General features: G+C 64.5%; 52 protein-coding genes (1 of these 52 cut by a window edge). 38 read left to right on the top strand and 14 right to left on the bottom strand.

The window, feature by feature from the left end; genetic code table 11:
* The 19 genes from carA to IE158_RS05570 all read left to right on the top strand — a co-directional run.
* Positions 1-107, top strand: partial view of a glutamine-hydrolyzing carbamoyl-phosphate synthase small subunit gene (gene carA / locus IE158_RS05660; protein WP_189642697.1) — the final stretch only. 1,078 nt of this gene lie to the left of the window's left edge; 107 of the gene's 1,185 nt are visible here — the last part of the coding sequence; its start codon lies off the left edge, out of view; the stop codon is at positions 105-107.
* Between the two features lie 438 nt (positions 108-545).
* Positions 546-2,564, top strand: coding sequence for a DUF11 domain-containing protein (locus tag IE158_RS05655; protein WP_189642696.1), 2,019 nt, complete (start codon positions 546-548; stop codon positions 2,562-2,564).
* A gap of 193 nt (positions 2,565-2,757) precedes the next feature.
* Entirely contained in the window at positions 2,758-5,595 is a 2,838-nt protein-coding gene (locus tag IE158_RS05650) for a DUF7927 domain-containing protein (protein ID WP_189642695.1), read from the top strand.
* On the top strand, positions 5,592-10,340 hold the full coding sequence (locus IE158_RS05645; RefSeq protein ID WP_189642694.1) for a DUF11 domain-containing protein: 4,749 nt from the start codon (positions 5,592-5,594) through the stop codon (positions 10,338-10,340). The genes IE158_RS05650 and IE158_RS05645 overlap by 4 nt, the downstream gene beginning before the upstream one ends.
* Before the next feature lie 349 nt (positions 10,341-10,689).
* Positions 10,690-13,920, top strand: coding sequence for a DUF11 domain-containing protein (locus IE158_RS05640; RefSeq protein ID WP_189642693.1), 3,231 nt, complete (start codon positions 10,690-10,692; stop codon positions 13,918-13,920).
* A gap of 92 nt (positions 13,921-14,012) precedes the next feature.
* Positions 14,013-14,429 (top strand): hypothetical protein, encoded by a 417-nt coding sequence (locus tag IE158_RS05635; RefSeq protein WP_189642692.1) that lies wholly within the window; start codon positions 14,013-14,015, stop codon positions 14,427-14,429.
* Positions 14,430-14,433: 4 nt separating this feature from the next.
* Positions 14,434-15,138 (top strand): aminoacyl-tRNA hydrolase, encoded by a 705-nt coding sequence (gene pth, locus IE158_RS05630; RefSeq protein ID WP_229838924.1) that lies wholly within the window; start codon positions 14,434-14,436, stop codon positions 15,136-15,138.
* Between the two features lie 59 nt (positions 15,139-15,197).
* The gene (locus tag IE158_RS05625; RefSeq protein WP_189642691.1) at positions 15,198-15,764 is read left to right on the top strand and encodes a DUF4126 domain-containing protein; all 567 of its coding nucleotides are present in this window, start codon (positions 15,198-15,200) and stop codon (positions 15,762-15,764) included.
* A gap of 272 nt (positions 15,765-16,036) precedes the next feature.
* Positions 16,037-16,354 carry a V-type ATPase subunit subunit G family protein gene (locus tag IE158_RS05620; RefSeq protein WP_189642690.1) on the top strand — a complete coding sequence of 106 codons (318 nt, stop codon included), beginning with the start codon at positions 16,037-16,039 and terminating at the stop codon, positions 16,352-16,354.
* An 8-nt stretch (positions 16,355-16,362) separates the two neighbouring features.
* Entirely contained in the window at positions 16,363-18,417 is a 2,055-nt protein-coding gene (locus tag IE158_RS05615) for a V-type ATP synthase subunit I (RefSeq protein WP_189642715.1), read from the top strand.
* Positions 18,418-18,445: 28 nt separating this feature from the next.
* Positions 18,446-18,739, top strand: a complete 294-nt coding sequence (locus IE158_RS05610; RefSeq protein WP_189642689.1) for an ATP synthase subunit C-like protein — start codon at positions 18,446-18,448, stop codon at positions 18,737-18,739.
* A 1-nt stretch (position 18,740) separates the two neighbouring features.
* Complete coding sequence (locus tag IE158_RS05605) at positions 18,741-19,301, top strand: V-type ATP synthase subunit E (protein WP_189642688.1); 561 nt, start codon at positions 18,741-18,743, stop codon at positions 19,299-19,301.
* Positions 19,302-19,309: 8 nt separating this feature from the next.
* Positions 19,310-20,293, top strand: coding sequence for a V-type ATPase subunit (locus IE158_RS05600; RefSeq protein ID WP_189642687.1), 984 nt, complete (start codon positions 19,310-19,312; stop codon positions 20,291-20,293).
* The gene (locus IE158_RS05595; RefSeq protein WP_308430674.1) at positions 20,290-20,655 is read left to right on the top strand and encodes a V-type ATP synthase subunit F; all 366 of its coding nucleotides are present in this window, start codon (positions 20,290-20,292) and stop codon (positions 20,653-20,655) included. The genes IE158_RS05600 and IE158_RS05595 overlap by 4 nt, the downstream gene beginning before the upstream one ends.
* Before the next feature lie 91 nt (positions 20,656-20,746).
* The gene (locus IE158_RS05590; protein WP_189642686.1) at positions 20,747-22,525 is read left to right on the top strand and encodes a V-type ATP synthase subunit A; all 1,779 of its coding nucleotides are present in this window, start codon (positions 20,747-20,749) and stop codon (positions 22,523-22,525) included.
* Positions 22,522-23,925: a V-type ATP synthase subunit B gene (locus tag IE158_RS05585; RefSeq protein ID WP_189642685.1), complete on the top strand. Its 1,404-nt coding sequence runs from the start codon at positions 22,522-22,524 to the stop codon at positions 23,923-23,925. The genes IE158_RS05590 and IE158_RS05585 overlap by 4 nt, the downstream gene beginning before the upstream one ends.
* Before the next feature lie 89 nt (positions 23,926-24,014).
* Positions 24,015-24,692 (top strand): V-type ATP synthase subunit D, encoded by a 678-nt coding sequence (locus tag IE158_RS05580; protein WP_189642684.1) that lies wholly within the window; start codon positions 24,015-24,017, stop codon positions 24,690-24,692.
* Positions 24,693-24,778: 86 nt separating this feature from the next.
* Positions 24,779-25,258, top strand: coding sequence for a hypothetical protein (locus IE158_RS05575; protein ID WP_189642683.1), 480 nt, complete (start codon positions 24,779-24,781; stop codon positions 25,256-25,258).
* Positions 25,259-25,312: 54 nt separating this feature from the next.
* Positions 25,313-25,999 (top strand): DUF1345 domain-containing protein, encoded by a 687-nt coding sequence (locus tag IE158_RS05570; RefSeq protein ID WP_189642682.1) that lies wholly within the window; start codon positions 25,313-25,315, stop codon positions 25,997-25,999.
* Positions 26,000-26,056: 57 nt separating this feature from the next.
* Here IE158_RS05570 and IE158_RS05565 read toward each other — a convergent pair whose 3' ends face one another.
* The 3 genes from IE158_RS05565 to IE158_RS05555 form a co-directional block, all read right to left on the bottom strand.
* Positions 26,057-26,716 (bottom strand): potassium channel family protein, encoded by a 660-nt coding sequence (locus IE158_RS05565; protein ID WP_189642681.1) that lies wholly within the window; start codon positions 26,714-26,716, stop codon positions 26,057-26,059.
* Between the two features lie 134 nt (positions 26,717-26,850).
* Positions 26,851-26,994 carry a hypothetical protein gene (locus IE158_RS05560; RefSeq protein WP_189642680.1) on the bottom strand — a complete coding sequence of 48 codons (144 nt, stop codon included), beginning with the start codon at positions 26,992-26,994 and terminating at the stop codon, positions 26,851-26,853.
* 116 nt (positions 26,995-27,110) lie between these two features.
* Positions 27,111-28,502, bottom strand: coding sequence for a TrkH family potassium uptake protein (locus IE158_RS05555; RefSeq protein WP_189642679.1), 1,392 nt, complete (start codon positions 28,500-28,502; stop codon positions 27,111-27,113).
* Positions 28,503-28,573: 71 nt separating this feature from the next.
* Here IE158_RS05555 and IE158_RS05550 point away from each other — a divergent pair, with 71 nt between their 5' ends.
* From IE158_RS05550 to IE158_RS05515, 8 genes are all read left to right on the top strand, one after another.
* A complete protein-coding gene (locus IE158_RS05550) occupies positions 28,574-29,188 on the top strand; it encodes a LysE/ArgO family amino acid transporter (RefSeq protein ID WP_189642678.1) in 615 nt (204 codons plus the stop codon).
* Positions 29,189-29,220: 32 nt separating this feature from the next.
* A complete protein-coding gene (locus IE158_RS05545) occupies positions 29,221-29,781 on the top strand; it encodes a 3'-5' exonuclease (protein WP_189642677.1) in 561 nt (186 codons plus the stop codon).
* A 201-nt stretch (positions 29,782-29,982) separates the two neighbouring features.
* Complete coding sequence (locus tag IE158_RS05540) at positions 29,983-31,389, top strand: tetratricopeptide repeat protein (RefSeq protein ID WP_189642676.1); 1,407 nt, start codon at positions 29,983-29,985, stop codon at positions 31,387-31,389.
* A 75-nt stretch (positions 31,390-31,464) separates the two neighbouring features.
* A complete protein-coding gene (tsaE, locus tag IE158_RS05535; protein ID WP_189642675.1) occupies positions 31,465-31,929 on the top strand; it encodes a tRNA (adenosine(37)-N6)-threonylcarbamoyltransferase complex ATPase subunit type 1 TsaE in 465 nt (154 codons plus the stop codon).
* Between the two features lie 96 nt (positions 31,930-32,025).
* Positions 32,026-33,219: an acetate kinase gene (locus tag IE158_RS05530; RefSeq protein ID WP_189642674.1), complete on the top strand. Its 1,194-nt coding sequence runs from the start codon at positions 32,026-32,028 to the stop codon at positions 33,217-33,219.
* 179 nt (positions 33,220-33,398) lie between these two features.
* Positions 33,399-35,633 carry a phosphate acetyltransferase gene (gene pta, locus IE158_RS05525; protein WP_229838923.1) on the top strand — a complete coding sequence of 745 codons (2,235 nt, stop codon included), beginning with the start codon at positions 33,399-33,401 and terminating at the stop codon, positions 35,631-35,633.
* A complete protein-coding gene (locus IE158_RS05520; RefSeq protein WP_189642673.1) occupies positions 35,623-35,982 on the top strand; it encodes a tRNA-binding protein in 360 nt (119 codons plus the stop codon). Before pta ends, IE158_RS05520 begins: the two co-directional genes overlap by 11 nt.
* A 122-nt stretch (positions 35,983-36,104) precedes the next feature.
* A complete protein-coding gene (locus IE158_RS05515) occupies positions 36,105-36,527 on the top strand; it encodes a secondary thiamine-phosphate synthase enzyme YjbQ (protein WP_189642672.1) in 423 nt (140 codons plus the stop codon).
* 65 nt (positions 36,528-36,592) lie between these two features.
* Here the strand turns inward: IE158_RS05515 and IE158_RS05510 are convergent, their stop codons facing one another.
* The gene (locus tag IE158_RS05510; RefSeq protein WP_189642671.1) at positions 36,593-37,228 is read right to left on the bottom strand and encodes a GNAT family N-acetyltransferase; all 636 of its coding nucleotides are present in this window, start codon (positions 37,226-37,228) and stop codon (positions 36,593-36,595) included.
* A 31-nt stretch (positions 37,229-37,259) separates the two neighbouring features.
* On the opposite strand from IE158_RS05510, the gene IE158_RS05505 reads away from it, so the two are divergent.
* From IE158_RS05505 to IE158_RS05485, 5 genes are all read left to right on the top strand, one after another.
* Positions 37,260-38,027 carry a WecB/TagA/CpsF family glycosyltransferase gene (locus tag IE158_RS05505; protein ID WP_189642670.1) on the top strand — a complete coding sequence of 256 codons (768 nt, stop codon included), beginning with the start codon at positions 37,260-37,262 and terminating at the stop codon, positions 38,025-38,027.
* Between the two features lie 230 nt (positions 38,028-38,257).
* On the top strand, positions 38,258-38,896 hold the full coding sequence (locus IE158_RS05500; protein WP_189642669.1) for a LysE family translocator: 639 nt from the start codon (positions 38,258-38,260) through the stop codon (positions 38,894-38,896).
* A gap of 55 nt (positions 38,897-38,951) precedes the next feature.
* Complete coding sequence (locus IE158_RS05495) at positions 38,952-39,743, top strand: RNA methyltransferase (protein WP_189642668.1); 792 nt, start codon at positions 38,952-38,954, stop codon at positions 39,741-39,743.
* A complete protein-coding gene (locus tag IE158_RS05490) occupies positions 39,740-41,422 on the top strand; it encodes a GAF domain-containing sensor histidine kinase (RefSeq protein ID WP_189642667.1) in 1,683 nt (560 codons plus the stop codon). Before IE158_RS05495 ends, IE158_RS05490 begins: the two co-directional genes overlap by 4 nt.
* A 64-nt stretch (positions 41,423-41,486) precedes the next feature.
* Positions 41,487-41,891, top strand: coding sequence for a hypothetical protein (locus IE158_RS05485; RefSeq protein ID WP_189642666.1), 405 nt, complete (start codon positions 41,487-41,489; stop codon positions 41,889-41,891).
* Between the two features lie 49 nt (positions 41,892-41,940).
* On the opposite strand, the gene IE158_RS05480 is transcribed toward IE158_RS05485, so the two are convergent.
* The 6 genes from IE158_RS05480 to cdd are packed head-to-tail and all read right to left on the bottom strand — an operon-like array spanning position 41,941 to position 45,549.
* Positions 41,941-42,429 (bottom strand): DUF3809 domain-containing protein, encoded by a 489-nt coding sequence (locus tag IE158_RS05480; RefSeq protein WP_229838922.1) that lies wholly within the window; start codon positions 42,427-42,429, stop codon positions 41,941-41,943.
* Positions 42,426-42,716, bottom strand: a complete 291-nt coding sequence (locus tag IE158_RS05475; protein ID WP_229838921.1) for a DUF3248 domain-containing protein — start codon at positions 42,714-42,716, stop codon at positions 42,426-42,428. The genes IE158_RS05480 and IE158_RS05475 overlap by 4 nt, the downstream gene beginning before the upstream one ends.
* Complete coding sequence (gene purD, locus IE158_RS05470; RefSeq protein WP_189642665.1) at positions 42,713-43,969, bottom strand: phosphoribosylamine--glycine ligase; 1,257 nt, start codon at positions 43,967-43,969, stop codon at positions 42,713-42,715. Before purD ends, IE158_RS05475 begins: the two co-directional genes overlap by 4 nt.
* Before the next feature lie 10 nt (positions 43,970-43,979).
* A complete protein-coding gene (locus IE158_RS05465) occupies positions 43,980-44,897 on the bottom strand; it encodes an MBL fold metallo-hydrolase (protein WP_189642664.1) in 918 nt (305 codons plus the stop codon).
* Between the two features lie 23 nt (positions 44,898-44,920).
* Positions 44,921-45,094: a hypothetical protein gene (locus IE158_RS05460; RefSeq protein WP_189642663.1), complete on the bottom strand. Its 174-nt coding sequence runs from the start codon at positions 45,092-45,094 to the stop codon at positions 44,921-44,923.
* A 17-nt stretch (positions 45,095-45,111) separates the two neighbouring features.
* Positions 45,112-45,549, bottom strand: a complete 438-nt coding sequence (gene cdd, locus IE158_RS05455) for a cytidine deaminase (RefSeq protein ID WP_189642662.1) — start codon at positions 45,547-45,549, stop codon at positions 45,112-45,114.
* 115 nt (positions 45,550-45,664) lie between these two features.
* On the opposite strand from cdd, the gene IE158_RS05450 reads away from it, so the two are divergent.
* Entirely contained in the window at positions 45,665-46,060 is a 396-nt protein-coding gene (locus IE158_RS05450) for a ComEA family DNA-binding protein (RefSeq protein ID WP_189642661.1), read from the top strand.
* Positions 46,053-48,332, top strand: a complete 2,280-nt coding sequence (locus IE158_RS05445) for a DNA internalization-related competence protein ComEC/Rec2 (RefSeq protein WP_229838920.1) — start codon at positions 46,053-46,055, stop codon at positions 48,330-48,332. Before IE158_RS05450 ends, IE158_RS05445 begins: the two co-directional genes overlap by 8 nt.
* Positions 48,333-48,371: 39 nt before the next feature.
* On the opposite strand, the gene IE158_RS05440 is transcribed toward IE158_RS05445, so the two are convergent.
* The 4 genes from IE158_RS05440 to IE158_RS05425 form a co-directional block, all read right to left on the bottom strand.
* The gene (locus IE158_RS05440) at positions 48,372-49,238 is read right to left on the bottom strand and encodes a peptidylprolyl isomerase (protein WP_189642660.1); all 867 of its coding nucleotides are present in this window, start codon (positions 49,236-49,238) and stop codon (positions 48,372-48,374) included.
* A 128-nt stretch (positions 49,239-49,366) separates the two neighbouring features.
* Positions 49,367-50,365, bottom strand: a complete 999-nt coding sequence (locus IE158_RS05435) for a M20/M25/M40 family metallo-hydrolase (protein WP_189642659.1) — start codon at positions 50,363-50,365, stop codon at positions 49,367-49,369.
* Between the two features lie 127 nt (positions 50,366-50,492).
* Positions 50,493-51,530, bottom strand: a complete 1,038-nt coding sequence (gene mutY, locus IE158_RS05430; protein WP_189642658.1) for an A/G-specific adenine glycosylase — start codon at positions 51,528-51,530, stop codon at positions 50,493-50,495.
* Positions 51,531-52,745, bottom strand: coding sequence for a hypothetical protein (locus tag IE158_RS05425; protein WP_189642657.1), 1,215 nt, complete (start codon positions 52,743-52,745; stop codon positions 51,531-51,533).
* Between the two features lie 140 nt (positions 52,746-52,885).
* Here IE158_RS05425 and IE158_RS05420 point away from each other — a divergent pair, with 140 nt between their 5' ends.
* The 4 genes from IE158_RS05420 to IE158_RS05405 all read left to right on the top strand — a co-directional run bounded on the left by IE158_RS05420 (position 52,886) and on the right by IE158_RS05405 (position 57,185).
* On the top strand, positions 52,886-53,209 hold the full coding sequence (locus IE158_RS05420) for a hypothetical protein (protein ID WP_189642656.1): 324 nt from the start codon (positions 52,886-52,888) through the stop codon (positions 53,207-53,209).
* Positions 53,210-53,391: 182 nt separating this feature from the next.
* On the top strand, positions 53,392-55,860 hold the full coding sequence (gene lon / locus IE158_RS05415; RefSeq protein ID WP_229838919.1) for an endopeptidase La: 2,469 nt from the start codon (positions 53,392-53,394) through the stop codon (positions 55,858-55,860).
* Between the two features lie 132 nt (positions 55,861-55,992).
* Positions 55,993-56,535, top strand: a complete 543-nt coding sequence (locus IE158_RS05410; RefSeq protein ID WP_189642654.1) for a YqgE/AlgH family protein — start codon at positions 55,993-55,995, stop codon at positions 56,533-56,535.
* The gene (locus IE158_RS05405; protein ID WP_189642653.1) at positions 56,532-57,185 is read left to right on the top strand and encodes a YggS family pyridoxal phosphate enzyme; all 654 of its coding nucleotides are present in this window, start codon (positions 56,532-56,534) and stop codon (positions 57,183-57,185) included. Before IE158_RS05410 ends, IE158_RS05405 begins: the two co-directional genes overlap by 4 nt.
* The last annotated feature ends 95 nt before the right edge of the window (positions 57,186-57,280 follow it).

The raw sequence follows: 57,280 nt of genomic DNA, 5'->3' as shown, positions 1-57,280 counted from the left end.
ACGACAGCCGCTACCTCTTTGACCGTTTCATTGAGGAAATAGATGCTTTTGATGGTGCCAGCGGCCTCCCTGTCGAGCGCAGCCGCACCGGCGACCTGGGCCTCTGAGCCCTTGTCCATTGGCCTGAGCCAAGTCATCTGCTGTCCCAACATCGCCCCCGGCCTGGCTGGGGGCGTTTGCTTTGATGGTCCGCATCTTCGCTGAACGGGGGAGAGGGGCTCGGGCAGCGTCTCTTCCGTTCTTCTGACGGTTAAGCTGGAAGGAACCAAAACCAAGTATGAACTGCCGGGCTCCTCACTCTTGACGGCGAAAAGACATAAAAAGCCTTGCTGGTGGGCAGTTTGGCGCTGGCCAGGGTGTGAAGAGCAGCAAGGCAAGCTCATGAACTGGAACCGCTTTCCAGGCCGTGGAGGTAAGTGGAACGTAAGACCACTCGAACTAAGGTGAGCCTCGTCTTAGACCGAGTGGTCTCGTGGGGGAGCGAGCGACTTGACCTAAGTGACCGCCCTTATGTTCGGGATTCAGTATCCCAAGGAGAAGAAATTATGCAGACCAACAAAACCCTGGCCCTTCTGGCCGCACTAACCCTGGGAGCCGCTTCGGCACAGTCCCTGGCTGCTGCCCCCACCACCACTGCTGGCACCACCATTTCCAACACTGCGACTGCCAGCTACACCAACCCAGCGACCAATGCCACGACTTCTACGCAGTCCAACACGGTGACCACCACTGTGCTGCCCCGCGCTGGCTTTGACCTGACCTACGTGGGCGGCGGCGACAGTGTCACGACCAACACCCCTGGCGGCGCACCTGCCGACTACCAGCGTGCTGTGCTTCCCGGCACCACCGTGTCCTTTGAATACGTGGCTGTCAACAACGGTAACACCACCCAGACCATTTCTCTGGGCAATGAAGTGACCGGCGATGTGTCTGGCGTGACCTTCTACCCTGAGTCGGCGGATACCAACAACGACGGCAGCCTGTCTGCCGAAGAAATCGCTGCCGCGACCCCCATCACCAGCGTGACGGTGGCTCCCAACGGCGATGACACCACCACCCCTGCTGTAGAAAACAACACCGGCGAAGTCAACTTCTTCATGGTGTACACCGTGAACCCCACCGCTGCACCTGACGCTGTCGTGGGAGCCACTCCCGTCGGTACCGGCCAGGAATACAACGGCACGGCCAACGTTCAGAAGACCGAAACGGCCACTGACCTGTTCTTCCAGTACAACCAGGTGACCGTGCAGGACTCCGGCGCGCTGATCGGCCCCCGTAACGACGCCGACGGCAACGGTGGCCCCGTGACCCCTCCTTACACGGACGCTGCAGGCAACACCATCACCCCCACCGCCAGTGACTCGCAGCAGGCGAACGTGAATGCCGGTGTGACGGCAGTGACCTTCACCAACACGGTTCAGAACAACGGTGATGCCACCGACACCTATACCGTGTCTTCCAGCACGCCTGGCACCGTTTTCCTGACTCCCGACGGTACCCCGGTGACCACCAGCCCCACCACGGTGAGCATCACTCCAGCGGATGGCAGCGCGCCCTACGACGTGACCTACACCCTGGTCGGCGGCAACCTGGTGATTGGTGGCCTGCGCCCCGGCGACAGCGCTTCGTTCCAGAACACCATTCCCTTCACCGACACCACCCCCAACGTCTCGGACACCCAGACCACCACCCTGACGGTGGTCAGCACCAACAACCCTGACCGGACCGACACCACCACCAACATCATCCGTGATCCGGGCCTGCTGTTCGGTGACAACATCCCCACCAGCACGAACCCCGACGCGCCCTACAACCCCAACCCGGCAGCTCAGCCTGGTCAGACCGTGACCTTCCCCATGCAGGTGGTCAACACCGGCGGCGCAACCGACACCTACACCATTCAGCCCACGACGGTGACTTTCCCTGTGGTAGGCGGCGGTACGGTGGAAGTGCCTGTGACCTACGCCCCCGACACCAACTGTGACGGCGTGGCCGACGGTACGGGCAGCACCCTGACGCTGGAACCTGGTGCCCAGGGCTGCTTCGTGGCCACCGTGCAGGTTCCGGCCAACGCGGTCTCCGGCACCACGCCTCCTGTCACCCAAACCGTGACCACCGGCAGCGGTCTGACCGCCACCGACACCACCAACACTGTGACTGTGCAGGTAACTGACAGCAACGTGGCCCTGGCCAAGTTTGTTCAGGGTGGCAATGGTGAGACGTCCTCCAATGGCATCACCGCTCCTGCGGGCTACACCACCAGCAACTCGGCCCTGCCCGGCGAGAACCTGAACTACGCCATCGTGGCCAAGAACAACTTCAACGCCCCTGTCACCAATTTCTTCGTGTGTGACACCGTGCCTATGAACACCACCTTCGTCAGCGTGAGCGGCGGCGGCGTGTACAGCACCGACGGCGGTGCCACCTGGAGCAGCACTGCTCCCACCACCCTGGCGGCTGGAACCCCCACGGCCAAGGGCGGCGAGGTCTGTGTGGCTCCGGCTGACCGCACCCTGGCTGCCGGCAGCACCTTCCAGGTCAACTTCACCGTCCGCGTGAACTAAGGCGCGGCCTCAAAAAGTGCGCCCAGCCAGCATATGGGCGGGGCGCACTTTATCCAAGATCATGCCTTTGAGTCGCCTTGCATGATGGCTCAACCCAGGCATTCGTAACCCAGATATTCATAACACAGAACCGCTCAACATCAGAACTTTACTTTTTGTCTTGACCTTACCCCCCACTTCTACAGGAGGAACTATGCCCCGCCTATTTGCTCTATCTACTTTGACGCTATCGGGACTGTTGTGCGCCGGTCCAGCGTTCGCGCAGCTGACGCCCTCGGGCACCCAGATCACCAACCAAGCCAGCGCTCAGTTTGTTGATGCAAAAGGCCAGACGGCACCTCTGGCGTACTCCAACACCGTGGTCACCACAGTGCAGGAAATCTGCGCGGTCAGCGTGCTGCCCAACGGCAGCGCTGCCTCGCCTGCCATGACACGTACCGCTTTGCCGGGCGACACCGTCCTCTTTCCCTACACGCTGACCAACAGCGGCAACACCACCAGCACGTTCCCAGTGCGTACAGAGCTAGAGACGGGCAACCCACAGGATATTCAGCTCTCCGCGCACGTGGACCTGAACGGCAACGGCCAGATTGATCCCAGTGAGCCAGCGGTGCAGCAGGTCACGCTGGACGCTGGAGCTTCGGTGACAGTGCTGGTCCGAACGGCCACAGCCACGACCACCGAAGCCGATTCGGCCCTGATCAACGTGGTTGCCAGCTGCCCCGGCGGGGCCAGTGTGGACGCTGACAATATCTCGGCGTTGATCATCGGTACGCCGCCTGAGATTCAGGTCGAAAAAGCTTTTGAGCCCCAGCTGATTCTGCCGGGGCAAGAGACCACTGTGCGGCTGCGGACTGTGAACAGCAGTGACCAGGAGTCACGTGAGGTCGTGCTGACCGACTTGCTGGCCGAGCAATTGGCGGGTGGCCTGGAGTTTGTGGCGGGCAGCGCCAGTGCCTCGGCTGGCCGCATCGAGTACTTCGATGGTGGGCTGTGGCAGGCCACGCCCCCGGCCCAGGTCCGCGGTGTACGTCTGGTCCTGGACCGCTTGGCTCCTGGTGAAGCTGCCGAGCTGACCTTCCGGATGCGTGCCCAGGAGCAGGCGGATGGTCAGCAGTTCCTGAACGTGGCAACGGCCCAGACCAGTGGCCGCCAGTCGTCGGCCAATGCGACGCTGAGCGTGCGCTACACCCCAGCCGTGGCCATCGGTCCTGTGGGGCAGGCCACCGCCGAAGAAGGCAGCCCAGCCGATACCCAGACCAAGCCGTTTGCTCAGGCTGGCGAGGAAGTGTGCTTTGACCACGACCTGCGCAACACGGGCGATGTTGCGGACCTGTTCACCGTCACCGTGACCTACCCCGAAAGCCAGGCTGGACACGTGCTGTATGGCCCTGGCAAGCAGCCGCTGGCCCAGCCGATATATCTGGAGCCCGGCCAACAGGCTTATGTGCAGGTGTGCTACACCCCTGTCGATCAGCGCCCGGTCACCGCCCTGATTACCGTGGCGGGCGAACGAGGCACCACCAACGCCACCACTGACTATCTGCGGCCCTTGCCTCAGCTGGTCAAGACGGTGGTGGACCCGCAGGAAGACCGTACCGTGCGGGTGGGCGACCTGGTCACCTATCAGCTGCGTGTGACGAACACCTATGGTGCCGAACTCCACGATGTCCGCATCAGCGATCCGCTGCCGGTGGCAGTGGATTACGTGTCCTCGCAGCCGGGTGGTCAGGTGACCGGCGAACCCGGTGCGCAGGTGGTTCACTGGGATTTTGCCAGTCTCGCGCCGGGCGAAAGCCGCACTGTAGAGCTGACCGTGCGCGTCACGGACCGGGGCCAGATGGGGGAGAGCGTTGCCAACACCTTTAATCTGGTGTCCACCGAACTGCCGCCAGTAGATGGTGTGCCGCCCGTGACCAGCGAACCGGCCACCGTCCACCTGCCGATTCAGATTCGGGTGGTCAAGCAGGCCAGTGCCCAGCAGGCGAACGTGGGGGACCGCGTGACCTTTACCCTGACCATCACTAACCCGTCACCCGTCGCGGACCTGACGCCGGTACGGGTGGTGGATGTGCTGGCAGACCCAGCCTCGCTGGATTACATTCCCGGCAGCAGCACCATCAGCTACGGGCCGCAGGGCGCTGCACCACTGGCTGACCCCGTCATTGGAACCCGCGTGCTGGACTGCCCCCTGGGCAATCACCAGGCCGGTGACGAGGTGAGCGAAGTCATGCAGTGGACCCTCCCCACACTCAAAGCTGGGCAGAGTGCCACGCTGACCTACGATATGCGCGTAGAAGCAGGAGCGGCCCAGCAGCCCAGTCTGCGCAACTTCGTGTTGGTGACCGGCACCGGCCCGGGTGGAGCCACCGATATCGCAGAGGACTTTTCCGAAGCCGAAATCACCCTGAACTTGCAGCAGTTCCGGCCCGTAGGTGAGCTGATAGGCCAGGTCTATGTGGACCGCAACCGCAGCGGTACCTATGACAAAGGGGTAGACACCCCGCTCAACCGCGCCCGCGTGGTGCTGGCCGGTGGCCGAATTGCGCTCACCGACCAGCAGGGGCGCTACTCGTTCCTCAATGTGCCGCTGGGCACCCACGCCGTGCGCCTGGACCCTGGCACCACGCCCTATCTGCCGCTGACCATGCCTCAAGAGGGCGGCCTGAACGGCACCCAGACGGTGCATGTGCGCGGGCTGACCAGCGCGGATTTCCCGCTGGCTCCGCTGGGCGGCGAAATTGATGTGATTCGCCGCACCACCCTGAATGCAGGTCCGCTGACAGTCCACAAGACGGTAGCGCGCACGGCAGAAGGCTACAGCGTGACCTTGACCCTCAGTGCGGACCGTCCCCTGCAAGGACTGCGGCTGAATGACCCCCTGCCTGCTGGCGCTCAACTGCTCAGCGGAACCCCCGGATTTGAAGGCACCCTGCCCGCCGGCGAACGCCAAGTCAGCTACAGCTTTAGCTACAGCGGCGAACCCCGCAGTGCCGTCACTGACCCGCAACTGGAATGGAGGCAGCCATGAGAAATCGTAGACTCACCGCCCTGTTCGCCCTGACCGCTCTGATGAGCGTCCCGGTGCAGGCGCAACAAATCAGCACCAATTTGCCCCTGACCAGCGTTGGCTCGCACCTGATGTGGGAAGTGGGCGACCAGAACCTGACCCTGGATGTAGGTGTGGCCGGACCCGTGCGCCTGGACCTGTACAGCCCCCGCCTTGACCCAGCCGACTACCGCAGCGCCGACTTTTACGGTGATGAGCAGTATGCCCCTGGAGAAGTTACCACCACGTTCGTGCTGCAAGACGCTCAGGGACGTGAAGTGCTGCGGCGGACCTTCGAGCCGGGCGCGCACGCCTGGGAAACCCTGATTGATCAGGAGCTGCCTGCTGGGCAGTACCGCCTGCGTGCAGTGACCCAGGGCAACGGCAAGAACACCTTTGCAGTGCGCCTGCAAAGCCCCAGCGCAGCGCTCCATGCCGAGCAGCTGACCGTCAACGTGCGCTCCGAGCGGTGGATGCCTGTGGTGACTGTCAAGACCGACGGCCCCAGCTACGCGCTCCGGATGTACGACGGCGACGGTGCCAGTGAGCTGGAAGCCCGTGTCCGCTCCGCAGATGGGCGCTGGCAGGCGCTGCCTGTGGGCCGCGATGTCCAGTGGGCCGACTTGCCGCTCCCATCCGAGCCTGGCGAATATGTCATTGAGCTGCGTCAGCCCGCCGGGGCCAAACAGCACTCCAACACCGTGAGTTTTGCGCTTCAGCGGCATCAGGCCACCGTGCCCCTGACCCTCAGTCAAGCAGATGAGGCTGGCCTGCTGGAGATCACCGCCGAGCTGCTGCTGCCGACAGGGGTGCAGCCGACCCAGGTGGGTGCTGTGGTGGATGGCCGCGAGCTGCCGGTCAATGGCAGCCTGCGCCAGTCCGTGACGCCCGGAGAGCACAGTGTTGAGGGCCAGGCCGTGCCCGGTGCCCGCGTGAGTATCAGCGATTCCAGCGTGACTGTTCCCGCTGGTGGAGTGGGCCGCACCCGGATTCAGGTGGAGCCGCAAGTGAGCTTGGACCTTCAGCTGGACAAGCCCCGGGTCTGTGTAGGTGACGTGGTCAGCTTGCAGGGCCGCGCCCTGACCGATTATGCCGGGGCGCTGCCGCTGGACCTGGAGCTGACTGCTCCCGGTCTGGACCTGAGCGGCAAGGCCACCTATGAGGGGGAGTTGCGGGCTGCCGCCCAGCTGCCCCTGGAAGCTCTGGCGAAGGAGCCCGGTACCTATACCGTGACCCTGCGCTCGCCCATGTGGAAGCAGGAAGTGACCCGCAGTGTGGAGGTGCTGGCCGCCGAAACCAGCGTGCAGCTGCGCCGCGAGCTGCCCGAGCTGGAGCCAGGACAAGAAGGCACCGTACGCGTGCTGCTGACCAACCGGGGGACGGTGCCCACCACGTACCGCTTGCAGGAGCAGGGCACAGGCGTGGAGTTGCTGGACAGTGGCACCTTTGACGGTGAGCTGGCCGCAGGCGAAACCCGTGAGCTGAGCTACCGCGTCCGTGCCCCGCAGGAAGGCGAAGCCGGCCAAGTGACTGGTCAGCTGACGAGTGGCAGTTGTGCAGTGACCCAGGAGTCCAGCGCCCCGCTGAACGCGCCTGCCCCGGCCATGTCGCGCAGCAGTGAAGTGCTGCTGCCCTTTACCGCACCGGTCCAGGCTCAGCGCCTGATCGTGTCTCACCGTGTGCCCGAAGGCGCAAGCTACCAGCCCGGCAGTGCCCGCCTGAACGGTGCCGCTCTGCCAGACCCCCGCGTGGGCCGCAGCGGCCTGCTGTACTGGGAAGTGCCCGCGACTGCAGATGGTCAGACCTATGTGGGACAGCTGAGCTACTCGCTGCAGCATGCGGCTCCTCTGCCTGAGCTGGCTGCGGCCAGTCTGGTGGCGCAGTACGCAGGTGACCGCCGCGAGGTGCTAGAAGGCCGCTTTGATGCCGAGGATTTCCGGACGGCCCGCACCTTGCAAGCAGAGCAGAAGGCGGCAAAGGAAAATTCCGGCGCAGTGCGTCTGCCGCTGGACGGCACGGTCTACCGCACCCGTGACAAGATTTCGGTCACCGTAGAGCAGCCCCAGGGCGCTGTCAGCCCGCTGCTCGTCAACGGCAAGGCCGTGCCGAGTGACCAGATTGGTACCAACACTCAAGACGGAGTGCGTGGTGTGCAGCGCCTGACCTATGTGGGCGTGCAGCTTCAGCCCGGCGACAACCTCCTGAGCGTGGGCGGCGACCAGATTACGGTCAAGCTGGCTGCGCAGACGGCTCAGGTCAAGGTAGAGCCGCTACAACTGCTGGCTGACGGCAGCACGCCTATCCGGGTGCAAATCACGGCGCTGGACGAATTCGGCACCCCGACCAGCCAGCCCACCTTGACGCTGAATTCCAACCTGGAACCCTTCTTGCCCGATGCCAGCCCGGCCACTGCGGGCTATCAGGTGCGCCTGACTGAAGGGGTCGGCGTGCTGGAAGTGCGCCCACAAAACGTGCCCACCGAACTGCGCCTGGATATTGAGGCGGGAGGGCAAGTCCGGCCATACCGCTTCCAGATTCGTCCTGACCAGCGCCGCTTTGGTGTGGGTGTGGCGTCGGCCACCCTGGGCCTTGATCCGCAGAATTTCAACCTGGCAGATGATCTGACCTGGACCGCACGCGGCTATTACGAAGGCCCTATCGGAGAAGGCAAGCTGTTTGTGGCTGCCGACAAAGACAGCTTGCCGCATGACCTTGACCCGTTCGAGCGCTTCCCGCTGGCCGGTGACGCTTCTGTACACAATGTGCCGCTCCAGGGCATTGACCCGGTGGCCGCTGTGTACGATCACCCCCGTTTCCGGGCCACCTATCAGCGGACAGCGCTCCCAGTCACAGCCCTGCCTGTGGGCGAAACCCTGACGGCGGCCACCCTGGAAACCAAGGGCAACCCCAGATTCAGTGCGTTTGCTGCGGCTGTGCCGACGGACCGAGTTCAGCTGCGCGGCGAGCAGGCCATCGTGCCTGACGGGCTGCGGGTCATCCGTCTGCCCCACAGCGCCATCAGCCGTGGCAGCGACACCTTGGAAGTGGTGGTGTTGGAGCGCGGCACCGGCTTGGAGCTGCGCCGCGAACCGCTGGTGCGTTTTGGCGACTACTCGATTGATTACGCCAGCGGCGTGGTCACCCTGAACCGCGAACTTCAGCCCCTGGACGAAGGATTCAATGACGTGCGCGTCGAGGCCAGCTACCGTCTGGAGCGTCCTTTGGACCAGCGGGAGTGGGGCTACGGAGCGCAGGTGACCGCCGAGGGGCAGCACTGGGTGGCCGGTGCGGCGGCAGTGCAGCTGCCTACCGCCCAGGGCGAGAATCAGACGACGGTGGGTGTGCGTGCCCAGTACGACAACCGCGACGACTTCAGGGCCGAAATGCGGGCCGCCTACTCTGGTGGCTTCCAGGGCAGCCTGGACGCTGCGGCCCAGCTGCGCGAACAGGACCGCGCTGCCCTGCGGCTGCGCTACCAGGACACGGCATATGCAGGCCTGGGCCGCTTCAATCCCGGCTTCAGTGTGAATGGCACCTACCAAACGCAGTTCAGCCCTGTGCTGCGCGGTGAACTGGAAGGCGATTACCGCGACGACTTTGCCGAAGCCCAGCAAGGCTATGTGCGCGGTGTGGTGGATTACCGCCTGGCTCCTTTCACCGTGGGCGGTGGCCTGAAGTACAACTTTGGCGATGTTAGCGGCCTGAGTGCAGTGGCCCGCGCTGGCTATACCGGCGATCCCATCACGGTGAGCGCCGAACACGAGCAGGCTTTTAGCGGCGACGCTCCGACCGTCACCAGCGTGCAGACGAGCTACCGGCTGACCGAGACGGTGACGCTCAAAGCGCAGGACAAGTACACCTGGGGCGAAGGCCATCAGGCGCTGCTGGGCGTGGATTCGCGCCTGGGCAACACCAACTTCTCGGTGGGCTATGAGCTGCCGACTGCCGGTGGCGATGGCAACCGCGCCCGCTTCGGGGTCAGCACCAGCTTGCCGCTCAACCAGAACACCACCCTGGGTCTGCGTGGGGGCACCGTGTACAGTGTTGCCAACCGTTCCTTCGACGCCAACGCAGGGGCCGACCTGCACTACCGCACCAAGCAATATGTGGCGACTTTGGGCGCAGATGTTGGCTACAGCGGTCAGAATCAGGAATGGAGTACCGCATTGCGCAGCGGCGTGAGTGGCAGCCTCAGCGATGAGCTGACCCTGACTGCCGACGCCCTGGCCGAGTTCCGTACGTCCGGCAATGGTCAGCGCCTGAGTCTGGGCTACGGCTACCGTGGCTCTGCCCTCAGCAGCTTGGGCTACGTCCGCTATGTGAACGGCACCCTGGCTGGCAACGCTCCCGCCCTGACCACCGGATTGGTGGCCGAGTACCGTCAGCCCAACTGGGCCGTACGGGCCGGAAATGACACCCGGCTGCTGCTGAATGACGGGGGCACTTTTAGCGGACAGGCCTTTGTGGGCGGCAACTATTACCTGAACGACTACCTGGGTGTGGGTGCCTGGGGCCGGGCTTTCTATCAGCCCGCGCAGCTGCAAAGTGCCCTGTATGGCTACGGCGTAGAAGCCAATCTGCGTGCCTTACCGGGAACTTGGGTCAGCGCAGGCTACAACTTCGCTGGCTTTGACGGCTTGCCCAGCGGCTACACCTACACCAAGCCGGGGGCTTACCTGCGGTTGGACGTGACCTTGGACGAGACAGCGCAGAAGATGAAACGCTGAGCTTATAGGACACTGCCTCATCCAGCGAAAAGGCTCAACTTTTCGCCGGATGAGGCAGTTAAAGACATTAATTAGGACGCACATGGACTGATGCGGAACGCTTTTTCCCGCATCACGTCATTTTGAGAATTGCTTCAGGAGGTTAGGTATGTATACGGCGCGAAGAAGACAGTGGCTCAGGGGCACATCCGTTCTATTCGGCTCGCTCTTGATGGGTCTAGATGACGCTCAGGCACAAACAGGTACTGGCAGTTATTGCACCGGGACCTTTGCGACCGTGGCGGGCAATACGACGATGGGGTCCGGGCAGGTGGTGTGGCACAATCCGGTGACTGGCTATAACAAGTTGATGACCACTGGAGACACGTCCTCCTTCGCGTCTTACGGCTTCAATGGCTCGGAACTGAACAGCGCCGCCGTAGACCCCCAAACGGGCCAAGTCTATTGGCTGGACCGTGGCGGTAATTACGGCACGTACGCGCGGAGTAATCAGTTCGCCATTGTCTGGAAATACGATCCTTTCACAGGAACCAAAACCAATTTGGGCTATCTCAATGCTGGAATGTCCGGCAACGAGTTTATCGGTGCTGTAATTGCCAACGGTTCAATGATTGTCACGTGGGGCAACTACACCTACGCCTCCATTTCGCTCGCCACACTGAACAGTGGCGTAAGCACGACGTCTCATGCGGTGACCCGTACCCCCTATTCCATTCCACAGGTCAAGCAGACTTCGACCAATGGTGACATTGCCGTAGACAATCTGGGCAAGGTGTGGCTGCTCTATCAAGACGCCACCGGAACGCCTTACTTGGGAGAGTTCAATCCGGTGACAGCGACAGTGTCTAACAGCCGGGCTGTGACGGGACTGGGAGGCTCAGCCAGCCTCGCCAATGGCCTGTCCTATGATTCTGCCTACGACGTGTTTCAAGTGAGCGACGGCTCCAGCATCTGGACCATCAGTCGCAGCACTTTCGCTGCTGTGCGTGGCAACGCTGTTTCGTCCGGCCTGACAGACCTAGCTTCGTGCGGAACGCCGACACTGGTTCCTCAGATCAGCAAGGCTTTTGACCGCACTGCTGTGCAGATTGACGCCGTAACGGGCCGGGCTGTGGCCCGTCTGACCGTCACGGTCCAAAATGGCAACCGTGCACCCATCATGCTGTTCCAGAACACTGTGGATGCGCTGCCCGCGGGCAGCAGTGGGGGGCAGATGGCTGTGAGCAGCACGCCCAATTACCAAGCTGTTTGCGTGGACAGCAGTGGCTTCACTATCCCCAACAACTCCGGCTATAACAGCCTCAGCTATCAAGCCACATCGGGTGGGAGCGTGCAGGCTCAGCCGCCTGGACCAGCGGCCAGCGCGACCAGTTGGTCACTTCCGGCCAATACCATTATTCCCTCTGGGACCTGCACCTTTAGCTTTGATGTGTCGGTCACTCAGGCTGGTATCTACAACAATGTGATTGCTGCTGGTGCTCAGAGCAGTGCAGGCACCGACTCGGATGGCGCTCAGGCGTCTCTGAATGCGCTGGCGGCTCAGAGCATTCAGGCCAATCCCACCACTTATCCTGCGACCTGCGACCAGATCAGGTGGGCGAATACCGGGATAAGCGGTACGGCTCTGAGTGGTACGCGCACCTTCAACAGTCTGGGTGGTATTTCGCTGAGCGCTCAGTTGACCTCCGCTACAGGATCGGCAAACGGGATTTTTGGCTATAGCACCAGTTTCGCCAACGATGGCTCTTGGAATGAAGTGCGTGCCGTCAGCAGTTCGCTTGCCACAGACAACAGTGTCTTCTTGACGCGGGCAGGCGGCGGTACATCGCGGAACACCGTCACCCTAACGTTCCCATATCCCGTTATCAACGTGCGTTTTGGTATCACTGACTTGGATGCCCGCAGTGGGACGGCCACAACTGGGGACTGGTTGCAGACGACAGCTGCCTACGGCGGAACGACATTTGTGCCCGACATGCTGATCGCCGGTGGCACGTCGATGCCCATTCAGGCGTATGTGGGGGGGCCGACAGGTACGGCTGGTGTGCCCACAACCCTTCCAGTGCCAGGACGCGGCAACAGTGCGATGGGCGCAGCTGCGCAGCCCAATACCTATAGCGCTCTGATGGGCGTAGATACGACCACAGTAAAGAATGCCGACGGCACCAACCGGCAGGGGCAGGGTGTGGCGTACTTCAGGGGCCCGTTGACCACATTGACCATTGAGACAGGCTCACTCAAGGGGGCGGCAGGGCAAGCGATTGCCTTTGGTGACATCAGTTTCTGTGCGCCGCAGATCAATCTCAAGAAGTCGGCTGGCACGCCGCAGCTTCAGCCGGACGGCTCGTTTGATATTCCTTACACGCTCACCTACACCAATGCCACTTACGACAGTGGGCTGTATCCTGACGCCACGGTGCGCGAAACGCCATTCGCGCCGAGTATTCCTACACCATCTGGCCTGGACGCCTGGGCACGTCTTCGCCCGCAGATCACTGACAGTGTGGTCACCCAGATGATCAATGATCCCAACATCAAAACTGCTTCCATCAAGACGAAGCCGGTGATTGCCGGTCAGGTCAACACGGTCAATCTGGACTCCTCCGACCTCAACGCTTCCTTTGATGGTGCAGCCAATGCCCAACTGATCAGCGCAAATACAGATGGCCGTGTGGATGCCCGCGAGCCGGATGTCAGCCAAGCTGGGACTTTCCAGACTTCGTTTACGGTGAATGTGGTTCCGGAGTCAGCTGCCCCCAGCACCTTTCAGGTCAGCAATACGGCTCAGGCCACTGGCTATTTGAATACCTCAACCCCCTTGAGCAGCACGGCGTCGGCGGCCAGCTCAATCAGTCCAGCCGCTCTGCTGAGCGTGCGCAAAGAAGTGAATACACCCTACGTGGTGTATGGCCGTTCGGGTGCGGCCATTGCTCCCAATGTCACTGAGCTGACCTACACGCTCACTGTGAGCAATCAGTCCTCCAAAGTGGCTGAGCAAGTTGTCGCCACAGACACCCTGCCCCCAGGCACAACCTTTGTGAGCAGCACCCTGGCTCCTTCGACCAACTCAGGGAATGTACTGACTTGGAATCTGGGCAATCTGGCCGCAGCGGGACAGGCAGGGTCATCACGCAGCTTCACTGTGACAGTGCGGGTGCCTTCCAGCAGCTTTGTGGAGGCCAACCAGTCCACGCCTTTCCAGCTTCTCAACTCTCTTGCGGCGCAGGGCACCAACACCCTAGAAGGCAAGGCCACAGCGCTGACCAAAGTGGTTTACCCACGGCTGGACAAAGTGGTCCGCAATGTCACGCGCGGCACTGCTTTTGCTTCCTCTGTGGATGGCTATCCTGGCGAACAGCTGGAGTACTGCATTGATTTCCGCAGCTACGGCACGGAGCCTCTTACCAATTTCAAAGTGGAGGACCGGGTTCCGGGCAATACGTCCTACGTTCCAGGCTCGCTCCGTGTCTCTGGCGTGACCGCCACCCTGGATGACACCACAGCCGTACTGAGGGCCAGTGTAGGCACCCTTAATCCTGGTGGCGCAGGACGATTCTGCTTCCGTGCGCGGGTGAACTGAGCATCTCCAATAGTATTAAGCGCATCGCTCCTACCTCCGGGTGGGAGTTTTTCCTTCAGTCCTGCCTCCGGCTGGCTGCTACCCTGGAATCCATGTCAGATGACGCCACTATCCGCCGCAAACTAAAAGACCTGGCGACAGCGCTGCGCCAATTTCACTCGGCTTTGCTGGACAAGACCCGTGAAGATTACGAGTTCATGCACGGTCCGGTGGGGAGTCCCTACGAAATGTTCAATCTGGTCACCAGCCATCCCAACTTTCAGTGGCTGCGGCCCCTGTCGGGACTGATGGCGACCCTGGACGAAGTACTGGACACCAAAGACCTCACCCTGACTGGCAAGCAGGTGCAGGACGTGACCCAGGCCCTGGAGGTGCTGTTCTCGCAGACGGAGCCAGCTTTTGCCGAGTTCCGCAGGGGCTACGATGCCGCCAAGGACCGCCCAGCCGTGGCCGAAGCCGACGCCCGCTGGCGTGAGGTTCGCGATTCGCTCTCCAGTCTGAGCGCCTGAGCCTATGCGCCTGATCGTGGGCCTAGGCAATCCAGGCGAGCGGTACGCCCAAACCCGGCACAATGTGGGCTGGCTGGTGGTGGATGAACTGGCCCGCCGGGCCGGAGGGCACTGGCGTAAGGATGGCGAGGCCGAGACCTGCGAAGTGCGGCTGGGACAGCAAGCGGGGCAGCCCGGTGAAAAAGTGCTGCTGGTCAAACCGCAGACCTTTATGAACGCCTCGGGACGGGCGGTGGCGCCCCTGCTTGCCTACTACCGCCTGACCCCGGATGACCTGCTGGTGGTACAAGACGACCTGGACAGCCCTTTTGGACTGTTGCGGTTGCGGCGTGGGGGGCGGCACGGTGGGCAAAATGGCCTGCGCGACATCATCCGTCTGCTGGGGACCCAGGACTTTGATCGGCTCAAGTTGGGCATCTCTCGCCCCCCCGCTGGCCGTGACCCAGCCGACTGGGTACTGAGCCGCTGGGCTGAAGCCGAGCGCCCGGTGCTCGCGCAACTGGTGGACCTGGGCGCACGGGCTGCCGAGCTGTGGACCTTGCAGGGGCTGCCGGAAGCCCAGGGCCGCTTCAACAGCACCGACTTGCGGCCAGCGCCGCCCAAACCTACAGAACCGCAGACATCTCCAGCCATTTCCTCACCCATACCAGCGGGGGAGGGCCGTGTCCATCCTCACGCGCTGCTCGACCCAGAAGACCAACTCGCCTGAATTCCCCCTGAGTGGGATACATGGGGAACCAGGCGTGTGTGATGAGCGTACTGGCAGGCATGGAACTGTTTTCCGGCCTGCTCTCGGCCCTGGGCCTGTCCGGCGCAGCTGGGCTCAATGCTTATATTCCTCTATTTCTGGTGGGTATCCTGGCAAATCTGGGATTGGTGCAGCTGGACCAGCCGTTCGACCTGCTGGGCAACACCTGGACCTTACTGGTTATTTTCTTGGTGGGTCTGGCCGATTTCATTGGCGACAAGATTCCTGGAGTGGACCATGTTCTGCACCTCGTGAGCGGCTGGGTGGGGGCAGCGGCAGGGGCGATTTTATTTGCGTCGCAGGCGGGGGTGGCTGACCTATCGCCTGCGCTGGCTGGTGTGCTGGGCCTGCTGGTGGCGGGCGGTATCCAAACAGGCCGCGCGGCGGTGCGCCCCGCCACCACCGCCCTGACAGCTGGGGTGGGCAATCCGGTGGTCAGCACAGTAGAGGATGGCCTGAGCCTGGGCCTGAGTGTACTGGCGCTCTTCGTCCCAGCCTTGGCCGCGCTGGGCTTGTTGGGTCTGCTGTGGTGGTCCTGGCGCCTTTACCGTCGCTGGGAGCAGCGCCGCCACGCTCGTGCGGTCTGAGGAAGTGCAGGGTGTGCGGGCGTTGGTCAGAACTGTTTCTAAACCAGTGACAGGACCGAAGGCGCGTGGCAGGGACGCTTGCCCCTCAAAGGCAAATGTAAACCTTGTGTTAGAATCCTAAGCAGTCTGACGCAATCCAAGAAGCAGGGTCGGGCAACCAAAGCAAGCTTGTGCAGAAGGCACCCCAAGACCCCACCCCGTGGGGCCTTCACTCTGAATGGAGCCCGTGAGGGCGTTTCGGTGTGCTGGATGACGAAGAAAGGAGGAGGGATTTGGACGTCTCAAGTCGAATCTTGAGTGAACTGGCCGAGCGCGAAGCCGCGCTGGACGCACAGATTGAAGCTGCGCGCGCCGATGCACGCCGCGACGTAGAAGCCGCTGAAGCGGAGGCCGCCCGCATCCTCCGTGAAGCTCAGGAGCGCATGAAGGCCATACAGGCCGAGCATGACCAGCGCCTGACCGCCGAAACGGTACGCATCCGTGAGGAGGCCAGGAGCAAAGCAACTGAGGGCACGGAGCGCGCCCGTACGCAGATGAGTGGCCGCATTCAGCAGGCTGCCGAGCATGTCCTCAAGGCGGTGCTGCCGTGATTAGCCCGATGCAGCAGGTTGTGATTGCCATGCGCCGCCGCGAAAGCGAAGCGGTGATCACGGCGCTGCAACATGCTGGTGTGGTTCACCTCAAGCCCATTGAGGACAGCCCACTGCGTTCGGACGCGTCTCACGAGCAGACCTCGGAAGAGCTCAAAGAAGCCGAGCGTCTGCTCGCCCGCGTAGAAAGCACCATTGCTGAGCTGGGTGCGGTGCGTCCCGCCGAGATGGTGGGCGTCACGGTGCCGCCGCGCGGTGACTGGGCCGCCCGCATCGAGGGTGTGGCGTCGCCTGTGGCCGAGCTGGCCCGTGAGCGCACCGAAGTGCAGGGCGACGTGGACGCTGCTGCGGCCTACGCAGAGCCCGCCGCAACTCTGGCCCGGATGGTCGGTTCGCTGGACCGCAGCCGCCGCGTGTCGGTCATTCCCTTTGTCCTGCACGCCGAAACAGACCTGGGCGAGCTTCAGGCTTCGCTGCAAGAGGGGCTGGGGGACCGCTTTGAGCTGGCAGTAGAAAACAGCGGCACGGGCCGCGTCGGTGCGGTGGCCACGCTGGCCGGCGAACGCGACCTGGCCCGCACCGCGCTGGGCCGGGTGCGCCTGGCCGAAATGCGCCTGCCGGGCCGCTTCGAGGGCATGCCCCTGGAGCAGGCTGCCGCCGAGCTGGGCCAGATTCGCTCCGCCGGGCGTGACCACTTGCAGGGTCTGAACGCCAAGCGCGACGCGCTGGCCAAGTCGCATGGCCCTGAACTGTTCGCACTGCGCGACGGTCTCAAGGACCTGGTGGCGGTGCATGATGTCCGCACCCTGTCAGCCCGTGGCCGCTACTCGCTGGTGATGCAGGGCTATGTGCCTGTGGACCGGATTCCCGCTCTGGAAGCGGCGTTGCAGCCCTTCGGTGACGGTGTGGTTCACGAGCTGCACGGTGTGGACGCCCACCATGACCAGGCCATTCCGGTGGAGCTGCAAAACAGCGAATTCGTCAAGCCTTTTGAGATGGTAATGGGCCTGATGTCTCCGCCCAAGTACGGCACCTTCGACCCGACCTGGGTCATGGCCACGCTGATGCCCTTCATGTTCGGCATGATTATCGGGGACATCGGGTACGGCTTGCTGTTCTTGGCCTTCGGTCTGTGGCTGAACGGCAAAGCCAAGCGCGGCGAAAGCTGGACTGTGCCGCTCTTCGGCATGGAGCTGACCCCGCGTGTGCTGTCCAACCTCTGGCAGATTACCAAGTGGATGTCCATCTGGACCATTCTCTGGGGCTTCCTCACGGGCGAGTTCTTTGGCACCTGGGGCGAGCACCTGGGCCTGTTCTATCTGGACGAAGGCATCCTCAACAATCTCTGGGGTTGGACCGGCGCTGAGTACCACGCGCATGCAGGTGCCCACCACCACGGCCTGATTCCTACGCTGTTCCCCCGCCTGGAAACCGGTTACTTCAGCAACATTATGCTGGTGCTGGCGCTGCTCTTCGGCATTCTTCAGGTGCCCTGGGCCTGGTTTATCCGCATCAGAGAAGGCCTCAAGCACGGCGATCAGGTCCATGTCTGGGAAGGCATTGCTCTGTTTGGGGGCGTTATCGCTCTCATCCTGATGGCGTTCGTGACCAAAGCGGCCAGCGACTTTGGACAGATGTTCAACTTCGCCAACCCGCTCGCGCTGCTGATGTGGCTGGGCTTTCTCGCCTTTGTCGTGGGCTATCTCCGCGTCATCAAGCATTACCCGATGCTGCCTGTAGAACTGGTTTCGCAGGGCGGCGCGGTGCTCAGTTACGCCCGTATCTTCGCAGTTGGTCTGGTGTCGGCCATCATGGCCAAGCTGGTGGCTGACCTCGGCTGGAACCTCTATGAGAGCTGGGGCATCATCGGCGGCATTATCGGCTTTATTCTGGCTGCCCTCCTGACTGTGCTGATTCTGGCCATGACCCTGATCGGACACATCCTGCAGCCTATCCGTTTGCAGATGGTTGAATTCCTCAATCCCACGGGCTTCAATGCTGAAACGAGCCCCGTCTATAACCCTCTTCGTCGCCTCAGCTCCGCTCAGGAGTCGGTGAAATAACCCTATTCATCTACAGGAGATCATGATTATGACCAAGTACAACAAGATTGCTATCGTTGCCGTTCTGTTCGCCCTGGCCGGTGCGGCCAACGCTCAGGAAGTCGCCGCTACCGCCGCCAACAACGAAGGCCTGGCCGCCATTGGTAAGGGCCTCGCCCTGGGCCTGGGTGCCATCGGCACTGGTCTGGCACAGGCCCGCATCGGCTCCAGCCTGATCGGCGCTGTGGCTGAAGACCCCAGCAAGGCCGGTAGCCTGCTGCTGTACTTCCTGCTCCCCGAAACCCTGGTCATCTTCGGCTTCCTGGCGCTGTTCCTGATCTGATATGGCCCTGGACCGACTGCTTGAAAATGAAGCTCAGGCCGAGATCGAGCGCGTCCGCGCCGATGCCCGTGCTCGGGCCGAACAAATCGTGGCCGATGCCCGCGCTGAAGCGCAGGAGCTGGTCGAGAGCCGCAGCCGGGTGCTGGACAAGCAGTACCAGGCCGGTCTGACCCGCGCCCGCTCCTCAGCCGACCTGGAGCTGAACGCTGCCCGCCTGAGCGCAGGCGAAGAAGGCATCGCTCAGGTGTACGGTCTGGTCGAGCAGCAGCTGCGTGATATTGGCCGGCTCCCGGAGTACCGCGAAATCCTGGGCCGCTTGCTCAACGAGGCCCGCCAAGCTGTGCCCGCCGCCGAAGTGGCCGAAGTGAACCCCAGTGACGTGGACATCCTGCGTTCGCTGGTGGGTGACCTGGAAGTCCGCGCCAACCCGGGCATTGAAGGTGGCGTGCGGCTGATCAGCCAGGGGGGCAAAAGCGGCATCACCAACACCCTGATGGGCCGCCTGCACACCCTGCGTGGTGGGCTGACCCCTGAGGTCCGCCAGCTGCTGACGGGCGAATAAGGAGGCCTATGCCTGACGATTATGCCTACATCAATACCCGCGTCAGGATGATGCGTAACGCGCTGCTCGATGGCCGCTCCCTGGAAGCCGCTTTGGCCGCCAGCAGCTACCCCGAGTTCCTGCGCGTACTGAGCGAGTCCGGGTTCGCTGCGAACCTGCGTGAAAGCACCGCCGAAGGTGCTGGACTGCCCGAGCTGGACCGGGCGCTGAGCCGTAACCTGTTCGCCACCACTCAAAAAGTGCTGGGCTTTGCTGATGGCAACTCCCGGCGCGAGATTGAGACGCTGCTGATGCGCTGGGACTTGGTCAACCTCAAGACCCTGGCGCGCGGTGTGGTGGCAGGGCGCGGCGTTGAAGCGATTCGCAGCAGCCTGATTCCTGGCGGCACATTCACCCCCAGTCTGCTCGAAAGTGCAGCAGGCAGCAGCGACCTGCCCGGCTTGGCTTCGGCCATCTCGGTGGGTGGCCATCCGCTGGCGGCGGCGTTTCGCCGTGGTGCGGCGGCCTATCAGGCCAGCGGCAACCTGCTGAACCTGGAAGTGGCGCTGGATCAGGGCTACTACGCGCATGTCCGCAAGGTGGCGCAGGATACCTCGCTGCGTACCTACGTGGGCCGCGAAATTGACATCACCAACGCGCTGATGGCCCGTCAGGCTCAGGCTGCCGGTGTTCCCCTGACCCCGGAGTTCTTCGTGCCGGGTGGACGCCTGGACGCGGCTGGGTACGCCCGGCTGGCTGGAGGCGACACCAGTGGTTCGCCGGACATTGCGGCCATCATGGAAGCGCCGACTCCACAAGCGGCTGAAGTGGCTGCCCGCGCGGCCCTGGACCGCAGTGCCCGCTCTATCGGTGTCTCTGACCCGATGGGCGTAGGCATCATTCTGGACTTTCTGCGCCGCAAGGAAATTGAGGCCGCCAAGCTGCGTCTGATTGGGCGCGGCAAGTATTACGGCCTGCCCGAAGAACAGATTCGCCAGGAGGTGGGTGCATGACCGCTGCCGAGCAGACCCCCCAAAGGAGCCGCAACGCCCAGCGCGTGGTCATTCTGGCCGACAGCGAAACGGCGACTGGCTACCGTCTGGCGGGAGCCGAAGTCGTAGAAGCCACGCCGGAGACCGCGCAGGCTACTTTGGAGCGCCTGATTGTAGAGGGCAAGCATGGTCTGGTGGCGGTGGACGGCGGCCTGATCGCTGATCCCATCGGGGCCACGACCCGCATCATGCGTGGCCGTGACCTGCCGATTCTGCTGCCACTGCCGAGCCTGAGCGACGCCTTCAGTGAGGACACCGTGGACGCCAAAGCGTACATGGGCCGACTGGTGCGCGAGACGGTGGGCTTCGACATCAAACTGTAATGCGGACGGCTGAGAGCAGCGGGCCGAAAGCCAAACCTGGCGAGGAAGCCAAGCGCTCTCAGCCGCTTTCGTATCTTTCAAGGAGAATCAAATGACGCAACAGAAAACGGGTGTCGTGCAGAACATTGCCGGTCCTGCGGTAATCGCGGACGGCATGTACGGCGCCAAGATGTACGACATCGTGCGCGTGGGCAAGGAGCGTCTGGTCGGAGAAATCATCCGTCTGGACGGCGACACCGCCTTTGTGCAGGTGTATGAAGACACCTCCGGCCTGATGGTCGGTGAGCCGGTCGAAACCACCGGCCTGCCCCTGAGCGTGGAGCTGGGCCCAGGCATGCTGAACGGCATCTATGACGGCATTCAGCGCCCCCTGGACAAGATCCGCGAGCAGAGCGGCGACTTTATCGCCCGCGGTATCGAAGTCTCCAGCCTGAACCGCGAGCAGAAATGGGCCTTTACCCCCAGCGTGCAGGCCGGCGACGAAGTGACCGGCAGCGCGATTCTGGGCACCGTGCCCGAATTCAGCTTCACTCACAAAATCCTGACCCCACCCGACAAGAGTGGCCGTCTGGAATGGGTGGCTCCCGCTGGCGAGTACACCATTGACGAGACCATTGCCCGCCTGGACGACGGCACCGAACTGCGCCTGGCCCACTACTGGCCGGTGCGTGCGCCCCGCCCTGTCGCCAAGAAACTGGACCCCAGCCTGCCCTTCCTGACCGGCATGCGCATTCTGGACGTGCTGTTCCCCCTGGTGATGGGCGGCGCGGCGGCGATCCCTGGTCCCTTCGGATCGGGCAAGACCGTCACCCAGCAGAGCGTGGCGAAGTACGGCAACGCCGACATCGTGGTGTACGTGGGCTGCGGCGAGCGCGGCAACGAAATGACCGACGTGCTGGTGGAATTCCCTGAGCTGGAAGACCCCAAGACCGGCGGACCGCTGATGCACCGCACCATCCTGATCGCCAACACCTCCAACATGCCGGTGGCGGCCCGTGAAGCCTCGGTGTACACCGGCATCACCCTGGCGGAGTACTTCCGCGACCAGGGCTACTCGGTGTCTCTGATGGCCGACTCTACCTCCCGCTGGGCCGAGGCGCTGCGTGAAATCAGCTCCCGCCTGGAAGAAATGCCTGCTGAAGAAGGTTACCCCCCTTACCTGGGTGCCAAGCTGGCTGCCTTCTATGAGCGCGCCGGTGCCGTGAAGACTATGGCCGGCGAAGACGGTGCGGTGTCGGTGATCGGTGCTGTATCGCCTGCCGGCGGTGACATGTCCGAGCCTGTGACCCAGGCGACGCTGCGGATTACCGGTGCGTTCTGGCGACTGGACGCTGGTCTGGCCCGCCGCCGTCACTTCCCCGCCATCAACTGGAACGGCTCTTACTCGCTGTTCACGCCCATCCTCGAAGACTGGTACCGCAAGAACGTGGGCGAAGACTTCCCCGAACTGCGCCAGCGTATTGGCAACATCCTCCAGCAAGAAGCTTCCCTGCAGGAAGTGGTGCAGCTGGTGGGTCCCGACGCGCTGCAAGATCAGGAGCGTCTGGTGATCGAGTCGGGCAAGATGCTGCGTCAGGATTTCCTCCAGCAAAACGGCTTTGACCCAGTGGACGCCTCGGCTTCTATGGCTAAGAACTACGGCCTGATGCGCATGATGCTGAAGTTCTATGACCAGGCTGAAGCGGCGCTGCGTGACGGTGCCACCATTGACGAAATCATCGCCAGCCCCGTGATCGAGAAGCTGTCCCGCGCCCGCTATGTGCATGAAGACGAGTTCGCCGCCTACACCGATTCGGTGATGAGCGAGCTGGACACCACCTTCAAGGGCGGCGCAGGCACGGTCAGCATGAACAAGGAGGTCACCGCGTGACCCTGCTGAAAAAAGAGTACAACGACGTTTCGTACATCTCCGGTCCGCTGCTGTTCGTGAATGCGGCTTCCGACCTCGCCTACAACTCCATCGTGGACATCAAGGACGGTCAGGGCAACATTCGCGGTGGTCAGGTGATCCAGGTCAGCAACAAGAACGCCGTGATTCAGGTGTTCGAAGAAACCCGTGGTCTGGACCTGGCCACTGCCAGCGTGAGCCTGGTAGAAGACGTGGCCCGCCTCGGCGTGAGCAAGGAAATGATCGGCCGCCGCTTTGATGGTCTGGGCCGTCCCATTGACGGTCTGCCCGAAGTGGTCGCGGAAAAGCGCCTGAACATCAATGGTCAGGCGATGAACCCCGCCAGCCGCGCCAAGCCCGAAGAGTTCATTCAGACTGGCATCAGCACCATTGACGTGAACACCAGCCTGATCCGCGGTCAGAAGCTGCCGATTTTCTCCGGTAGCGGTCTGCCCCACAACGAGCTGGCCGCGCAGATTGCGCGTCAGGCCAAAGTGCCCGGCCACGAAGGCGACTTCGCCGTGGTGTTTGCGGCGATGGGCCTGACCCAGCGCGAAGTGAGCTTCTTTACCCAGGAGTTCGAGCGTACCGGCGCACTGGCCCGCAGCGTGCTGTTCCTTAACCGCGCTGACGACCCCGCCGTGGAGCGTCTGCTGACCCCCCGCATGGCCCTGACCACTGCCGAGTACCTGGCGTTCGAGCACGGTTACCACGTGCTGGTCATCCTGACCGACATCACCAACTACTGCGAAGCGCTGCGTGAAATCGGTGGTGCCCGCGAAGAAATCCCTGGTCGCCGTGGCTTCCCCGGCTACATGTACACCGACCTGGCAAGCCTGTACGAGCGCGCCGGTGTGGTGGAAGGCAAGCCCGGTTCGGTCACCCAGATTCCGATTCTGTCCATGCCCGACGACGACATCACCCACCCCATTCCTGACCTGACCGGCTACATTACCGAAGGCCAGATCGTGGTGGACCGTGGTCTGAACTCCAAGGGCGTGTACCCGCCCATCAACCCGCTGCCTTCGCTGTCCCGTCTGATGGGCAACGGCATCGGCAAGAACAAGACCCGTGGCGACCACAAGAACGTCTCGGACCAGCTGTTCGCTTCCTACGCCAACGGCCTGGACCTGCGCAAGCTGGTGGCCATTACTGGTGAAGACGCGCTGACCGAAACCGACAAGCTGTTCCTGCGCTTTGCCGACGACTTCGAGAACTACTTCATCGGCCAGGGTGACCAGGACCGCAGCATCGACGACAGCCTGACCGTGGCCTGGGGCATCATGTCCAAGCTGCCCCAGAACCAGCTGACCCGTATCGGCAAAGGTGACATCGAGCAGTACTACGGCACCAAGATCGACGAAAGCTGGAAGGGCAACTAAACGTTGACCGGTGGCTGATGGTGGGTGGAACTTTCTTTCTCTGCCTGCTGCCCACCGTCAACGTCACCGACCAAAGGAGGTGACAAGATATGGCCGAACAAATCAGTCCTACCCGCTCCGCCCTGCTGGCCTCTAAAGCCAGTCTGAAGACCGCCAGCAGCGGCGCTGACCTGCTCAAGCGCAAGCGCGACGCCCTCATTGCCGAGTTTTTCGCACTGGTCAAAGATGCCCTGGCTGCCCGTGAGCAGCTGGCAGGTGTGAGCAAGGGAGCCTACACCAGCTTGCTGGGGGCCAAAGCCTGGGACAGCCCCGAAGCTGTCGAAAGCCTCAGCCTGGGCAGCAGCGACGACTACTCCGTAGATATGGTGATCGAGAGCATCTACGGCGTCAAAGTGCCCAAGATGACCGTGCCTGAGCGGACCCAGAGTGCAGGCTTCAGCCCCATTAACGTGGGGGGACGCACCATTCAGGCCGCGACGGACTTTAATGAAGTGCTGGAAGCCATCGTGAAGGTGGCCGGCACCGAGACCAAGCTGCGCCGCATCGGTGAGGAGATCAAGAAGACCTCCCGCCGCGTGAATGCCCTAGAGCAGGTCGTAATTCCCGGCATTCAGGCCGATATCCGCTTTATTCGTGGCGTGCTGGACCAGCGTGAACGCGAGGAAAGCTTCCGCCTGAAGAAGATCAAGGCCAAGCTGGAAGCCGAAGCTGCTGCCGAAGGTGAGCAGCAGGCCGCCCAGGGTGGCAACCACGGTTCCGCTGCCTGACCGCTCCCTTTCCCCAGACAGTCCCTTCCAGCTTGGAGGGGACTGTTCTTTTGTGTTGGCTGGGTATCGCCGCTACACTGGGCCGCGTGACCCTGCTCTTTTGGCTGATTCCTGCCCTGTGCCTGCTGGCGGTGCTGTACGCGCTGCGCCCACAGACCCGGATTTCGGCAGACCAAATCTGGGCGCTGACCGCCGCCATGCCGCTGGTGGTCGCGCTCTCGGTGGCCGGTTATAGCCACGTGAGGGCGTCGGCGGCGCTGGCTGAGCAGCCCCTGGCTGGGCGGCACACCTTCGTGACGGTGCAAAATGGCTTGCAGGTGGTGGGTCTGGACCTCAGCCCTGAAGAGGCGGCCTGCTTCGAGCGCACCCTGCGGACCAGTCGGCGGGCCGAGTGGCTGACCGAGGGCGGCCCGGTGCCCCTGAACAGTCGCTCTGAGATTCGCGGGCAACTGCCGCCGCCGGAGGTGGCACGGGACATGGCGATTCAGGGCCGCCTGGAATGCCGTGAGTGGGTGCGGGTGCTGCCTGATGAGCCCGCCAGCCCGCCCCCCAGCGCTGCCCCCTGAGCAGGAGCGCCAGCCGTGCCCTATCCTCACCGCACTTTCGGCTAAGCTGCCCACATGCACGGGGTGAGCGGAATGAACTGGCGCGGTCAGTATGAGCGAACGGCCCTGTGGACTGCCTTGTTTGCGGCCCTGTTTTTGCTGTGGGGGGACCAGCCGCTCACGCTGCGGACCATGTTGGCCACCAGCGCGGCCAGCCTGGCCTATGTGCTGCTGACCTGGCAGGCTTACCACAGCCTGAGTGGTGCAGAGCTGCGCCGCTGGGCCCATGCTCCTGCTGCGCCACTGCTGGCCCGCTATCCCTGGATGGATTTCTGGCTCTTGGGCGGGCGGACTGGTCTGGCCTTCGTGCTATTCGCCAGTTTCTTCGGGTTGATGGTGGCTGGCTTGTTCTTGCCGCTGGCGGGTGAGCTGAGCCTTCCTTTTTGGCGGGAAAAGCTCTTTATAGCGCTGTGCGTGCTGACCGTGGTCTGCGCCTGGCTGATGGCCCACCTTGCCTATGCCCTGCACTATGCCTACCTGTATTACCGCGGGGACGGGGCCGGACTGGACTTTCCCGGAAATGAACCGCTGGACCTGATGGACTTTGCCTATTTTGCGTTCACTGTCGGCACCACGGCGGCCAGCTCAGATGTGAACATCACCAGCCGGGAAGTGCGGCGCGTGGTGATGGGCCACACGCTCTTTTCCTTTGTGTTCAATACGGCCATCCTGGCGCTCACCTTGCAGTTCGCCGTGTCGTGATTACGCCCCCGGCCCGAATCTAGTGTGGTCGGGCCAGGGGCGTATCAGCTTTTGCCTTTACTTGTCCAGGTAGCGCCGCAGCTCGTCGATGTCGTGGCCGGTGCCGATGACCACCATCTTGTCGTGGGGCTCGACCAGGCTGTCGGCGCGGGGGCTGACTTCCAACTGGCCCTTGCGGCTGATGGCGATCACCTGCACACCGAAGCGCCCAGTCATGTTCAGGTCCATCAGGGTGCCGCGCAGACGCTCATTGGCTTCCAGCTCCACGATGGCGTGGTCGCTGCCCAGGTCAAGGGTGTCTACCACATTGGGGTTGGCGATCTGCCGGGCAAGCCGCAGGCCCATGTCGTGTTCCGGGCGCACCACCAGGTCAGCCCCGATGCGTTCCAGCACCCGGCGGGCCATCTCGTCCACGGCCTTGCTGACCACATAGGGCGCGCCCAGGCTCTTGGCGTTCATGGTCGCCAGAATGTTGGCCTGCACATCGGAGCCGATGGCAATCACCACCACGTCAAAGTCACCCACGCCGATAGAGCGCATGCCGCGTTCGTCGGTGGCGTCTACGATGGCAGCGTGGGTCACGCGGTTCATGATCCGCTCTACGTTTTCCTCAATATGGTCAATGGCAACGACCTCGTGGCCCATTTCGTACAGGGTGGTGGCTACAGCGCTGCCGAAGCGCCCCAGGCCCACCACCAGACATTGCTTGGCCTTCATGCCCGCACCGCCGCGCTGAATTGCCGCTCTTGATTTTCCTGGCCGCCTCGCATCACGTCCAGCATCATACTGCGCTGAAGTCTGGCTAACCTGGCGCGGGGCAGGTAAGAAACCCTGTGAATCTCTAACGGCTCCTACGCGGTTCTGAGCCGCCTGCCGAACAGGCCGATGAAAGCCAGTGCAGCAGCCCAGAGTGCGGCGCTGCTGGGCAGCAGGGTGAGGGTCGTCGGCCAGGCCAGGGGAGATGCACCGAAGGCGAACCAGGGCAGCAGGGCCACGGCCACAGGAAACAGGGCGAGAGCAAGCAGAGATATGACCCGCCGCCAGCGCGGCTAGAGCTTGGGGCAAGGGAAAAAGACAGATAGGGCCTGAACCCAGCTCGCCTGAACGATGCCTAGCCCACCAGAATGTCGCGCTCGGGCGGGTAGCGCACGCCGCTACGCTCCTTGGTCCGCAGACTGAACGCCACCGCGAAAGTGAGCGGCCCGATGCGCCCCAGATACATCAGGATGCTGAGAATAATCAGCCCGGCGTCGTTGATGTGTGGCGTGGTGTTCATGCTCAGGCCCACAGTGGCGGCGGCGCTGACCGTCTCGAACAGCAGGTGGGTAAAGTCCAGGTGCGGATTGGTGAGCAGCATCAGGAAAAAGGCGGTCATGACCATCAGGGTGTAGAGCATGGCAACTGTGGTGGCGCGTACCACGTTGTCCTTTTCCACGCGCCGCCCAAACGCAATCAGCTCGCCGCGCCCCAGCACCATGTTCCAGGCTGACCCAGCCAGGATGGCAAAAGTAGAGGTCTTGATGCCGCCCCCGGTAGAGCCGCTGCCCCCGCCGATGTACATCAGCACCATCAGGACCATGATGGTGGCAGTCCGCATGCTCTCGATGTCCACGGTGTTGAAGCCACCTGAGCGCGGCGTCATGCTCTGAAAGAACGCCGCCAGCAGCTTGCCATGCCAGGGCAGGGGCTCCAGCGTGGCATGGTTGCCCGATTCCAGCAGCAGCACGGCCAGAAAACCGATCAGTAGCAGGGCCGCTGTGGTGAAGAGGGTCAGCAGCGAGTACACGGTGAGCCGGTGCTCACGCGGGCGCTGGAGCCAGTTCACCACGTTGAACTGCACGATAAAGCCCAGGGCACCCAGAATCACCAGGGCCGAGAGGGTCAAGCTGACCAGGGGGTCGCTCACATACTGAAACATGCCGCCAGGCACCACCACGAAGCCAGCATTGTTGAAAGCGCCCACCGCGTGAAAAGCCGCCTGAAAAAGACCTTCGCTGAGGCCGAACTGCGGCACGAAGCGCAGGGCCAGCAGCGCCGCGCCCAGCAGCTGCAAGCCCAGCGCATAGGTGAAGATGGTTCGCAGCAGCCGCACCACGCTGCCGGTATCCAGGCCGCTGATCTGCGCCTGAAGATGCTGGCGCTGCGAAAAGTTGACCCGCCGCCCGGTCAGAAAGGCAAACAGCGTCCCGAAGGACAGGATGCCCAGGCCGCCCAGCAAAAACAGCGCCATCAGAATGTACTGGCCGTACCGGGTAAAGGTCTCGCCGGTATCGGCCACCACCAGCCCGGTGATGGTCAGCGCACTGGTGGCCGTAAACAGCAAGTCCACGCTGGTCATCTCGGCTCCCGGGCGCACCACGCCAGGCAGGTGAAGGGCAGCGGTGGCCAGCAAAATCCCAATGAAATACACCAGCGCAATCAGCTGTGGGGGGCGGAGCCGGGCATACCAGGAGCGCCGAGGCCCAGGCTGGCTCGCTGGAGCCGGGCGGGAAATGAGCGGCATCCCTGCATTGTAGGTGCTGGCTCGGCGCTGGGCTGGAACGCGGCTTGGTCGGGAAGCGGTACTGTGCAGCGATGAGTGACGTGCTGGCCGCCTTCGTGCTGGGCCTGGGACTGATTATGGCGATTGGGCCGCAAAATGCCTTTGTGATTCGCCAGGGACTGCGGCGTGAGCACGCGCTACTGGCTGCCCTGGCCTGTGCCCTGAGCGACACCCTGCTGATGACGCTGGGGGTGCTGGGCGTGGGCCGCTTGCTGGCTGCCCGCCCGGAGCTGGTTACGCTCGGCACGCTGGTAGGCGCGGCCTTTTTGCTGTGGTACGGCGCGCAGGCGTTTCGCTCGGCCCGGCGTCCACAGCAGCCAGAGCTGAGCGGTCAGGCCGCCGCCGGGCCACGCGCCATCATCCTCGGGGCACTCGGCTTTTCGTTTCTCAATCCGCACGCGCTGCTGGATACCCTGGTCTTGATTGGCGGAGCCAGCGCGTCGGCGTCACGGCCAGAACTGTTCCTTGCTGGGGTGATTTCGGCGTCGTGGGTCTGGTTTTTCGGGCTGGCCCTGGCGGCGCGGGGACTGGCCGGATACATGCGTTCGGCGCGGACCTGGCAGGCGGTGGACATACTGGTGGGTCTGATGATGTGGGCCACCGCGCTGCACCTGCTGCTGGAACTGGCACGGGAGGCCCGTCCCTGAATTCAGAACTGGAATGCGGCTAAGCTGTGTGGGTGCCAGATATCAAGTGGGGCGGGGACGTCGTTGTCTTCGACCTGGAAACCACCGGCCTGTCGCCCGAGCGAGACGGCATTGTCGAAATAGGTGCGCTGCGAATTCGCGGCGGACGCATCGTGACCGAAGACCCGTACCAGACCCTGGTGCGCCCGCAGAACAGCCTAGGTGAAAGCGTGGCCATTCCCTGGCGTGCTGAGCGGATTCATGGCATCAGCAACGAAATGGTGGCGGCGGCCCCCAGCATTGCGCAGGTGCTGCCCGAGTTCCTGGACTGGGCCGGTGACGCCCCACTGGTGGCGCACAACATCGGGTTCGATTCGGGCTTTATGCGCGCCGCCGCTGGGCGCTGCGGAGTGACCTGGAGGCCCCAGCGGGAAATATGCACCGTGCAGCTGTCGCGCCGCGCGTTTCCGCGTGAGCGCCGGCACAACCTCGATTCGCTGGCTGGGCGGCTGGGACTGACCTTCAGCGAAGGTGGCCGTCACCGCTCGCTGGGCGACGTCGAAGTCACGGCAGCGGCCTATCTGCGCCTGCTGGAGTTGCTGGGAGAAGCGTGAATGTAGAGAGCAGAAAGCGGAAGGCAAAAAGCCCGGGACACAGTGGTTTAGAGCAGAAACAGGGCTTTGAGAGACGGTGGCTCTGGGAGAGAAGGGCGTTGCCTCTCGGTTGGAAATAAGCTCGGTGGGCCCCGCTGCCTGTGGCTTTTTGCCTGCTGCCTGGTGCGGCCCAACCGCGCCCAAGCGCTATGCTAGGCGGCAATGACCGACGCCGCAACATTCTGGCCGCTGGCCTGCGAGGCCCTGGCGGAGGGAGACTTCGAGCAGGCGTTTGCCTTGCTGCAGGCGGGCAACCTGCTTTCGCCCCCGGCGGAGCAGGCCCGCTACGCCCTGCTGGCTGGGGCGCTGCACGCGCTGTACGGCGACCTTGCTGTAGAAGAGTTGAATCTCAGCCTCTCTGAAGCCCGCCGGTTGGACCCGGCCCTGAGTGAAGACCCGCTGTGGCTGGCCCTGAGTGCCGAAGCCGCGGCCCGTGCCGAGGGGCCGCAGGCCGCGCCGCCCCCAGCGGCGGCCCTGGCTGCCGCCGACCCGCTGGCCCGCTTTCACGCCCTGAGTGCCCTGGTGCTGGCGGGCCGCCTGACCGACGCCGTCATGCTGACGCTGGACCCTGCCGAGCTGCCTGCCCACCTGAGCTGGCGTGCGGCAGCCCTTCAGGCCGAGGCGCACGAGGGCCTGGGCGACAGTGCTCAGGCCGCCGAGCTGTTTGCCCAGGCGGCGGTTGGGGCACGCGGTCCTGACCGGGCCGTGATGCTGCAAGAAGGCGCGGCGCTGCGGCTGGCGCAGGGGCAGCTGGACGCGGCGGCGCAGGCATTGGCCGAGGCCAGAGCGCTGTATTCGGCGCAGCCGAGTGACCCCCAGGAGGCGCTGAACCTGTCCACCTGGCACTACCTTCAGGCGCAGGTGCAGCTGGCCCAGGGGCAGGCCGACACGGCCCTGAGTGAAATCGAGGCAGCGGCGGGGCTGGAAGTCGGGCACGGTGACCCCAGCTACGGCGTGGCGCTGGTGCGCGGGCAGGCGCTCAATGCCCTGGGCCGCTCTGAAGAGGCGCTGGCGTCGTTCGGGCGGGCGGCGGAGCTGGCCCAGGAAGGGGACCGGGCCTATGCCCAGCACGAACTGGCGGTGGCGTTGCTGGACCTGGACCGCCCGCTGGAAGCTCAGGAGGTGCTGGAAGCCGTTGCCCGTGACCCCAGCTATCCCTTTCAGGCCGAAATCCTGGCGGACCTGGCCGAGTGCGACTACCGCCTGGGGCAGTTGGCGCAGGCCCAGGCTGGAGCGGAGCAGGCGCTGCGCCAGGGCGCGGTGGTGCCGGCCAGTCTGGTGCTGGGCAACGTGGCGCTGGAGTATTACCACCTCGACGACGCCCTGGCGCACTTCGAGCGGGTGATCGGGGCCTCGCCTGAAGGCAGCCGCGACTGGCTGATTGGGCATCAGATGACCGCCGACATCCTGGCGCAGCAGGGTTTCCGCGAACCGGCGCAGGTGTATGCCCACGCCCAGCAGGCCCTGGAACACACCCCCGAAGGCGACGATTGGCAGGCCACCTTGCAGGCCCACCGTGACCGCGCCGCCGAGCTGATGCAGGGGGGCGGGGGACGGGTGCTGAATTGACCCCCCGAGTAGCGCAAGAACAAGTGTCAAACGGGGCGGCGGGCCGTCCCACGGCCCTGCCCAGGAGGCCAGCCAATGGGTAAGTCACAGAAGCCAGGTCGGGACAATTTCTTGTTGCCAGGCCAGAGTGCCTTGCTGCGCGGCCTGGAGCAGCAGCAGGCCTTTGGCGCGGCGCTGCTGGACCACTTGCCAGTGGGCGGCGTGCTGTTTTTGGAAGGCGAACTGGGGTCCGGCAAGACCAGCCTCACGCAGGGCATGGCGCGGCGGTTGGGCTTTACGGGCACCGTGTCTAGCCCGACCTACGCGCTGATGCAGCCGTACCCGACGCCCGGCGGCCAGCTGCTGCATGTGGACGCCTACCGGGTGCAGCACCCCGGCGAGCTGTACGACATGGGCCTGGAAGACCTGATCGAGGGCAGTCGCCTGAGCGTGATTGAGTGGGGGCAAGCGCTGTACGGCGATTATCCGCAGGCGACGCTGCTGCGGCTGGAGCATGTGCCTGAGGATGAGGACGTGCGCCGGGTGACGCGCCTGAGATAGCAGAGGGCGAAAAGCAGAACTGCTCCGCGCTTTGGCCCACGGTCCCTGGGCATCTGCCTTCGCTCTTCTCCGCCCGCCTCTTTACAATGGACCCATATGCAGATTCTTGTCCTGAACAGTGGTTCCAGTTCGCTCAAGTTCGCCCTGCTGGACCCAGTCAGCGGCGACGTGCGCCTGTCGGGGCTGGCCGAACGGCTGGGGCAGGAGGAGGCCAGCATTCGCCTGGACCGCTTTGCTGGCGGTGAGCGTGAACGCAGTGAAGAGTCGCTCGGCGGTGGGGCGCACACTGAAGCCGTGGCCCGCGTGCTGGCCGAGCTGGACGCCCTGGGCCTGCGGGCAGATGTGGCGGCGGTAGGGCACCGGGTGGTGCACGGCGGCGAGACCTTTAACGCTCCCGCCCTGATCACGCCCGAAGTAGAAGCCGTCATCCGCGCCTGCATTCCCCTGGCCCCGCTGCACAACCCGGCCAACCTCGCAGGCATCGAGGCAGCCCGCGCCGCTTTTCCGGAACTGCCGCACGTGGCCGTGTTCGACACGGCTTTTCACCAGACCATGCGCCCGGTGGCTTACCGCTACGCGGTGCCGGAAGAGTGGTACACCCACTACGGCGTGCGTCGCTACGGCTTTCACGGCACCAGTCACCAGTACGTGGCGGGGCAAGCCGTGCGGATGCTGGGCCTGAATCCTGGTCGGCACGGCCTGATTGTGGCGCACCTGGGCAACGGCTGCTCGGTGACCTCCGTGCAGGACGGCAAAAGCCGTGACACCAGCATGGGCATGACCCCGCTGGAAGGTCTGGTGATGGGCACCCGCAGCGGCAATGTGGACCCCAGCCTGGTCGAGTACATGGTGCGTGAAGCGGGCATGACGGTGCAGGAAGTGACGGGCGCTCTGAACAAGGAGAGCGGCCTGCTGGGCCTGAGTGGCCTGAGCAACGACATGCGCGAGTTGGAAGAAGCCGCCCGGAACGGCCACGCTGGGGCGCAGCTGGCCATAGACAAGTTCGTGTACCGCCTCGCGCAGACCATCGCCAGCTACGCGGTGGGCCTGCACCGCTGGGACGCGCTGGTGTTTACCGGCGGCATAGGGGAGAACAGTTCGTACATCCGCGCCCTGACGATGGAGCGCCTGGGCAGCCTGGGCTTGGTGCCTGACGAGCGGGCCAACGAAAGCACCGTGCGCGGGGAACAGGGCGTGATTTCCCGCGAGGGCTGGGTGACGGCTGTGGTCGTGAGCACCAACGAGGAACTGATGATTGCCCGGCAGACGGCGGAACTGGTGAAGGTCTAAGGGTCTAGGAGTCAAAGTGTCTAAGGGTTAAAGCGTCGGGCCAGATACCAATCAACTGCTCTAAAAGCCTGGCCCCGAATCCTTCCTACCTCCCTTAGACCCTTAGACCTCTTGACCCTCAGACAATCTCCAGTTCCTCCATCACCCACCGACATCTCTCCCCCAAAGGAGCCAGACCCATGAAAACATTCTTTGTTGCCCCCACCCAGAACCGAGTCGGCCTGTCTACCGTGGCCCTGGGCCTCACGCGGGCGCTGGAGCGCCAGGGCCTGCGGGCCGGATTTCTCAAGCCCATTGCACAGACCCACGGTGAGCAGGTGAGCGCCAGCGTGCACTTTGCGCGTAGCCTGAGCGGTTCTACCCGCACGCCTGACCCCATCAGCCTGACCCGCGCCGAGCAGCAGCTGTCGGTGGGCGAGGGCGATGAACTGATGGAGGGCGTGATTGCCCTGGCGCACAGCATGGGCGAGCTGGACGTGCTGGTGGTTGAGGGCCTGGCGCTGAACGAGCGCAATTCCTACGCCACCCGGCTGAACGCCGACCTGGCCCGCAACCTGGAAGCCGAAGTGGTGCTGGTGTCCGACCTGCGCGGCAGCACGCCCGCTTCCCTGGCCGACGAGCTGGAAATCGCCGCGCAGAACTACCGCCGCTCCGACGGTTCGGGGCTGGCGGGGTACGTGCTGAACTTTGCTCCCGAAAAGTTCGACTTTGGCGGGCTGCTGGCCGGGCTGCGCCAGCACTCGCGCATTCTGGCGGACGGTGAGCTGCCGCTGCTGGGCGTGATTACCGAGAACCCGGAGCTCAACGCTGTCCGCACGGTGGACATTGCCCGCTACCTGGACGCCGAAGTGCTCAATGCGGGCGAGATGGACACCCGCCGCATCCGCCGCTTTGTGGTGACAGCGCGGGGCGTGCCGGGCATGGCCGAGCAGAATCTGTTTGCGCCCGGTGCCCTGATTCTGACCCCCGGTGACCGCGAGGATGTGGTGATGGCGACCAGCCTGACCCACCTCAGCGGGGTGCCGCTGGCCGGGCTGCTGCTGACCAGCGGGGTGGCTCCGGTGCCGTCTATTCAGCATCTGTGCCGCGCCGCGCTCACCAGTTCGCTGCCGGTGCTGCGGGTGCCGACCAACTCCTTCGAGACGACCACCCGCCTGGTCGAAATGAGCAACAAAGTGCCGCACGACGACCTGGAGCGTATGGAAAAAGCACTGGACTTTACGGCGGACCGACTGGACACCGCGCAGCTGGTGGGCCGACTGAACGTGCGCATGGGTCACGAGCGACGTCTGCCGCCCAGTGCCTTCCGCTTCGAGCTGATCCAAAGGGCGCAGGCCGCTGGCAAGCGCATCGTGCTGCCCGAAGGCGACGAGCCGCGCACCGTGAACGCTGCTATTCGCTGCGTCGAAAAAGGCATTGCCCGCCCGGTGCTGCTGGCCGAGAAAAGCCGTGTGCAGCAGGTAGCCGAAAGCCAGGGCCTGAGCCTGCCCGACGGGCTGGAAATCGTGGACCCGGCCAGTATCCGTGAGGCGTATGTGGAGCCGATGGTCGAACTGCGCCGCAACAAGGGCCTGACCCCCGAGCAGGCGCTGGCGCAGCTGGAAGACACGGTGGTCCTGGGCACCATGATGCTGGCCCAGGGCGATGTGGACGGCCTGGTGTCGGGGGCCATTCACACCACCGCCAATACGGTGCGCCCGGCCCTGCAACTCATCAAGACCGCGCCGGGCAGCAGCCTGGTCAGCAGCGTCTTTTTTATGCTGATGCCCGAGCAGGTGCTGGTGTACGGGGACGCCGCCATCAACCCCAACCCGGACGCCGAGGAGCTGGCGCAGATTGCCATTCAGTCGGCGGACAGCGCGGCGGCTTTTGGCATCACGCCGCGCATAGCGATGCTTTCGTATTCCACCGGCACCTCGGGTAGCGGCGAGGACGTAGAAAAGGTGAAGGCGGCCACCGAACTGGTGCGCCAGCGCCGACCCGACCTGATGGTTGACGGGCCCTTGCAGTACGACGCTGCCAGTGTGCCCAGCGTGGGCAAAAGCAAAGCCCCCGATTCGCCGGTGGCGGGGCAGGCCACCGTATTTATCTTCCCCGACCTGAACACCGGCAACACCACCTACAAGGCGGTGCAGCGCTCGGCGGGCGTGGTGGCTGTGGGGCCGATGCTTCAGGGCCTGAACAAGCCCGTCAACGACCTCTCGCGTGGGGCGCTGGTGGATGACATCGTGTACACGATTGCCCTGACGGCCATTCAGGCGACGCAGAAAGCCACGGATGCTGCCCATATCGCCCAGCCCAGGGATGCCGCACAGACTGGAGGCACTGTGCAGACTGGGGACACTGTGCAGGCCGGGGGCACTGTGCAAACCGGGAGCACGGGTCAAGCAGAGGAGCCGCAAGGTGGCCGGTGACCTCAAACCTCAGGTGGACCCGGAAAGCACCCTGGAGCGGCTGGACATCCGCCTGGGCCGCGTGCTGAGCGCTGAGGCAGCGCAGGGCGCGCCCAGGGAGGCTTACCGCATCACTGCTGATTTTGGCAAGTACGGGCAGCGGGTCACTGTGGGCCGCTTTACCGGCCACGCGCCAAAGGAACTCATAGGGCTGCCGGTGCTGGGCGTGCTGAACTTTGCGCCGCGTGAGATTGGCGGGCACACCAGCGAGTTCTTGCTGCTGGGCGTACAGATGAAAGGCAAGGACAGCGGCGAAGCGACCCCGCTTACTGTTCTAGGCGACGTCAAGCTGGGCAGCAAAGTGTTCTAGGGTCTAAGGCGGAAGGTGTGAGACAAGGCGTGCCGCTTGCCCGCGTTCATTCCATCTGAACCGGCCAGGCGGCGCAGTAGTGAACGGCTCCCCTCGCTTGACTCCCCGCTAGACTGCCCGCCATGTGGCACCAGACCGACTTGACCCTCAGGCCCTATCCACGCGGTTTCCACCTGATTACCCGCGACATAGAAGCGGCCCTGCCGGAGCTGCGCAGGCTGAAGGTGGGGCTGCTGCATGTGTTCATTCGGCACACCAGCGCCAGCCTCAGCCTGAATGAGAACGCCAGCCCGGACGTGCGGCGCGACTTCGAGCGGTTCTTCTCGGACCTGGTGCCCGAAAGCTACCCGCACTACACCCACACCGACGAAGGCCCCGACGACATGCCCGCTCACCTCAAGGCGGCGCTGCTGGGGCCGTCGCTGACCTTGCCGGTGCGGGCGGGCCGGCTGCACCTGGGCACTTGGCAGGGCGTGTACCTGTGTGAGCACCGTGACCGGGGCGGGGCGCGCACGCTCACGCTGACCTTGCAGGGAGAGGGGTAATTCCATTGTCTGCTCTACACCGCAACGAATTGCTGAGCCCATTTCCAGTCCCAGCTTCAGTATCGCTACAGCCGTAGCCCCAGCGTCAGATGCTCGGTGGTGCGCCCCAGCCAGGGCCGCCACAGGTCCGTTGGCTGGCGGGCCAGCACCTCGAACCCGCAGCGGCGGTACAGCCGCAGGGCCGCGCCGTTCTCGGCAGTGGTCGAGAGCTGCACGCCCGGCACCCCCGCCGCCCGCAGGGCGTCCAGATGCGCTGTGAGCAGCGTGCGGCCCAGGCCCAGCCCCCGCGCCGCTGGCAGCAGGTTGATGTGCAGGTGGGCCGGGTACAGCTCTTCGCTGGCGTGCGGGCTGCCCCAGCGCCCCAGCCGCGCCAGATAGCCCCAGCAGGCCAGGGGCCGCCGCACTTCGCCGCCCACGCTGGCGAGTAGGCCCAGTACTCCTGCCTGCGCGAGCGCGGCGCGGTAGCGGACCGGGTCGGCTGATCCCAGGACATAGCCCAGCACCTGCCCGTGTTTGTCCTCAGCGATGCGGCAACCAGGCCCGCCCGCGCCGTGCAGATACGGCCACACCCACAGCAGCGCAAACAGCCGCCGGTCGGGAAAATAGCGGGCGGCGCTGCCTCCAAAAAATCCAGTTTCGTAGGCCACACGGCCCAGCGCTGCTAGGTCAGCGGGGGCTGGGGGGCGCAGGCGGACAGTCATTCCCACAGCTTAGGCCCGTTAGACTGAGCCCGTGACCGACGCCGCTGCCCGCCCTGAACGCCTGACCCTGTTTGACCTGCCGCTGGATGCCCCCAGCCTGCCGGAGACGCTGGACATTCTGAGCGGCTGGATGTTTGCCCCCGCGCCTACGCCGCACACGGTGGTCACGCTGAACCCCGAATTTGTGATGGACAGCCGCCAGGACCCCGACTTTGTGCGGGTCATCCAGGCCGCTGATCTGGTCACGGCTGACGGGGTGGGCATCGTCTGGGCCGCGCAACAACTGCTGGGCTGTGAGCTGCCCCGCGCTCCCGGCGTGGACATCGCGCAGGGGCTGATGCAGCAGCATGGGCCAGAGCTGCGGGTGTTCTTTCTGGGGGGCAAGCCCGGCGTGGACGGTGAACCCGGCGTGGCGGCGCGGGCGGCGCAGCGCAGCTTTCATGACTACGGCGTCACGGTGGCGGGGCACCATCACGGCTACTTCCGCCCCGAGCAGGACGCCGAAATCGCTGCGCTGATCCGCGCTGCCCGCCCGCACCTGCTGCTGACCGGCATGGGCGGGGGCCGCCAGGAAAAGTTCAACGAAGCGTTCCGGCATGAAATGGGCGTGCCTGTGGCCATTGGCTGCGGCGGCACGCTGGACGTGCTGGCAGGCACCGCCGAGCTGGCCCCGGAGTGGACCCGGAGGGCGGGCGTAGAGTTCATCTGGCGTATCGCCTCAGACCGCTCACGCTGGGGCCGTGCGCCCAAGCTGGCGCGGTTCGTGCCGTTCGTGCTGGCGGAGAAGCGGCGCGGCTAGAGCACGTGACAAAAAGCCGAAGTGTCTTGGCACCGAGCAGGCTGCTCCAGCTCGCGGGAAGCGGCTGCAAGGCACGCTAACACGGCGGCAACAGAGTAGTATGCTTTTTCCCGCACCACGTCATTTGTAGACCTGCTCTAGGCCGACGCGCCGAGACGTAGCTCAAGGCAACTGCCTCTCCCACACCAACACTTTCCCGGCGGAGAGCCTCCGCACAGAGGTGAATTCAGATGGCCGACCTGTCCATTATGGCTACATTTGCAGTGGCGGTCCTTGTCGCCATTGCCGTTCCTGGCCCTGACGCATTGCTGGTCTTGGGCAATACCCTTTCGCATGGCAAGCGCGGCGGAGTGCTGACGGCCCTGGGCGTGTGTCTGGGATACGGGGTGCATATCTTGGCGGCCTTGCTGGGCCTCACGGCCATCGTGCTGGCCTCGGCCACGCTTTTTGGGGCCGTCAAGTTGATAGGTGCCGCCTACCTGATGTATCTGGGGATTCAGACCTGGCGGCAGCGTGGTCACTTGGAGTTGGGTGACGCTGAAAGGCCCCATAGGACTCCCTGGCAGCTGCTCCAGCAGGGATTCCTCGGCAATGCGCTCAACCCCAAAGCCGTTCTCTTTTTTATGGCGGTGTTGCCCCAGTTTGTCCGGCCAGAGCAGGGGCAGGTCACGCTACAGATTGTCCAGCTGGGGCTGGTGAACTTTGTGGTGAGCCTGCTGTTCTACTCGCTGCTGGCTCAAGTTGCTGAACACATCAGACTGGGTCTTCAGCAGCGCCCCGTCATGGCGGGCCGCATTCAAAAAGCACTGGGCGGCCTCCTGGTTGGTCTGGGTGCCAGTCTGCTCCTGACCAAGCGCCCGGCAGCGTAATTTCCTGCCTGCGGAGAGCCCCTCCTTCCCGTCCTCAAGCGCTAACATCCTCCCCGTGACCCGCCCCGTTTCTGAGCAGTCTGACCTTTCGCACGCTTCCAGCCTCGCGGTGGTGCTGGTGTCGCCCAAGACGCCCGGCAACATCGGCTCGGCGGCCCGCGCCATGCTGAACATGGGCGCGTCTGACCTGCGGTTGGTGGCCCCGCGCTGTGACCACCTCAGCAAAGAAGCCCGCGCTTTTGCTGTGCACGCCGAAGAGTTGCTGGAACGTGCCCCGGTCTACGCCACGCTGGCCGAGGCGCTGGCCGACCGTGACCTGAGCATCGGCACCTCGGCGCGGGAGCGGGCCGACATGCCCCGGCCCCAGCATCCGGCGGCGCTGCGTGGGCGCGTGCGGGCGGCGGCGTCTCCGGCGCTGGTGTTCGGCCCCGAAGAAACCGGGCTGCTGAACGCTGACCTGGAGCAGTGCCAGGCCACGGTGCGGATTCCCACCGCCGACTACGCCAGCCTGAACCTGGCCCAGGCGGTCCTGCTGGTCACTTACGAGTTCCTGCAGGGCGGCGAGGAACCGGCCAGCGGCGAGCGCAAGACGGCCACCCGCGGCGAGATGGAAGACATGTACGCGCACCTGGTGGATGTGATGCACCTGACCGGCTACACCGACGCCGTGCGTGCCCGGCACACGCTGCGGCTGTGGCGGCTGATGCTGGACCGTGCCCAGATGTCCAGCGCCGAAAGTCGGCTGTTCCGGGGCCTGCTGCGCCAGGTGCAGTGGAAAGTGAAGCAGGGCGTGCAGGCGCAATCTGCGGACGTGCCGGGCGCTCCGGGGCAGGATACAGCTGAATGAGACGCCTGATTCCCCCCAATCCCCTCGCCCAGCGTGAAGAACTGCTGCGCAAGGTGCTTCCGCCGCTGATCATGGTGGTGGTGCTGGTGGTGGAAGTGCTGATTTCGCAGCTGCGCGACCTGCGATTGGAATTCTGGGCGCACCTGCTGTTCTACGGCATCGCCGGGCCCACCGTGACTTTTTTTGCGCTGGACTGGATTGCTGAAGGAGCGCGGGCACGGGCCAGCGCCGAGGCCGAGCTGCGCGGCCTGTACGAAGAACTCAGCCGTTCACACGAGCAGCTTCAGCATATTCAGGCGCTGATGCGGGACCTCACCGAAGCGGGCGACCTCGGCGCGGTGCTCGAAGTGGGTGCGCGTGGAGCCAAGCGGGTCAGTGGAGCGGGGCGGGCGTCGGTGCGGCTCCCCGGTGGCCTTGAGGCCACGGCCACCGGCTCGGCTGAGGCTCACCATCCGCTGCGGGCCGAGCTGCTCACGGGGGGCTGGCTGGAACTGCAACTGCCCCGCCCGCCTACGCCCGGCGACGAAGCCCTGGCCCACGCCCTGGCTGCTGAGATTGGCACCGCCGCGCAGGCCGCGTGGCAGCGCACCCAGGACCTGATGACCCTGCACTCGGTGGATGACTCTATCCGCGCCGAGCGCAACATGCGCCGCTTGCTGCTGCGCGTGACCGGCACCATGGCTGAGCGGGCCGGAGCCGATTTCCGCGCTGTGTACCTGATGGACCAGGACGGAGTGCTGCGGCCCGAAGCGGTGCAGGTGGGGCATGACGCCCTGCCGCCGAGTGGCGCGTCTGTCCCGGCTTTCGCGCAGCGGGTGGCGCAGGCCGCCGAGCCGCTGCGGGCCACCCCTGACGAGGCCGAAGCGTTCGAGTGGGGCGACAGCGCCATCGGTTTTCCTATGCGTGACGAGGCCGGGCTGGTAGGCGTGCTGATTCTGGGCCACGCTGAGGCCGGTGCTTTTGCCGAGGCCAACATGCCGCTGCTGGCCCTGATGGCTTCGCAGGCGGCGCTGGGGGTCCGCAATGCCCGCGCCTACCTGTACTCTGAAGAGCTGGCGATCAGTGACGAGCGCACCCGCATCGCCCGCGAAATTCACGATGGCGTGGCGCAGTCGCTGGCATTCTGCGCCATCAAGTTGGACGTGGTGGCCCGGCAGATTCACAGTGACCCTGAGCGGGCCGAAGCCGAGGTCCGCGCCGCTGGGGCGCTGCTGCGCGAGCAGATTCAGGAAGTGCGCCGCTCCATCTTTGCGCTGCGGCCCATCAACCTCGAAAAGTACGGTCTGCTCGACACCATGCGGATGTACGTACAGGACTTTGGAGAGCAGAACAAGCTGCGCACGGCCCTGGACATTTCCGGCGAAGTGGCCCTCTCCAAAGGTGACGAGGCGATTTTGTTCCGCATCCTGCAAGAGAGCCTGAACAATGTCGCCAAACATGCCGCCGCCAGCAGTGTAACCGTGACCCTGGAAGGCGGTCCGTGCTGGCTGCAGCTGCGCGTACAGGACAATGGCCGGGGCTTTGATCCTGAGCAGATCAGTGGCCGGGTCAGCAGTGCGGGCGGCCTGGGCCTGACCCAGATGCGTGAACGCATGGAAAGCCGGGGTGGTGAGTACGCTGTGGTGAGTGAACCGGGTAGGGGCACCCTGGTTGAAGCCCGGCTGCCACAGGTAGGCTGAGAAGGCCGCTGGTTGCCCCCAGGTAGGGGAGGATAGGCCCACAAAGGAGCGCTAAAGTAGAAACATGAAAAAACTCATAGCGGTGTTGGTCCTTGCTCTCAGTCTTCCCCTGGCCAGTGCTCAGGTTGACCTGGTCGAGGAAGACAACAACCCTCAATTCAATGCCTTGATTCAACAGCAAAAGCTAGGTAGCTGCGAGGCGGACACTTATGGAGCTTCGCTGGACGCCGATGAAGATGGTCGCCCCTATAATCTGAACTATCAGGAGAACCTTGAAGTCAATGATGAGTTGATGGCTTCCTTGAAGGAAGGCATTGCCGAAGAGGGCAGCACCTTCAAGCTGCTGAAGACCGTCAAGGACAGCCCCATTTCGTTTATTCGCCTGGTGGAGATAGACGGTGACAAGATGGCGGACCGCTACGTGTACCTCAGCGGCTACGAATTCAACGAGTGGTGCTGGCTGAAGTAAGCTCGCCTCTCGGGCGGGTAGGGATGCACACGCTGTGTCCCTGCCCGCTTTAGTTCATGCTTGCCTGGAGCTGCCCCGGCAGCTCGGTCAGCACGCGCTCGATGGTGCGCTGAGCGGTGGCCCGCACCATCTTTTCGAAGGCGGCTCCACCAAGATTGCCGCTGTCGGGCAGGCGCAAAAAAGCCTGAAAGTCGAAGCTCAGCTCCACTGGGGTGCCGCCTGCGGTCTGCGCCGGTTCTCCCACCACTGCCTGGCCGTTCACCTCAACCCAGCCGCGCCGCTCTGTCAGGGGCTGGGGCGTCAGGTCAGCTCCTGACTCGGTGGCGGTCAGCAGACTGGCAAAGGGCAGTGTGATTTCGCCCAGCAGGGGTACGGGGACGCGCAGCTCACCGCTCAGCGTGTGGCTGTCCAGCTGGACGTCCTGGAGAAAAGTGACCTGTGCCAGTGCCCGCTCAGCGGCCCGCGCCCAGGCCAGCGCAGCGGCCCGGTCACCGGGGTGGTGCAGCGTAAAGACCTGCCGGGCACCGAACTGCATCATTCGACCCACTCCAGCCGAATCTGCCCGGCGGCCAGCGCCTGCTCCAAGTCGGCGTCGGGAACACTGCGCAGGCGGCTGAGCGCTGCAAACTGGCCCGCCGCGCTGGCGTAGCCCACCCGCACGACCACTTCATCGGTCAGGTCATCGCGGCCAATGCGCCAGACCAGATGCTGGCCCAGGGCGTCCAGCTGCTGCGGGGTGAGGCGGGCTGCCCCTTCGGCCTGCGATTGCTCTTGCTCCTGACCCGGCGCCCCCCCGGTGTGGTGTGGCCCCTCTGCATCGGTCACGGCTCCTCCTGCCGCGCCCGGCCCAGGCCGATGCGGGAGCCGATGTCGCGGCGCAGCTGTGCGCCCTCAAAGCCCACCCGGTCCGCCAGTGCATAGGCGCGTGCCAGGGCTTCCGGCAGCTCGGGGGCAGTGGCGGTCACGGCCAGCACACGCCCGCCATTGCTGACCAGCTGGCCCGCTTGCTCGGCGGTGCCCGCGTGGAAGATGAACTCGCCCGCCGCTGTCTCGGGCAGGGTCAGGGGGATGCCTTTGGCGGGCGTGCCCGGATAACCGGGAGCCGCCAGGATGATCACGGCGCTGGCCTCCTCCTTCCAGCGCACGGCTGCCGGGTCAAGCTGGCCCTGGGCGGCAGCCAGGGCGTGCGCTGCCAGGTCGCTTTCCAGCAGCGGCAGCACTGCTTCGGCTTCCGGGTCACCAAAGCGGGCGTTGAACTCCACCACTTTGGGACCCTGCGGGGTCAGCATGAGCCCAGCGTACAGCACACCGCAAAAGGGCAATCCTTCGGCCCTTAGCCCGGCCAGCGTGCGCTCTATCACGTCGCGCCGGATGGTCTCCATGTCCGCGTCACTCACCGGAAAGGGGCAGATGACGCCCATGCCGCCGGTCATCGGGCCGGTGTCTCCCTCGCCAATCGTCTTGTGGTCCTGACTGGGCGGGGTCAGGGCAAAGTGTTCGCCGTCGGTGAGTGCCAGCACCGAGACTTCTTGCCCGGTCATGAATTCCTCGATGACCACCGCCGCATTTTGCTGCTCAAAGATGGCATGTAATGCGGCCCTGGCTTCCTCGCGGGTGTGCGCGATGGTCACGCCTTTGCCCGCCCGCAGACCCGCGTCCTTGATCACGGTGGGCAGCGGCTGGGTGTCCAGGTAGGCCAGCGCCGCGTCCAACGTCTCGAAGGATTGGTGCGCGGCAGTCGGCACGCCGCAGCGCTCCATAAAAGCTTTGCTCCAGGCCTTGTCGCTTTCGATTTGCGCGGCTTTCTTGCTGGGACCAAAGGTGGGTATACCCGCCGCCCGCAGCTCGTCGGCCAGTCCCTGGGCCAGATAGGCTTCTGGCCCGACAATCACCAGCTCGGCCCCCCGCTCCCGGGCCAGGGCCACCAGTGAGGCATTGTCCTGCGGCCAGTGCACCACTTCGGCCACCCCGGCGATGCCTGGATTGCCTGGCGTGCAGACAACCTGATGCCCACTGCGCGCGCAGGCCTGTGCGATGGCGTGTTCTCGGGCACCGCTGCCCACCACAAGGACGTTCACTTGTTTTTCCTCATGTCGTTTCTCCTGTTCGGGCTTGCTGCTTGGCCCAGTAGCGGGCCAGACCCATCACATTCATGGCGGGCGGTGAAGCAAAGCGGTAAGCCGCTGCCAGGCCCGGCACACTGCTTTCCACCTGCTCCAGCACCCACTCGGTAAATGGCTCATACAGCTCGGCTGGGTCTTTGCCCTGCGCCAGGCGTTCACGCATCCACTCGGCTTCTTCGGCCAGGTGGGCCAGCAGGGCGTCCCAGTGCTCTGCGTCCTGCGCGTAGGTGCCGAAATGGGCCAGGTGCAACCGGCGCACATCCAGCTCCCGCAGCAGCGCGGCGCTTGCCTGCCAGGCGGCCAGGTCAATATCGGGCGGCGGCGTGGGGGGCCGGGTGGGCTGGCGCGGGTCCAGCCGAATCCCGCCCACATCGCCGGTATACAGCTCGTCGCCTGCCACGTAGGCCAGGTGGTGAACAGCGTGCCCCGGCGTGTACAGTGCCCGCACTTCAGCGCGGCCCAGGCGCAGGGTTTCGCCGCCTGCCAGCGCGGTCAGGCGGTCTGCGTCCAGCGGGCGCATCTCGCCCCACAGGGCTTCCATCTGGTCGCCGTAAATCTGCGCGGCGCTGGCGTATAGCCGCTCGGGGTCCACCATGTGCCGCGCACCGCGCTCGTGGACATACAGCCGGGCGTGGGGCGACAGTTCCAGCAGCTGCCCCGCCGCGCCTGCATGGTCAAAGTGAATGTGGGTCAGCAGGATGTGGCGCACATCGGCCCACACGGCCCCCAGCTGCCCTAGTCCAGCTTCCAGCGCTTCGAGTGTGCTGCCGGGGCCAGTGTCTACCAGCGCCAGGCCGTCGCCCGTGTCCCAGGCATAGACGGCAATCACGCCCGGCGTGGCCTGAAAGTTCAGGTCAATGGTCTGCGGTTCAAAGTTCTGCATGTTGCATGTTTCCTTTTCCCGGTTCAGGCGTTGCCAGTCAGCCGGGCACCGGCCAGGATGACCGCCGCCAGGAACTGCACGGCAGCAATCAGCCGGAAGATGCCCACCTGCGGCGAGGTTCGCAGCGCTCCGAAGGTCAGTGACAATACCCCAGCCGCGCTCAGCACGATAAATCCGACCACCACCCACAGCAGCATGCGGGCAGTATACGGGCTCAGCCTTCGGCGTTTTCCAGGCGGAAGCCGTGCGGCAGGAAATCGCGCACGTATCCACTGATGATGTCGCCCTTGTGGTTCACGCAGACCACGCGGGCCTCGGGAGCAAATTCAAACAGAATCTGGCGGCAAGCGCCGCAGGGGCTGGCGGGCGGCTCGGCTTCGGAGTACACCACGATGTCACTAAAGTGGCGCTCACCCCGGGTGGCGAGCGTCTGCACGGCGCTCTGCTCGGCGCAGCGGGTCAGGCCGTAGGAGGCATTTTCCACGTTGGCCCCGAAGTAAATCTGTCCGCTTTCGCTGCGCAGCGCGGCCCCCACATGGAACTTGGAGTAGGGCGCATACGCCTGCTTAAAGGCGACCTGCGCCGCTTCGAGCAGCTGGGGGTCAGGGATCAGGTTCAGGGCGTTGGGGTTGCCGGCGCTGTGTTGGGTCATGGCCTGAGTGTACGTGGCGCTCCCCGTGAGGAAAAGGGGCAGAGGGCGGCGGAGCGTCCGCGCCGCGCAGCAGATGTGGCGTGGACAGCGCGCCCCTTCTATTAGACTTCAGACCATGGACTGGGGGCGCGGGGAAGCCTTTTGGACAGCCGTTCTGGCCGCTGGCGTGCTGCTGCTCGCCACACTGACGCTGTGGCCGCTGCTGTTTCCGGCGGTGCGCGCTCCACAGGTGCTGCGGCAAGACCCCGGTCCCCTCACCGTGACGCAGGCCACCGGCGAGGCCGCCCCGGAGTATCCGCGCACGGCCAGTGTGGAGCCGCTGATTTCGGGGCGGCTGAACCTGAATACAGCCACCCGCGAGCAGCTGGAAGCCCTGCCGGAAATTGGCCCTGCGCTGGCCGGGCGCATCGAAGCAGCCCGGCCTCTGCGCTCGCTGGCCGACCTGGACGCGGTCAAAGGCATCGGCCCTGCCACGCTAGAGCAGCTTGAGCCACTGGTGAAGTTTGAGTAGGCCGCAGCGGGTTCTGGGACGGATGGGCGCGGCAGAGCCAGACACTGTGGCCCCGTCCCCGGCTCCCCAACTGGGCGGCCCAGTCTTCTTGCTGCTGGGTGTGCTGGGGGCCTTGCTGCCAGCGTTGGGCTACCCCTGGGACTGGGCACTGTGGCCGCTGCTGCTGGGCCTGGCCGCCTGGGAACGGCGACCCTGGGCAGTGGCCGGGGCCGTGCTGGCGGGGGCACTGGCCTTCGCCTCGCTGCACACGGTACAGGCGCGGCCCGATCCGCTGCGGCCCTGGCTGGGCGCGCAGGTCACGCTCAGAGGTGACTGGGACGGTCAATTTCTGACCCTGCATGACCCGCCCGCCCGCGTGGCCCTCTCTCCCCGGCCCGCCGAGCGGCGCGGGAGCATAGCCGTGCATGGCCGGTTGCTGCCACCCCGTACACGTACGGTGCCGGGAGGCTTTGACCAGGCGGCCTGGTTGCGCTCGCAGGGCGGACTGCTCACGCTGGCCCCGACGGCTGTATTGGTAGGTGCCGAGGTCGGGGCGGCTCAGCCGTCCGCTTCAGTCAAGGGCACGGTGCAGGGCTGGTTTGAGTCTGGCTGGCAGGGCCTCAGCCCCCGCGCCGAGGCCCTGCTGCGCGGCGCAGAGCTGGGTGACCGCTCTGACCTGAACGAGATGGAGCTTTCGCCGGGTGTGACTGTGCGCGACGCTTTTCAGCGCTCTGGGCTCACGCACCTGCTGGCGCTCAGCGGACAGCATGTCACCCTGTTGGTGGGGGCGCTCACGCTGCTGCTCACCCGCTTGCCGCTGCCGGTCTGGGCACGGTACGCGGTGCCGGTGCTGTTCCTGCTGGCCTACTTGGGCATGGTGGTCAACACTTCGCCCAGCGTGGTGCGGGCGGGCCTGACCGGTCTGCTGGGACTGGCCGCGCTGTGGCTGGGGCGGGGACGGCTGGACGCCGCTTCGCTGGTGGCGCTTGTGGCCGCCGGGCTGCTCATCTGCTACCCGCTGTGGGTGATCACGCCAGGATTCCAGCTGTCGTTTCTGGCGGTGGGCGGGTTGCTGCTGTTGCCGCGTGTGCTGGCCCGCTTGCCCGCAGCCTGGACCCGGCCAGGGCCGCCGCTGTGGCTGACCGGCAGCGTGGCCGTGACCCTGTTGGCCCAGGCCGCCACGCTGCCTCTGATTGCGGGTTCATTCGGGGGAGTGCCGCTTTCCTCGCTGCCCGCCAACCTGCTGGCCGGTCCCCTGATGGCGCTGCTGATTCCGCTGGGCTTTCTGGCCGGGCTACTGGGGCCGCTGGGCGCTGCGCTGAAGTGGCCGCTGGAACTTCTCAGTGCGGCCTTGCTGTGGCTGGCCGAAACCTTCGGGCGCTGGCCGCTGCTGCCCTGGGGCGCGGTGGGTCCGGCGGGCTACCTGGCCTACGGGCTGGCCGCGCTGGCCGGAGTGCTGTGGCTGACGGGCCGCGTCCGGGCACCGGCAGCGCTGGGCACCCTGCTGGCCTGTATGTTGCTGACAGCCCTGCCGCCCCGGCTCAGCCCGCCCCGGCAACTGGCCTTTTTGGATGTGGGCCAGGGCGACGCCACCTTGATTCAGACCCCCGAACTGCGCGCCCTAATAGACGGCGGCGGTACCCCACGCGGCGACTACGACCTCAGCCGCACCACGGTCCCGGCGCTGCACTCACTGGGGGTTCACGCGCTGGACGTGGTGGTGGCGACCCACTCTGACTCGGACCACATCGAGGGATTGAGCGGCGTGCTGCGGGCCATGCCGGTAGGCGAACTGTGGATCGGTCAGCTGGACCCGGAGAATGCTGCCCTGGCAGAGCTGCTCAGTGTGGCCGAGGAGCGCGGCGTGCCGGTGCGCCAGGTGCGGCGCGGCGATTATGTTCAGGCGGGTGGGCTGCGGCTGGACGTGCTGTGGCCGCAGGGCAACTTCTGGAGCACCGAGCCCAACGAAAACAGCGTCGCCTTGCGTCTCACGGCCACGGGGCGGGCCGGTCAGACCTTCCGGGCAGCGCTGCTGGGCGACCTGCCCGCGCCCCTGGAGCACAGCTTGGGCCTGGGCCGGGTGGACCTGCTCAAATCGCCGCACCACGGCAGCCGGCACAGCACCTCAGCGGCGCTGTTGCAGGAGACGGGGGCGCGGGAAGCGGTGGTGAGCGTAGGCTTCAATACTTTTGGGCACCCCAGCCGTGAGGTCCGTGAGCGACTGGACGCGGCGGGCACGCGGATATGGCGCACCGACACACAGGGCACGGTACTCTGGCCGCTGCCAAAGTAGACGGAGCAGCAGCCGGAGTACCGTTTGATCAGCCAGTTCTTACTGAACCAGTCGGGCTGGCACCTTCAGATCGCAGATGCTGAAATCTGCACCTTTTTCGGCGCGCTTGGCCGCAATCTGCGCCTGGAATGTGGCGCTGTCAGGGTCAAGAATCTGCACCGTAGGCCGCTCTGCCGCTGGAAGATCGGCCAGCACCCGCACCCGCGTCATCGTGTCTGGTTGGGTAGGGGGCTCACCGGCATTCACGGCCCGGATGACTTCTTCCCCGATCACGGTGTTGCCCCAGGCGGTGTAATTCAGGCCCAGGCGGAAAGAGGAGGCTCCACGCATAAAGAAAATCTCGCTGTTGGCGCTGCCGATGTCATCACCACGGCCCATCCCGGCCACGCCAGGGCAGTAAGCTCCCCAAGCCTGGAAGTTGTCCACATTGCGGCGGCGGGTCTCGGTATCGGACACGGTCAGGATGGGCATGGAGCCCAGAAAGCCGGAGTTGGCGTCTGCGGAGCGGGTCACCTGGGTCCAGTCGGTATCAGTCGCCAATCGCCCTGAGAATTCCGGCTCCAGGTTGGGATACTGCGAGGTGCCGCCGTCTTTGTTGTTGGGGTTGCCGGTCTGCACCACAAACAGGTCAATCACCCGGTGAAACTGAAGCCCGTCGTAAACTCCCTCGCGGGCCAGCAGCTTGATACGCTCCACCGCTTTGGGAGCGAGGTCCGGGCGCATTTCCACCATCATGGTGCCTTTGCTGGTTTCGATGACCAGGACATGTTCAGGGTCCAGCGTCAGCCAGGCGGCAGCCGGAGCCGCTGGGGCCGAAACCTCTGGAGTCGGTGCAGGTTCCGTCCCACCAGCCGAAGCCCAGCCTGCTGCAAGTGCCACCACCAAGCTCAGTAAGTTTTTTCTCATGCGAAACTATATTCCATATACGTTAACATTCGCTACACATGCAGAGAAAATACTTTTCAGATAGGCAAAAGATTTGAAAGAACTTTGCCTATCTGCTTCCCTGGCAAAGCCGGTCCCTCAGGGAGACTTCAGCGGCTCGGAGGGGCCTGGAGCAGGCGAATCAGCACGTCGCTAAAGGCCCTCAGGTGCGCTTCGGTGCGTCCGGGGAATTGGGCATTCAGAAACTCAGGTGTGTCATTCGGTGTGTGCCAGACGCTGCCGACCTTCTCGGTCTGGGTGTAGCCGTCCTTGTCGCCCAGCTCCCAGTTGGTTGCCTCGAAGTAGGCATAGGGGAGGCCGCGCTTGGCAAAGGGGGCGTGGTCACTCCAGTCGCCAGTGCTGCCCGCCGGGAATTCACCTTCCAGGCCGGGGCTGGTGCGGATGTCATGGCCCAGGGTGCGGGCCAGCTCCAATGCGGCGTCACGCACGTAGCCGCCTTCGCCTGCGGAGCCATAGATGTTCATGTGATCGCCGGCAGCCAGGCTGTCCAGGTTCACTACGAACAGGGTTTTTTGCAGTGCGTCGTCGCTCATCTGCTCTGTGTAAAAGCTGGAGCCTTTGAGGCCGCCACTGCGGAAGCCGCCCGGCAGGCCATCGCTATAGCCTTCTTCGGCCCCTACAGCCAGGAAGCGCACTGTGTGGGGCAGTCGCTTGCCCCGCAGCGCCTCGGCAGCTTCCAGCAGGACCCCTACACCCGAGGCGTTGTCATCGGCACCGCGCCCGGTGTCCACGCTATCGAGGTGCGCCACCACGATGATTTCCTTATCTGAGGCCCCTGGCTGCACGGCCATCACATTGCCGGAAGTGACCGTCTGCACCTCACCAGCTGCGTTGCGGCGGGTCACGGTCAAGGGCTGGAGTTCAGGTTGGTAGCCAGCGGCGCGCAGCTGAGCAGCGACGTACTCGCGGGCCTGCGCCTCAGCTGGAGTGCCCTGCACGCGTGGGCCGATGTTGCGGCTGAGGTGCTCCATGTGTGCTAGGGCGCGTTCGCCCCGCTTTATATCCGCCGTGGGAGTAGAGCTGGGGCCGCAGCCGGCCAGCAGCGTGAGCGAAAGAGCAGAGCAGACGAGCGGAACAGCTGGGCGCATAAATTCTCCTGTTGGCAATAGAGAAAAGGGCGAAACAAGCTACGTTAGAACCAGAGTTTAAGATGGCCCTGATTGTAGACGGTCCTGGAAAAAGATGCGTATATGATGCGCCCTTAGCTCCCCGGTTTCAGAGCAGCCGCTGGGGTCCGCGCAGCAGCGCCAGAGCCTTGTGGTCCAGCCGTGACAGGGCCGCTTCACCGATAGCAGTCATTCGGCCTGGTGCCGCTGTGCCCGGCAGCCAGTACACACTGATCTGCAAGCGGCGGTGGGTCATGGCGTGCGTCACCTCGCCCAGCAGGGTGGGAGCTGTCCCCACCAGCCCGAGCCGATGCTGCAAGCGGGTGAGCGCGGTGTCCATGTCCTTTTCGCCGGGTTTCACTTCTTCCAGCGGCAGCCCAAACAGGCCGCCCAGCAGCGTGCCGGTGCGCTGTTCCAGCAGGGCGTGCTCGGTGTCGCCCACCAGCAGCGCGGCGGCGCGTATCTCCTGCACAGCTGCCCGCCGCTTGGGTGCGGGGTAGGCGGTCGGCTCTCCGCTGGCGTAGGCGGCGCACCACTCGCGCAGAGGGCAGCGGGGGCAGTCGGGGGCCTTGGGCGTGCAGACCGTGGCTCCCAGGTCCATGACGGCCTCATTCCAGGCGGCGGGCCGCGCCGGGTCCAGCAGTGCGTCGGCCTGGGCCTGCACCCAGGCATCGGTGGGTTGACGCTCGCCCTGCACGCGGGCCAGCACGCGGCGTACATTGCCGTCGCTCACGGCGTGCGCTGCTCCGTAAGCCAGGCTGCTCACCGCCGCCGCTGTATATGGCCCCACCCCCGGCAGGGCCAGCCAGCCGTCATAGGTGGTCGGAAAGCCAGCCTGCGCCACTATCCCAGCGGCCCGGTGCAGGTTGCGGGCGCGGGCGTAGTAGCCGCAGCCTTCCCAGGCCTTGAGCACGGCGTCCTGTGGGGCAGCAGCCAGGGCCTGCACCGTCGGAAAGGTGTCCAAAAAGCGCTCGTAGTACAGTCGGCCCCGCGACACCTGGGTCTGTTGCAGAAGGATTTCAGCTACCCAGACACGGTAGGGGTCACGCCCGCCCTCGGGGCCTTGCCGCCAGGGGAGGTCGCGCCGGGCGTGGTCAAACCATTCGAGCAGCGCTGTCCGTAGCGCCGGGGCAGGGGCGGGCGGCACTCAGTTGCCCAGCGGGCGCAGGGCCGAGGTGCTGCGGACCTGCACGGTGAAGCGCACTGTCGCCGCACCCCGGCGGGCCGTGACTTGCAGCTGCAATGTGCTGAACTCAAAGGCCGAGTGGGGCAGGCCGTCGGCACGGTAGACCGCCTGGCTCATCTGGGCCATGTCCAGCACTTCCAGCGTCAGGCTGCTGCGTCCGGCGTCCGGAGCTGGGATACCGGCTGGTCCTTGCACGGTCTGCTGCCAGGGCTGAGCGCGGCTCTGCGTCTGAAACAGAAAGTCTCCGCGTGAGTTCTGACCCTGATACACCCGCTCGCGCCGCACTTCCAGCGCGGGCAGCTCGGCACTGCTGACCTCGGCGCTGCTCAGGTCCGGCAGGGCCCAGTCTCGCAGCGCCGGTGCCACACCCAGCGCGGCGCGGAACAGCGGCAGCACCGGCTGCTGGCTCAGGCCACTCACCCGGTCCCCCGCCTCAAGGACTGTGCCATAAGGCGCGGCGGCTTCCGGGCTGAGGCTTTCGAGCTCGGCGCTGCCCAGCAGTCGGTAGCGGGCGGCCAGCGCCGGGTCCGGACTGCTGACTTCTACTGGCCCACGGACGCCGCCGGGCAGCAGCAGTTGACGCAACTGTACCTCCTGCGCTGGCGTGCTTGTGCCTGTGCCGGGCGTATCGGACCAGCGGGTGATCAGCTCGGTGCCTGCTGGGCTGCGGCTGAGCACCTGCAAGCTCACCGTGCGGCTCTGCGACTCTCCCAGGGCGTCCAGCGCCTGGAAGTTGGCCCGCAGTTGCTGTTCCAGTGCAGCGTTGCCCGCGTTGCCCAGCCCGCTCACCTCCAGCCCCGACAGTTCAAAGACGGTAGAACCGACCTGGGTAAGCGTGACGCCCGTGCCCGCCGGAGCCTTGAGCTCGAAGGCCGCTTGGCTAGGCTGAAGCGTGGCCGCGTTCCAGCGGGTCGCCCCACCAAAAGAGGTGCGGGGCAGTGCAGGAGCGGTGTTCTGCGCGGCGACCATATTCTGCGTGGTGGCCGAGTTCTGCGCCGAAAAGGCGGGCGTCTGGGCGGAGGCTGGTCCAGAAATCTCGGTTGGCCCAGACGTGCCGGTGGAAGTCTCCGTAGCAGTCTCCGTGCTGGCAGGGGCTGGCTGCGCTGCGCCCAGACTGCCTGGCAAGACGGCGGCCAGGAACAGCAGGGCTAGCAGTGGGCGGCCAGGTCTCTTCACACTCTGTACCTTAGCGTCTGCTTTTGCGAGAAGGCTGAGTCAGCCGGCGGCCAAATCAGCCGGGGCCGAGGGGCCTTGCCCAAAGGTTTCTGCAGGCGCACTCACCGCCGCTTGAAGGCCGGAGCCCTAGCCTAAGACGTATGACCGATTCCCCCCTTGCCCCTGAACGCGAACAGCAGGGCATCGCGTTTGCCCTGGAAGGCCTGGGTGAGCTGGAATTCGTGCAGGTGCTGCGCGACGTGACGGCTGACCCCGCTTTTCGCCGCCCACTTCAGATTCAGGTGGAGGAACCCCGCACCGGGCAGCCGGGCCGGCTGACTTTGGCCTTTGACCCTGCGGACCGGGCGCTGGCTTTGACCGCCACGCAGCGCCTCAAGACCATTTTGCTGCGCTACGGCGTGCAGGTGGACAGCATCCGAATTCCTGCTGAGGACGCCCACGGCCCTGGCCTGAGCAAGACTTAATCCCAGCAGAGGTCTACTTGAAAGAATAAAGCATGACTTGATATACTTGCACTCAAGTTTCCTGCATGGACAAGCGGTCCCGTGCCCCTGCATTTCTCTTCTCCCGGCGGACCTTTCCCTGATTTTCCGTGGGCCCTGAGTGGCCCTTCTCAATGACCTGCCAGGCAAAAAGGAGTTTCACTGTGCCTCAGTCCACTTCCACCCGTATTCCCCGCTCCGTTCCGGTTTGCCCGGTGCGCGGCAGCGTGATTTATCCCGGTATGGTGCAGCATATTGACGCCAGCCGCGCCATTTCCATCTCGGCCATTGAGGCGGCGATGGAGGGCGAAAAGTACATCCTGATCGTGTCGCAGCTTGATAAGGACATTGACGACCCTAAGGCCAAGGACCTCTACGACTTCGGGACCGTGTGCCAGATTCTGCGGGTCCGCAAGAATCCTGACGGCAGCCTGCAACTGCTGGTGTCGGCGCAGGAGCGCGCCGCCGTCAAGGCCTTTACCTGGGACGAAGAGGGTGGCTATTTCACGGCGGCCCTGCGGATGCCCCGCGCCACGTCTGGTGACGCCAAAGAAGAGCAGGCCCTGCGCCGTGAGCTGCTGGGCAAGTTCGACGAGGTGGCCGGTGCCGGGCGCATTTCGGGCGAAGCGCAGCAGGTGGCGCACGCCAAAGATGAGCTGGGCGAGCTGGCCGACCACATCGCCTTCCACATGGACTTCAAGCTGGAAGACAAGCAGGTCCTGCTGGAGCTGACCGACATTCCGGCGCGCGCCCGACGAGTGCTGAGCCTGCTGGATACCGAGCAGGAAGTGCAGGAGGTGCAGGCCAAAATCCGCGCACAGGTCAAAGAAGAGATTGACAAGAACCAGCGCGAATACTTCCTGCGCGAGCAGCTCAAGGCCATCCAGAAGGAGCTTCAGGGCGGCGGCGAGGACGGCGAGGAGCTGGACGAAGCCGAAGCTTTCCGCGCCAAGATTGACGAGCTGGGCCTGAAAGAAGACGTGAAAAAGGAAGTGGACCGCGAAATCGGCAGGCTGTCGCGGATGCATCCCGACGCCGCCGAGGCGGGCGTGATTCGCACCTATCTGACCTGGATCACCGAGCTGCCCTGGAACAAGCGCAGCGAGGACAATCTCGACATCCAGCGTGCCGCGCAGGTGCTGGACGAGGACCACTACGGCCTGGAAAAGGTCAAGGACCGTGTGCTGGAATTCCTGGCTGTGCGCCAGCTGCGCCGGATGCGTGCTGAGCGCGGTGAAATCAGCGCTGAGGACGTCAACAAAGGCCCGATTCTGGTGTTCACCGGCCCTCCTGGGGTGGGCAAAACCTCTATCGCGCAGAGTATTGCCAAGGCGCTGGGGCGCGAGTATGTCCGCATTGCGCTGGGCGGCGCCCGCGACGAGTCGGACATCCGGGGACACCGCCGCACCTATATCGGCTCCATGCCGGGCCGGATTATCCAGGGGCTGCGCTCAGCGGGCACCAAGAACCCAGTGGTGCTGCTGGATGAAATTGACAAGCTGGGCAGCAGCTATCAGGGCGACCCCTCCAGTGCCCTGCTCGAAGTGCTGGACCCCGCGCAGAACGGCAACTTTACCGACCACTATCTGAGTGTGCCCTTTGACCTGAGCGAAGTGATGTTCATCGCCACGGCCAACTACCCCGACCAGATTCCCGAAGCGCTGATGGACCGCATGGAAGTGATTGAGTTCAGCAGCTACATCGAGCAGGAAAAGCTGGAAATTGCCCGCCGCTACCTGGTGCCGCGCCAAATGGACCAAAACGGCCTGAAGAAAAATCAGATCACCATCACCGACCCCGCATTGGAACGGCTGATCAGCAACTACACCCGCGAGGCTGGCGTGCGTAACCTGGAACGCGAAATCGGCACGGTGGCCCGCAAGGTGGCCCGCCGTATCGCACTGGGCGACATCAAGCGTGCCCGCGTGACCGACGCAGAGCTGGAGCGTTATCTCGGCAAGCCCCGCCACACGCCCGAATCCGAAGCTCCGCAGGACATGGTGGGCGTGAGCACTGGCATGTTCTACACCCCGGTGGGCGGCGACATCCTGTTTGTGGAAACCAGCATCATGCCCGGCAAGGGCGGTCTGGTACTGACCGGACAGCTGGGCGACGTGATGAAGGAATCGGCCCGCGCTGCGCTCACCTATGCCAAGACCAATGCCGAGCGCTTCCACATTGACAAAGCCCGCCTGGACGACTCCGAGATTCACATTCACGTGCCTGCCGGAGCCATTCCCAAAGAAGGCCCCAGCGCTGGCGGGGCGATTGCCACTAGCCTGATCAGCGCCCTGACCGGCGTACCCGCCCGCCGCGACACGGCCATGACCGGCGAGATGACCCTGACCGGGCGCTACCTGCCGATTGGCGGCCTCAAGGAAAAAGTGCTGGGGGCCCGCCGCGCCGGCATCAAGCACATCATTCTGCCCGCGGCCAACGAGCCGGACATTGCCGACATCCCCGCGCACCTGCGGGCCAGCATGCAGTTCCACGCCTGCGCGACGCTGGATGAAGTGCTGGACCATGCCCTGGTGGGCGGCCTGAAGGCGCTGGAAGGTGAGAGCGTAACGCCGCCCCCCGCTAAGAAAGGCGGCAGCAAGGGCCGTAGCCGTAAGGGCGAAGCGAACGCGTGAGGGAGGTCTAAGGGTCCAAGAGTTGCAGGGTCAAGGAGCATTTTTCAGCTCTTTGACCCTCATTCTTTTTCCCCTTAGACCTTTAGACCCTCGGACCCTCAGACCTCTAAACTGAGAAAGGAAGAGACCGTCATGCCAGAGTTATCCCACACTCCACCCCTGACCTTTCTGGTCGCCAGTCCGCACCTGCGCGGCAGCTTCTTTGGCGACGCGCTGATTCTGCTGCTGGACCATACCGAAGAGGGAGCCGCTGGTTTGGTGGTCAATCAGCCGATGGGCACGCCCGTCAGCGAGCTGCTGCCCGACGTGCCAGACGCAGGCGGCACGGCGCTGCTGGGCGGGCCGGTGCAGCCGCAAGTGGGCTGGTGCCTGTATCAGCGCCCGGTAGGCACGGGCGGAGAGCTGCGGCTGGCCCAGGGACTGCTGGCGACCAGCCATGCCGAAACGTTTGCCGAGGTGCGGGCCACTGGGCAGACCTACTATCTGTTGCTGGGCTACGCAGGGTGGAGTGCCGGGCAACTGGAGCAAGAAACCCGTGAGGGAGCCTGGCTCTGGCTGGAAGAAGCGGCCCCGGCCCTGATTTGGGACACCCCCGCAGAGGAGCGCTGGCAAGCGGCGCTGGACCGGCTGGGTGTGGATCCCAGTACCGTCGCCAGCGGGGGAGCGCAGGCATGAGCCTCCCTGACGTGCTTGCCCGTATCCGCGCCGCTGAGGCCCGCGCAGGCCGCCTTCAGGGCAGTGCCCGGCTGGTGGCCGTGACCAAGGGACACCTGCTGGAAGAAATCCGGGCCAGGGTGCTGACCCACGGTGACTTCCCACTAGGCGAAAACCGGGGCCAGGAGGTGCGCGACAAAGTGCGCGAGTGGTCCGAAACCGCGCAGGGTGTCCCGCAGCCAGAGTGGCACTGCATCGGGCCGCTGCAATCCAACAAGGTCAAGTATCTGGAGCGGGTCGCCCTGATCCACGCCATTGAGGACGTGTCGCAGGCTGAAGTGGTGGCTGAGTATGCGCAGAAATGGGGCCATGCTCCTGGCGTGCTGCTGCAACTGCACAACGGCGAAGCGCAGAAGCATGGCATCGAGCCTGAGCGACTGGGAGCAGTGCTGTCTGGCGTTCGTGCCACTGGCCTGGACGTGCTCGGCCTGATGGTCATGGCCCCCTATGAGCAGCCAGACGAAGCCCGCCGCATTTTCCGGGAGACAGCGCAGCGGGCACACGACCTGGGACTGGCTGAGCTGAGCATGGGCATGAGCGGCGACTTCGAGACAGCGGTAGAAGAAGGCTCCACGTTGGTGCGGGTGGGCTCTGCGCTGTTTGAGGAGTGAGGACGCAATCCAGAGAAGTTAAAAAAGGCCCCGGTAGTGGTACGGAAAATCCTTCAGGCTACGTTCGAAGATTCCGTAGCTGCAAGCAGTTTAAC

The organism is Deinococcus piscis, assembly GCF_014653275.1.
GTDB classification, from domain to species: Bacteria; Deinococcota; Deinococci; order Deinococcales; family Deinococcaceae; genus Deinococcus; species Deinococcus piscis.
Note: the sequence above shows the minus strand (reverse complement) of the source record. Positions and strands in the feature narration are given on the sequence as shown.

What these genes read in the sequence shown, in the direction of transcription:
- IE158_RS05605 (WP_189642688.1), top strand. Translation starts at nt 18,741, where the DNA reads ATGGCCCTGGACCGACTGCTTGAAAATGAAGCTCAGGCCGAGATCGAG.
- IE158_RS05530 (WP_189642674.1), top strand. Translation starts at nt 32,026, where the DNA reads ATGCAGATTCTTGTCCTGAACAGTGGTTCCAGTTCGCTCAAGTTCGCC.
- IE158_RS05615 (WP_189642715.1), top strand. Translation starts at nt 16,363, where the DNA reads ATGCAGCAGGTTGTGATTGCCATGCGCCGCCGCGAAAGCGAAGCGGTG.
- IE158_RS05655 (WP_189642696.1), top strand. Translation starts at nt 546, where the DNA reads ATGCAGACCAACAAAACCCTGGCCCTTCTGGCCGCACTAACCCTGGGA.
- IE158_RS05460 (WP_189642663.1), bottom strand. Translation starts at nt 45,094, where the DNA reads ATGCTGCTGTGGGTGGTGGTCGGATTTATCGTGCTGAGCGCGGCTGGG.
- IE158_RS05540 (WP_189642676.1), top strand. Translation starts at nt 29,983, where the DNA reads ATGACCGACGCCGCAACATTCTGGCCGCTGGCCTGCGAGGCCCTGGCG.
- IE158_RS05490 (WP_189642667.1), top strand. Translation starts at nt 39,740, where the DNA reads ATGAGACGCCTGATTCCCCCCAATCCCCTCGCCCAGCGTGAAGAACTG.
- IE158_RS05510 (WP_189642671.1), bottom strand. Translation starts at nt 37,228, where the DNA reads ATGACTGTCCGCCTGCGCCCCCCAGCCCCCGCTGACCTAGCAGCGCTG.
- pta (WP_229838923.1), top strand. Translation starts at nt 33,399, where the DNA reads ATGAAAACATTCTTTGTTGCCCCCACCCAGAACCGAGTCGGCCTGTCT.
- IE158_RS05595 (WP_308430674.1), top strand. Translation starts at nt 20,290, where the DNA reads ATGACCGCTGCCGAGCAGACCCCCCAAAGGAGCCGCAACGCCCAGCGC.
- IE158_RS05515 (WP_189642672.1), top strand. Translation starts at nt 36,105, where the DNA reads ATGTGGCACCAGACCGACTTGACCCTCAGGCCCTATCCACGCGGTTTC.
- IE158_RS05435 (WP_189642659.1), bottom strand. Translation starts at nt 50,365, where the DNA reads ATGCGCCCAGCTGTTCCGCTCGTCTGCTCTGCTCTTTCGCTCACGCTG.
- IE158_RS05420 (WP_189642656.1), top strand. Translation starts at nt 52,886, where the DNA reads ATGACCGATTCCCCCCTTGCCCCTGAACGCGAACAGCAGGGCATCGCG.
- IE158_RS05645 (WP_189642694.1), top strand. Translation starts at nt 5,592, where the DNA reads ATGAGAAATCGTAGACTCACCGCCCTGTTCGCCCTGACCGCTCTGATG.
- IE158_RS05500 (WP_189642669.1), top strand. Translation starts at nt 38,258, where the DNA reads ATGGCCGACCTGTCCATTATGGCTACATTTGCAGTGGCGGTCCTTGTC.
- IE158_RS05635 (WP_189642692.1), top strand. Translation starts at nt 14,013, where the DNA reads ATGTCAGATGACGCCACTATCCGCCGCAAACTAAAAGACCTGGCGACA.
- IE158_RS05650 (WP_189642695.1), top strand. Translation starts at nt 2,758, where the DNA reads ATGCCCCGCCTATTTGCTCTATCTACTTTGACGCTATCGGGACTGTTG.
- IE158_RS05465 (WP_189642664.1), bottom strand. Translation starts at nt 44,897, where the DNA reads ATGCAGAACTTTGAACCGCAGACCATTGACCTGAACTTTCAGGCCACG.
- IE158_RS05570 (WP_189642682.1), top strand. Translation starts at nt 25,313, where the DNA reads ATGCACGGGGTGAGCGGAATGAACTGGCGCGGTCAGTATGAGCGAACG.
- IE158_RS05555 (WP_189642679.1), bottom strand. Translation starts at nt 28,502, where the DNA reads ATGCCGCTCATTTCCCGCCCGGCTCCAGCGAGCCAGCCTGGGCCTCGG.
- IE158_RS05640 (WP_189642693.1), top strand. Translation starts at nt 10,690, where the DNA reads ATGACCACTGGAGACACGTCCTCCTTCGCGTCTTACGGCTTCAATGGC.
- IE158_RS05600 (WP_189642687.1), top strand. Translation starts at nt 19,310, where the DNA reads ATGCCTGACGATTATGCCTACATCAATACCCGCGTCAGGATGATGCGT.
- IE158_RS05410 (WP_189642654.1), top strand. Translation starts at nt 55,993, where the DNA reads ATGCCAGAGTTATCCCACACTCCACCCCTGACCTTTCTGGTCGCCAGT.
- pth (WP_229838924.1), top strand. Translation starts at nt 14,434, where the DNA reads ATGCGCCTGATCGTGGGCCTAGGCAATCCAGGCGAGCGGTACGCCCAA.
- IE158_RS05590 (WP_189642686.1), top strand. Translation starts at nt 20,747, where the DNA reads ATGACGCAACAGAAAACGGGTGTCGTGCAGAACATTGCCGGTCCTGCG.
- IE158_RS05610 (WP_189642689.1), top strand. Translation starts at nt 18,446, where the DNA reads ATGACCAAGTACAACAAGATTGCTATCGTTGCCGTTCTGTTCGCCCTG.
- IE158_RS05565 (WP_189642681.1), bottom strand. Translation starts at nt 26,716, where the DNA reads ATGAAGGCCAAGCAATGTCTGGTGGTGGGCCTGGGGCGCTTCGGCAGC.
- IE158_RS05580 (WP_189642684.1), top strand. Translation starts at nt 24,015, where the DNA reads ATGGCCGAACAAATCAGTCCTACCCGCTCCGCCCTGCTGGCCTCTAAA.
- IE158_RS05485 (WP_189642666.1), top strand. Translation starts at nt 41,487, where the DNA reads ATGAAAAAACTCATAGCGGTGTTGGTCCTTGCTCTCAGTCTTCCCCTG.
- IE158_RS05550 (WP_189642678.1), top strand. Translation starts at nt 28,574, where the DNA reads ATGAGTGACGTGCTGGCCGCCTTCGTGCTGGGCCTGGGACTGATTATG.
- IE158_RS05440 (WP_189642660.1), bottom strand. Translation starts at nt 49,238, where the DNA reads ATGAGAAAAAACTTACTGAGCTTGGTGGTGGCACTTGCAGCAGGCTGG.
- IE158_RS05625 (WP_189642691.1), top strand. Translation starts at nt 15,198, where the DNA reads ATGGAACTGTTTTCCGGCCTGCTCTCGGCCCTGGGCCTGTCCGGCGCA.
- IE158_RS05480 (WP_229838922.1), bottom strand. Translation starts at nt 42,429, where the DNA reads ATGATGCAGTTCGGTGCCCGGCAGGTCTTTACGCTGCACCACCCCGGT.
- cdd (WP_189642662.1), bottom strand. Translation starts at nt 45,549, where the DNA reads ATGACCCAACACAGCGCCGGCAACCCCAACGCCCTGAACCTGATCCCT.
- tsaE (WP_189642675.1), top strand. Translation starts at nt 31,465, where the DNA reads ATGGGTAAGTCACAGAAGCCAGGTCGGGACAATTTCTTGTTGCCAGGC.
- IE158_RS05405 (WP_189642653.1), top strand. Translation starts at nt 56,532, where the DNA reads ATGAGCCTCCCTGACGTGCTTGCCCGTATCCGCGCCGCTGAGGCCCGC.
- IE158_RS05450 (WP_189642661.1), top strand. Translation starts at nt 45,665, where the DNA reads ATGGACTGGGGGCGCGGGGAAGCCTTTTGGACAGCCGTTCTGGCCGCT.